General features: G+C 44.9%; 53 protein-coding genes (1 of these 53 running past the window's edge). 25 read left to right on the top strand and 28 right to left on the bottom strand.

Translation table 11 applies throughout. The features are described from left to right. Positions 1-1,149, top strand: a 1,149-nt coding sequence (gene tuf / locus C6Y39_RS15500; protein ID WP_105930447.1) for an elongation factor Tu, incomplete at its 5' end; no start/stop codon positions are given. 611 nt (positions 1,150-1,760) lie between these two features. On the opposite strand, the gene C6Y39_RS15505 is transcribed toward tuf, so the two are convergent. Beyond that, positions 1,761-2,654 (bottom strand): TraB/GumN family protein, encoded by an 894-nt coding sequence (locus tag C6Y39_RS15505; RefSeq protein ID WP_105932154.1) that lies wholly within the window; start codon positions 2,652-2,654, stop codon positions 1,761-1,763. A gap of 360 nt (positions 2,655-3,014) precedes the next feature. On the opposite strand from C6Y39_RS15505, the gene C6Y39_RS15510 reads away from it, so the two are divergent. Next, positions 3,015-3,980, top strand: coding sequence for an alpha/beta hydrolase fold domain-containing protein (locus C6Y39_RS15510; RefSeq protein WP_105932254.1), 966 nt, complete (start codon positions 3,015-3,017; stop codon positions 3,978-3,980). 57 nt (positions 3,981-4,037) lie between these two features. Here C6Y39_RS15510 and C6Y39_RS15515 read toward each other — a convergent pair whose 3' ends face one another. Further along, complete coding sequence (locus C6Y39_RS15515; protein WP_105932155.1) at positions 4,038-4,556, bottom strand: hypothetical protein; 519 nt, start codon at positions 4,554-4,556, stop codon at positions 4,038-4,040. Positions 4,557-4,840: 284 nt separating this feature from the next. On the opposite strand from C6Y39_RS15515, the gene C6Y39_RS15520 reads away from it, so the two are divergent. The 4 genes from C6Y39_RS15520 to C6Y39_RS15535 all read left to right on the top strand — a co-directional run bounded on the left by C6Y39_RS15520 (position 4,841) and on the right by C6Y39_RS15535 (position 10,439). After that, complete coding sequence (locus C6Y39_RS15520) at positions 4,841-6,514, top strand: carbon starvation CstA family protein (RefSeq protein ID WP_105932156.1); 1,674 nt, start codon at positions 4,841-4,843, stop codon at positions 6,512-6,514. Between the two features lie 232 nt (positions 6,515-6,746). Then, positions 6,747-7,910 (top strand): SO_0444 family Cu/Zn efflux transporter, encoded by a 1,164-nt coding sequence (locus C6Y39_RS15525; RefSeq protein ID WP_105932157.1) that lies wholly within the window; start codon positions 6,747-6,749, stop codon positions 7,908-7,910. A gap of 148 nt (positions 7,911-8,058) precedes the next feature. Beyond that, the gene (locus tag C6Y39_RS15530) at positions 8,059-9,141 is read left to right on the top strand and encodes a CNNM domain-containing protein (protein ID WP_105932158.1); all 1,083 of its coding nucleotides are present in this window, start codon (positions 8,059-8,061) and stop codon (positions 9,139-9,141) included. Between the two features lie 128 nt (positions 9,142-9,269). After that, on the top strand, positions 9,270-10,439 hold the full coding sequence (locus tag C6Y39_RS15535; RefSeq protein ID WP_105932159.1) for an energy transducer TonB: 1,170 nt from the start codon (positions 9,270-9,272) through the stop codon (positions 10,437-10,439). 16 nt (positions 10,440-10,455) lie between these two features. Here C6Y39_RS15535 and C6Y39_RS15540 read toward each other — a convergent pair whose 3' ends face one another. From C6Y39_RS15540 to pdsR, 6 genes are all read right to left on the bottom strand, one after another. Next, the gene (locus C6Y39_RS15540; RefSeq protein WP_105932160.1) at positions 10,456-11,670 is read right to left on the bottom strand and encodes a hypothetical protein; all 1,215 of its coding nucleotides are present in this window, start codon (positions 11,668-11,670) and stop codon (positions 10,456-10,458) included. 23 nt (positions 11,671-11,693) lie between these two features. Next, entirely contained in the window at positions 11,694-12,350 is a 657-nt protein-coding gene (locus C6Y39_RS15545) for a methylamine utilization protein (protein WP_105932161.1), read from the bottom strand. Positions 12,351-12,532: 182 nt separating this feature from the next. Beyond that, positions 12,533-13,213: a Fe2+-dependent dioxygenase gene (locus tag C6Y39_RS15550; RefSeq protein ID WP_105932162.1), complete on the bottom strand. Its 681-nt coding sequence runs from the start codon at positions 13,211-13,213 to the stop codon at positions 12,533-12,535. A gap of 73 nt (positions 13,214-13,286) precedes the next feature. Further along, positions 13,287-15,581, bottom strand: coding sequence for a TonB-dependent receptor (locus C6Y39_RS15555; RefSeq protein WP_105932163.1), 2,295 nt, complete (start codon positions 15,579-15,581; stop codon positions 13,287-13,289). 353 nt (positions 15,582-15,934) lie between these two features. After that, positions 15,935-18,103, bottom strand: a complete 2,169-nt coding sequence (pdsS, locus tag C6Y39_RS15560; RefSeq protein ID WP_105932164.1) for a proteobacterial dedicated sortase system histidine kinase — start codon at positions 18,101-18,103, stop codon at positions 15,935-15,937. 57 nt (positions 18,104-18,160) lie between these two features. Further along, positions 18,161-18,850 (bottom strand): proteobacterial dedicated sortase system response regulator, encoded by a 690-nt coding sequence (gene pdsR / locus C6Y39_RS15565; protein WP_105932165.1) that lies wholly within the window; start codon positions 18,848-18,850, stop codon positions 18,161-18,163. Positions 18,851-19,657: 807 nt separating this feature from the next. Here pdsR and C6Y39_RS15570 point away from each other — a divergent pair. Genes C6Y39_RS15570 through trmB form a run of 3 tightly spaced genes read left to right on the top strand, consistent with a single transcriptional unit; the run spans position 19,658 to position 22,100 of the window. Continuing rightward, positions 19,658-20,590: an ABC transporter ATP-binding protein gene (locus C6Y39_RS15570; RefSeq protein ID WP_105932166.1), complete on the top strand. Its 933-nt coding sequence runs from the start codon at positions 19,658-19,660 to the stop codon at positions 20,588-20,590. Positions 20,591-20,616: 26 nt separating this feature from the next. Continuing rightward, entirely contained in the window at positions 20,617-21,432 is an 816-nt protein-coding gene (locus tag C6Y39_RS15575; RefSeq protein ID WP_183043340.1) for an ABC transporter permease, read from the top strand. Beyond that, entirely contained in the window at positions 21,432-22,100 is a 669-nt protein-coding gene (gene trmB / locus C6Y39_RS15580) for a tRNA (guanine(46)-N(7))-methyltransferase TrmB (RefSeq protein WP_105932167.1), read from the top strand. The genes C6Y39_RS15575 and trmB overlap by 1 nt, the downstream gene beginning before the upstream one ends. Before the next feature lie 211 nt (positions 22,101-22,311). Here trmB and C6Y39_RS15585 read toward each other — a convergent pair whose 3' ends face one another. Continuing rightward, positions 22,312-23,043, bottom strand: a complete 732-nt coding sequence (locus C6Y39_RS15585; RefSeq protein ID WP_105932168.1) for an EAL domain-containing protein — start codon at positions 23,041-23,043, stop codon at positions 22,312-22,314. A 550-nt stretch (positions 23,044-23,593) separates the two neighbouring features. Here C6Y39_RS15585 and panP point away from each other — a divergent pair. After that, positions 23,594-25,228 (top strand): pyridoxal-dependent aspartate 1-decarboxylase PanP, encoded by a 1,635-nt coding sequence (gene panP, locus C6Y39_RS15590; RefSeq protein WP_105932169.1) that lies wholly within the window; start codon positions 23,594-23,596, stop codon positions 25,226-25,228. A gap of 117 nt (positions 25,229-25,345) precedes the next feature. On the opposite strand, the gene panC is transcribed toward panP, so the two are convergent. The 7 genes from panC to sfsA all read right to left on the bottom strand — a co-directional run bounded on the left by panC (position 25,346) and on the right by sfsA (position 31,408). After that, the gene (gene panC / locus C6Y39_RS15595) at positions 25,346-26,194 is read right to left on the bottom strand and encodes a pantoate--beta-alanine ligase (protein ID WP_105932170.1); all 849 of its coding nucleotides are present in this window, start codon (positions 26,192-26,194) and stop codon (positions 25,346-25,348) included. Positions 26,195-26,205: 11 nt separating this feature from the next. Next, positions 26,206-27,000 (bottom strand): 3-methyl-2-oxobutanoate hydroxymethyltransferase, encoded by a 795-nt coding sequence (gene panB, locus C6Y39_RS15600; protein ID WP_105932171.1) that lies wholly within the window; start codon positions 26,998-27,000, stop codon positions 26,206-26,208. Positions 27,001-27,058: 58 nt separating this feature from the next. Beyond that, complete coding sequence (gene folK, locus C6Y39_RS15605) at positions 27,059-27,556, bottom strand: 2-amino-4-hydroxy-6-hydroxymethyldihydropteridine diphosphokinase (RefSeq protein ID WP_105932172.1); 498 nt, start codon at positions 27,554-27,556, stop codon at positions 27,059-27,061. After that, positions 27,549-28,868 (bottom strand): polynucleotide adenylyltransferase PcnB, encoded by a 1,320-nt coding sequence (gene pcnB, locus C6Y39_RS15610; protein WP_105932173.1) that lies wholly within the window; start codon positions 28,866-28,868, stop codon positions 27,549-27,551. Before pcnB ends, folK begins: the two co-directional genes overlap by 8 nt. Before the next feature lie 98 nt (positions 28,869-28,966). Further along, complete coding sequence (gluQRS, locus tag C6Y39_RS15615; RefSeq protein WP_105932174.1) at positions 28,967-29,947, bottom strand: tRNA glutamyl-Q(34) synthetase GluQRS; 981 nt, start codon at positions 29,945-29,947, stop codon at positions 28,967-28,969. 73 nt (positions 29,948-30,020) lie between these two features. After that, on the bottom strand, positions 30,021-30,470 hold the full coding sequence (gene dksA, locus C6Y39_RS15620) for an RNA polymerase-binding protein DksA (RefSeq protein ID WP_105932256.1): 450 nt from the start codon (positions 30,468-30,470) through the stop codon (positions 30,021-30,023). A gap of 221 nt (positions 30,471-30,691) precedes the next feature. Then, positions 30,692-31,408: a DNA/RNA nuclease SfsA gene (gene sfsA, locus C6Y39_RS15625; RefSeq protein ID WP_105932175.1), complete on the bottom strand. Its 717-nt coding sequence runs from the start codon at positions 31,406-31,408 to the stop codon at positions 30,692-30,694. A 228-nt stretch (positions 31,409-31,636) separates the two neighbouring features. On the opposite strand from sfsA, the gene pepB reads away from it, so the two are divergent. Beyond that, on the top strand, positions 31,637-32,920 hold the full coding sequence (gene pepB / locus C6Y39_RS15630) for an aminopeptidase PepB (protein ID WP_105932176.1): 1,284 nt from the start codon (positions 31,637-31,639) through the stop codon (positions 32,918-32,920). 115 nt (positions 32,921-33,035) lie between these two features. On the opposite strand, the gene C6Y39_RS15635 is transcribed toward pepB, so the two are convergent. Beyond that, positions 33,036-33,218 carry a MerR family transcriptional regulator gene (locus C6Y39_RS15635; RefSeq protein ID WP_105932177.1) on the bottom strand — a complete coding sequence of 61 codons (183 nt, stop codon included), beginning with the start codon at positions 33,216-33,218 and terminating at the stop codon, positions 33,036-33,038. A 457-nt stretch (positions 33,219-33,675) separates the two neighbouring features. Here C6Y39_RS15635 and C6Y39_RS15640 point away from each other — a divergent pair, with 457 nt between their 5' ends. Together C6Y39_RS15640 and C6Y39_RS15645 are read left to right on the top strand one after the other, a co-directional pair. Next, on the top strand, positions 33,676-34,278 hold the full coding sequence (locus C6Y39_RS15640) for a YhgN family NAAT transporter (protein ID WP_105932178.1): 603 nt from the start codon (positions 33,676-33,678) through the stop codon (positions 34,276-34,278). 2 nt (positions 34,279-34,280) lie between these two features. Further along, positions 34,281-34,859 (top strand): YjaG family protein, encoded by a 579-nt coding sequence (locus C6Y39_RS15645; protein WP_105932179.1) that lies wholly within the window; start codon positions 34,281-34,283, stop codon positions 34,857-34,859. A gap of 130 nt (positions 34,860-34,989) precedes the next feature. Here C6Y39_RS15645 and rsmD read toward each other — a convergent pair whose 3' ends face one another. Next, a complete protein-coding gene (rsmD, locus tag C6Y39_RS15650) occupies positions 34,990-35,661 on the bottom strand; it encodes a 16S rRNA (guanine(966)-N(2))-methyltransferase RsmD (RefSeq protein WP_105932180.1) in 672 nt (223 codons plus the stop codon). Between the two features lie 66 nt (positions 35,662-35,727). Between rsmD and ftsY the strand changes: the two genes are divergently transcribed. The 3 genes from ftsY to ftsX are packed head-to-tail and all read left to right on the top strand — an operon-like array spanning position 35,728 to position 39,274. Then, on the top strand, positions 35,728-37,557 hold the full coding sequence (ftsY, locus tag C6Y39_RS15655) for a signal recognition particle-docking protein FtsY (RefSeq protein ID WP_105932181.1): 1,830 nt from the start codon (positions 35,728-35,730) through the stop codon (positions 37,555-37,557). A gap of 26 nt (positions 37,558-37,583) precedes the next feature. After that, positions 37,584-38,297 carry a cell division ATP-binding protein FtsE gene (ftsE, locus tag C6Y39_RS15660; protein WP_105932182.1) on the top strand — a complete coding sequence of 238 codons (714 nt, stop codon included), beginning with the start codon at positions 37,584-37,586 and terminating at the stop codon, positions 38,295-38,297. Continuing rightward, positions 38,294-39,274, top strand: coding sequence for a permease-like cell division protein FtsX (gene ftsX, locus C6Y39_RS15665; protein WP_105932183.1), 981 nt, complete (start codon positions 38,294-38,296; stop codon positions 39,272-39,274). The genes ftsE and ftsX overlap by 4 nt, the downstream gene beginning before the upstream one ends. A 28-nt stretch (positions 39,275-39,302) precedes the next feature. Here ftsX and C6Y39_RS15670 read toward each other — a convergent pair whose 3' ends face one another. Both C6Y39_RS15670 and C6Y39_RS15675 read right to left on the bottom strand, forming a co-directional pair. Beyond that, positions 39,303-40,541 (bottom strand): EAL and HDOD domain-containing protein, encoded by a 1,239-nt coding sequence (locus tag C6Y39_RS15670; RefSeq protein ID WP_105932184.1) that lies wholly within the window; start codon positions 40,539-40,541, stop codon positions 39,303-39,305. A 155-nt stretch (positions 40,542-40,696) separates the two neighbouring features. Continuing rightward, positions 40,697-41,923 (bottom strand): EAL and HDOD domain-containing protein, encoded by a 1,227-nt coding sequence (locus C6Y39_RS15675; RefSeq protein WP_105932185.1) that lies wholly within the window; start codon positions 41,921-41,923, stop codon positions 40,697-40,699. Positions 41,924-42,481: 558 nt separating this feature from the next. Between C6Y39_RS15675 and rpoH the strand changes: the two genes are divergently transcribed. After that, the gene (gene rpoH / locus C6Y39_RS15680) at positions 42,482-43,336 is read left to right on the top strand and encodes an RNA polymerase sigma factor RpoH (protein ID WP_105932186.1); all 855 of its coding nucleotides are present in this window, start codon (positions 42,482-42,484) and stop codon (positions 43,334-43,336) included. Between the two features lie 97 nt (positions 43,337-43,433). Here rpoH and C6Y39_RS15685 read toward each other — a convergent pair whose 3' ends face one another. The 3 genes from C6Y39_RS15685 to pip all read right to left on the bottom strand — a co-directional run bounded on the left by C6Y39_RS15685 (position 43,434) and on the right by pip (position 45,890). Then, positions 43,434-44,348 carry a bifunctional GNAT family N-acetyltransferase/hotdog fold thioesterase gene (locus C6Y39_RS15685; protein ID WP_105932187.1) on the bottom strand — a complete coding sequence of 305 codons (915 nt, stop codon included), beginning with the start codon at positions 44,346-44,348 and terminating at the stop codon, positions 43,434-43,436. Positions 44,349-44,478: 130 nt separating this feature from the next. Next, positions 44,479-44,916: a D-aminoacyl-tRNA deacylase gene (gene dtd / locus C6Y39_RS15690; RefSeq protein WP_105932188.1), complete on the bottom strand. Its 438-nt coding sequence runs from the start codon at positions 44,914-44,916 to the stop codon at positions 44,479-44,481. After that, entirely contained in the window at positions 44,913-45,890 is a 978-nt protein-coding gene (gene pip / locus C6Y39_RS15695; RefSeq protein WP_105932189.1) for a prolyl aminopeptidase, read from the bottom strand. The genes dtd and pip overlap by 4 nt, the downstream gene beginning before the upstream one ends. 188 nt (positions 45,891-46,078) lie before the next feature. Between pip and C6Y39_RS15700 the strand changes: the two genes are divergently transcribed. After that, the gene (locus C6Y39_RS15700; protein WP_105932190.1) at positions 46,079-46,321 is read left to right on the top strand and encodes a hypothetical protein; all 243 of its coding nucleotides are present in this window, start codon (positions 46,079-46,081) and stop codon (positions 46,319-46,321) included. Then, the gene (locus tag C6Y39_RS15705; RefSeq protein WP_105932191.1) at positions 46,318-46,956 is read left to right on the top strand and encodes a DUF2959 domain-containing protein; all 639 of its coding nucleotides are present in this window, start codon (positions 46,318-46,320) and stop codon (positions 46,954-46,956) included. Before C6Y39_RS15700 ends, C6Y39_RS15705 begins: the two co-directional genes overlap by 4 nt. 101 nt (positions 46,957-47,057) lie before the next feature. On the opposite strand, the gene C6Y39_RS15710 is transcribed toward C6Y39_RS15705, so the two are convergent. Beyond that, complete coding sequence (locus tag C6Y39_RS15710; RefSeq protein WP_105932192.1) at positions 47,058-47,942, bottom strand: virulence factor BrkB family protein; 885 nt, start codon at positions 47,940-47,942, stop codon at positions 47,058-47,060. Positions 47,943-48,161: 219 nt separating this feature from the next. Continuing rightward, positions 48,162-49,049, bottom strand: coding sequence for a methylenetetrahydrofolate reductase (gene metF / locus C6Y39_RS15715; protein WP_105932193.1), 888 nt, complete (start codon positions 49,047-49,049; stop codon positions 48,162-48,164). A gap of 160 nt (positions 49,050-49,209) precedes the next feature. On the opposite strand from metF, the gene metJ reads away from it, so the two are divergent. After that, on the top strand, positions 49,210-49,542 hold the full coding sequence (metJ, locus tag C6Y39_RS15720) for a met regulon transcriptional regulator MetJ (protein ID WP_105932194.1): 333 nt from the start codon (positions 49,210-49,212) through the stop codon (positions 49,540-49,542). Between the two features lie 169 nt (positions 49,543-49,711). On the opposite strand, the gene C6Y39_RS15725 is transcribed toward metJ, so the two are convergent. Then, positions 49,712-50,947 (bottom strand): malic enzyme-like NAD(P)-binding protein, encoded by a 1,236-nt coding sequence (locus tag C6Y39_RS15725; RefSeq protein ID WP_105932195.1) that lies wholly within the window; start codon positions 50,945-50,947, stop codon positions 49,712-49,714. A gap of 597 nt (positions 50,948-51,544) precedes the next feature. On the opposite strand from C6Y39_RS15725, the gene C6Y39_RS15730 reads away from it, so the two are divergent. Then, complete coding sequence (locus C6Y39_RS15730) at positions 51,545-51,862, top strand: hypothetical protein (RefSeq protein WP_105932196.1); 318 nt, start codon at positions 51,545-51,547, stop codon at positions 51,860-51,862. Positions 51,863-52,031: 169 nt separating this feature from the next. On the opposite strand, the gene rpmE is transcribed toward C6Y39_RS15730, so the two are convergent. Beyond that, on the bottom strand, positions 52,032-52,244 hold the full coding sequence (gene rpmE, locus C6Y39_RS15735) for a 50S ribosomal protein L31 (protein WP_014950975.1): 213 nt from the start codon (positions 52,242-52,244) through the stop codon (positions 52,032-52,034). 430 nt (positions 52,245-52,674) lie between these two features. On the opposite strand from rpmE, the gene priA reads away from it, so the two are divergent. From priA to C6Y39_RS15750, 3 genes are all read left to right on the top strand, one after another. Beyond that, a complete protein-coding gene (gene priA, locus C6Y39_RS15740; RefSeq protein WP_105932197.1) occupies positions 52,675-54,864 on the top strand; it encodes a primosomal protein N' in 2,190 nt (729 codons plus the stop codon). A 131-nt stretch (positions 54,865-54,995) separates the two neighbouring features. Beyond that, positions 54,996-55,574, top strand: coding sequence for an SPOR domain-containing protein (locus C6Y39_RS15745; RefSeq protein ID WP_105932198.1), 579 nt, complete (start codon positions 54,996-54,998; stop codon positions 55,572-55,574). A gap of 85 nt (positions 55,575-55,659) precedes the next feature. Further along, entirely contained in the window at positions 55,660-56,400 is a 741-nt protein-coding gene (locus C6Y39_RS15750; RefSeq protein ID WP_105932199.1) for a hypothetical protein, read from the top strand. Here C6Y39_RS15750 and C6Y39_RS15755 read toward each other — a convergent pair. Next, complete coding sequence (locus tag C6Y39_RS15755; protein WP_105932200.1) at positions 56,397-57,017, bottom strand: DUF1294 domain-containing protein; 621 nt, start codon at positions 57,015-57,017, stop codon at positions 56,397-56,399. The two genes, C6Y39_RS15750 and C6Y39_RS15755, sit on opposite strands and share 4 nt — an antisense overlap. A gap of 301 nt (positions 57,018-57,318) precedes the next feature. Here C6Y39_RS15755 and hslV point away from each other — a divergent pair, with 301 nt between their 5' ends. Further along, positions 57,319-57,671, top strand: partial view of an ATP-dependent protease subunit HslV gene (hslV, locus tag C6Y39_RS15760; RefSeq protein ID WP_014950969.1) — the 5' portion only. 172 nt of this gene lie beyond the right edge of the window; the window shows 353 of its 525 coding nt (coding positions 1-353); it begins with the start codon at positions 57,319-57,321; its stop codon lies off the right edge, out of view.

A 57,671-nucleotide genomic window follows, 5' to 3' on the forward strand; every position in this document is an offset into this window, starting at 1 on the left:
GTAAACGTGGGTACAATCGGCCACGTTGACCACGGTAAAACTACCCTAACTGCAGCTATCACTACAGTTCTTTCTAAAACTTACGGCGGTTCTGCTCAGGCTTTCGATCAAATCGATAACGCGCCTGAAGAGAAAGCTCGTGGTATCACCATTTCTACTTCACACGTAGAATATGACACTCCTACTCGTCACTACGCGCACGTAGACTGCCCAGGACACGCTGATTACGTTAAAAACATGATCACTGGTGCTGCTCAGATGGACGGTGGTATCCTAGTAGTAGCTGCGACTGATGGCCCTATGCCACAGACTCGTGAGCACATCCTACTTGGTCGTCAGGTTGGTATTCCTTACATCATCGTATTCATGAACAAGTGTGACATGGTTGATGATGAAGAACTTCTAGAGCTAGTAGAAATGGAAGTTCGTGAACTTCTTAACGAATACGAATTCCCAGGTGATGACCTACCAGTTATCCAAGGTTCAGCGCTTAAAGCGCTTGAAGGCGACCCAGAGTGGGAAAAGAAAATTCTTGAGCTTGGTGAAGCGCTTGATTCATACATCCCAGAGCCAGAGCGTGCAATCGACAAGCCGTTCATCCTTCCAATCGAAGACGTATTCTCAATCTCAGGCCGTGGTACTGTTGTAACTGGTCGTGTTGAGCAAGGTATCGTTAAAGTTGGTGAAGAAGTAGAAATCGTAGGTATCAAAGATACGACTAAGACGACTTGTACTGGTGTTGAGATGTTCCGTAAGCTTCTTGACGAAGGCCGTGCGGGTGAGAACGTTGGTGTTCTTCTACGTGGTACTAAGCGTGATGAAGTTGAACGTGGTCAAGTACTAGCTAAGCCTGGTTCAATCACGCCACACGTTAACTTCGAAGCAGAAGTATACGTACTATCTAAAGATGAAGGTGGCCGTCATACTCCATTCTTCAAAGGCTACCGTCCACAGTTCTACTTCCGTACAACTGACGTAACTGGTGCTGTAGAGCTTCCAGAAGGCGTAGAAATGGTAATGCCTGGTGACAACCTTAAATTCAAAGTTGAGCTAATTGCTCCGATCGCGATGGAAGAAGGTCTTCGTTTCGCAATCCGTGAAGGTGGTCGTACAGTAGGTGCTGGTGTTGTATCTAAGATCCTAGACTAATCTAGACTTAGCAACACAAGCCAAAAAAGCGCACTTAGGTGCGCTTTTTTTATGCCTGCGATTTTTAGGTCGGGAGTGAAGCCCCATCAAAAACACGCCGTGAAGCCATCCATGGCGGCTTCGCAGCAGCGTCCCTGCTGCTGAGAGTTTTTGATGGGGCTTTACTCCCTCCTTGCTTGGCATAGCAAAAAGCTTGGGGAGGAAGGGAGTAATACGCCGTGAGCACATTTCACCTTTTATGTAAAAGCTCCGACACCGCATACGTGCGGCGTCTGGATTCAGAGGGCAAACACTCACTCTATCGTTAAACGGCATAACAAGAAGTTTGGTGGGGAGAAGAAGTTACACGCCGCGGACCCACCCGAACTTTTTTATTAGCGGCTTCGCAACTGCTTCCATGCAGCTGAGAGTTCTAGAGTGAACAAGCGCCCCCTTTTTAATCTATCGAGCCCTTACGGAGAGGAAGAAACGCACCATATAGTCATTCTTGGCGGCACCAATCAGTGGCCCTACTGAGATCAGCTTTTGATGGGGCTTCCCCCTTGTAATCGGCATAAAAAAGCTAGGCAAATGCCTAGCTTTAGTCTTAACGCGGCCGAGCCAAGAGAGAACTACATTTGCTCTATTTTGTAACCTTTAGCTTCTAATAGGGCGATTACGCTGTCATCGCCAACTAGGTGGCCCGCGCCCACTAAAACAAACTCCTGGTCTTCATCGCCGAACATAGCTTCGATTTTAGGTAACCAATTTTGGTTACGTTTGGTGAAAACATCATCATAAGAGGTAGGAGATTCACGTTTGAATGTATCTACCACCAATTCATCAATTTGCCCAGTGTCACCCTCTCTCCATGCTTTTATGGTGCTTTTAAGCATGTCTTTTAGCTCTGGTAAGGTTTCCAAGGTTTCAGATATAAGGCGGTCTTCTTCACCCGCACCCATATTAGCTAGCATGTTGATTTGAAAATCTAGTGACTCTAAGTATTCGCTTGTTTTACCGTCACGTGCAGCTAACTGCATAAAATAGGCATCTACACCTTGGCCTGCTAATTGAGAACGCTGCGCTTCCATGGCCACTAGCATAGAGGCAACCATGCCGGGCTTGAATCGCGCGAGTTGGTCAGCACTTGCACCAAAATTACTGAGATAAGTATTTAGCGCTTGATAGGTTTCGTCTGAAATTACGTCCTTTAATGTCTTGCCCTCAGCATACGCTAATCCAGCCATCATCTTTTGTTGACCTTCAATATCTGTGGGATCTGGCATTTTCACTTCAAACACTAACGTATCGGCTTTTTCATAGGTGTCCGTAAATTTGCTAGGAAGCGGAAATTCAGAGACAGGCAAAATGTGGATTGTACCTCCCACATAAACAGTATCTTCGCCGTTGCTCACTTTCCAAACGGAAGTTTTGTCGTCAGCACCGTTAGAGACAAAAGAGGTGGTTACAGAGCAGAAAGTCAAACCTAATGTTAGTGCAAGTTTGCGTACAGAAAAATTTTTCATCTTAATCCCTAATGTGTTTTACTCAGCAAAAGTTGTTTATGTGTTGCAGCATCCTTTCATTTACTTTTTGAATATTCCTGCGACGACACGTGGCTAGCATAGCAGACTAAAACCCCGTTGTGCCCTGTACTTTCTCTCAGAAAGTAGCGATAGTTGCTAGAGATCACGAAAGCATTTGAATAAAAAGGAATTCAAGCAACACTAACGTTAAGTAAGCTGCTCTTTTATCTTGAGCACATTGCTGTTCAAGCATGCAAGGCCGCTTACGTTTTTTCGCGAAAAACGAAACAATAGATAAGGCAAATTAAATGTTTATTGCGCTAACTTGCACTCACTGCAATGGTCACCGAATCTACTGATATGACAACGCGTACTCCCACATTACCTAAAGCTGCCAGTGATGCTCTAGTGAAAGGCATTGCCAACTTCCCCACGTTGACAAAAGATGAGGTTATCGCGGCCACACCTGCTACAAATGAAGAATGGCGAAGCTATAGTCAGGCAAGAAATGCCGAACAGAAAAAGAAAGTAAAGAAAATGAAGAAAGAGCTTGAGGTAGGTGTCGAGCTCTTGAGGCTAGGACAAGTCGTCGTGAGAAAGCTTACGCCTAATGTAATTAGCCCTGAATTTGAAAACAAAGCCTATATAGATGTCCACGGCGGGGCTTTCGTATTGTTCGGCGGGTTACCTAGTATTGAAGAAGGTTTGCTTGTGGCAAGTCGTTTGGGAATCGTAGTGTATAGCGTTGATTATAGAATGCCGCCGACTTTTCCTTCACCTGCAGCCCTTAACGACGTCACGTCTGTCTATAACACACTGTTAGAGGAAATAGGCGCGCAGAATATTTTAGTAGGTGGGACGTCTGCAGGAGGTGGCCTGGTGCTATCACTGGTGCAGACTCTGATTCAAAGGAATATCCCTCTGCCGAAGGCCATTTATGTAGGTACGCCGTGGGCCGACCTCACGAATACCAGCGATAGCCTGGTCACCAACGAATGTGTTGATAATGTGCTGGTAACTTATGAAGGTCAGTTAAAAGCGGCTGCGCATTTATATGCGAGAAACAAGTTGCTCTCTGACCCTTCAGTATCCCCAATCTACGGTTCTTTTGCCCACTTCCCACCAACGTATTTAGTAAGCGGAACGAGAGACATGTTTTTAAGCGATACAGTAAGAGTTAATCGCGCCATTAGAGACAGCGGAGGACTTACACAGTTAGAGCTGTTTGAAGGCCTATCTCACGCAGAATATTTAATTTTTTACAAAACGCCAGAATCTGAAACTACTTATCGCTTAATGAAGAGGTTTTTTCTTTCAAACCTGTAAGGAGAAAATACGCATACCGGCCGATATGCGTATGAAAAAAGGACCTTATCGTACTCGCTAGGAGCCAAAAGCTACGGCCAATATCGTAACAATGGCACCGAGCCCGGCAATTTTAAGTCCATTTTTGTACATAGGTAGTTTGGGAATAAACATAAGAAAGGCGGATATAACAAAAAACAACAAACCTAAACCAAAGCTTATATTCAGCCAGAAGAGAGGGCTGTTGTTGGTTGCCTTATGTAGCTTCACCATTTTGGCGAGTACAAGGGGATAATCCTTTTTGGTGATGGTGGCCTCGCCCGAATTCTTATCGTACTGGCCCACGTTTAGCACGACTACGTCTGCATTTTCATCCGTAACTTTGCTCCCTCTTATTTTAAGAAGAGGCAGAAGATCCACACCTGAAAGATTTGATTCAAATTGACGCGTTTCTGTTTGCTCGTATTTTAAAATATCGGTAGGGCGGAATATCAGAAGAATTCCGCTTAGCGCATAGACTCCCATAATACCCGCGAGAAAAAAGCCAAGCCAGCGGTGATACTTACGAAAAGCCATGTGAAATTTTGGAGATGCCATATTTTTATCTATCTATTTAAAAGTTGCGTATTTATAAACGAGAATGAATCTTATTTAAAGGCTTATTGCGAGAAACAATCATGTATGTCGGATGAAAAGATTATATTTTAGATATTTAAGGTAAAACGTTTTTTGGCCATTCCTAGAAGTGGTATGAAGAGTGTTAAAAAGTTGTGTCTAGATTAGACTTTAGTCTTACAATGCAACTTTAGAGCAATAACAAATGATTTAATTAGGTATTGCACCTTTTGATAAAACCAAAATAACGACAGTAGGATTTTAACATGCAGTCTATTGCCATCGTAATACTGGGCATCATAGGAATGTTGTTCGGTTGGTTCGTATATTCTAAATTCATAGCGAGCCGTATATTCCAGTTGGATGATAGCTTTACAACGCCTGCGCATACGATGCGAGATGGTGTGGATTTCGTCCCTACCAACAAAGTGGTTTTATGGGGGCATCATTTCACGTCGGTAGCCGGTGCGGCACCCATCGTCGGCCCTGCAATCGCCGTTTATTGGGGGTGGGTACCTGCCGTACTTTGGGTTGTATTTGGTACGATTTTGTTTGCCGGTGTTCACGATATGGGAGCGCTGTGGGCAAGTGCCCGTCATAAGGGTAAATCAATGGGAGCGCTGTCAGAAAGCGTAATTGGGAAACGTTCCCGAGCACTTTTCATGATTGTGATCTTCCTCGTTCTGTTAATGGTAAACGCTGTATTCGGTGTTGTAATCGCCAACTCTTTTGTTTCTCAGCCAAATGCCGTTTTTCCTGCATGGACTGCGATAGCAGTAGCACTCATCATTGGACAACTACTTAAGCGAAACTTCAGCCTTATCCCCTTGTGTATCGTGGGTATAATCGTGTTATACGCATCGGTGTACGCAGGTAGTTACATTCCACTTAGTTTGCCAGAAACCATGTTCGGCCTAGCGGATAAAGCTAATTGGATAATCATTCTCTTTATTTATGCGGCTATAGCATCCCTTCTTCCCGTTTGGATGTTGCTGCAACCTCGAGACTTCATTAATGGCATGCAGTTACTGGTGGGGCTCTTTTTGCTTTATGGTGCGGTGTTCTTCGCCATGCCAGATATTACTGCGCCCGCACTTAATACACAGACAGCAGTAGATTCACCGAGTTTGATTCCGTTGTTATTTGTAACTATTGCCTGTGGCGCTGTATCAGGCTTTCACGGCATTGTGTCTTCGGGCACTAGCTCTAAGCAGTTAGATAAAGAAACTGACGCGCGCTTCGTAGGTTATCTTGGCGCCGTAGGAGAAGGATCACTGGCGCTTATCACTATTGTAGCCGTAAGTGGCGTTGCGTTTGCAGCCTCACCAGAAGAATGGCATGAGGTCTATAGCCACTTGGGCGCGGGTAGCGTAGGCGCGTTTATTACAGGTGGAGCGAATCTTATCCAGCAAGGCTGGGGCTTACCTGTTGATTTTTCGTCAACAATTCTTGCCGTGATGGTTGTTCTTTTTGCGGGCACAACAATGGATTCCGGTGTACGCCTTCAGCGCTACATTATTCAGGAATGGGGCGACATCTACTCTATCAAAGCATTAAAAAGTGGCTTAGTAGCAACTTTAGTTGCGGTTGGTTGTTGCTTATTATTGGCCTTCGGTGCAGGTGGCGCATCGGGCAGTGGTGGAATGATTATATGGCCATTGTTTGGTTCAACCAATCAGATCCTAGCAAGTCTTACACTTCTGGTTATCTCAGTAATGCTGATCAAGCTCGGCAGGCCGGCAAAATACACCTTAATTCCTATGGTATTTGTTCTGATAATGGCTTTCTTCGCAGGGCTGATAAAATTAAAAGAATACTATGTTGAGGGAAATTACTTATTGGTGTTCTTAGATGCCGTGGTGCTCGTTGTATCTGTACTTGTTATGTTAGAGGCGTTTTCGGTGGTCTCTAAACTAAGAAAAGAGAAGCAGAGCAACTAAAACGTGACGCAAAGGTTTTTCATGGTTGACCTCGTAGTCTAAAAAGCACACTCACGAGATAGTCAACATTCGGCCAGTACATTTGTACTGGCCATTTTTCTTTCCTGGTAATCATTACAATCAATTTTGTCGATTTTCTGTCACACTACACATCTGGTATCATGAATACGTTTTCAATATTGTTATTTGTGCTTCGAACATAATTCTAATGCCAAATAACTAGCGAGGCTGTGTGTCAGATATTATTTTACTTGCTCAAAATTTCTTAGCGCTCTTCGTCGAGTCTGCACCTTGGTTGCTGCTAGGCCTTCTCGTAGCAGGCATCATGCACGAATTAGTCCCTGTGACTTTTTTAGAAAAGCACATGGGAAGCGCTTCGTTTGGTTCAATTAGTAAAGCAGCAATTATTGGCGCCCCGTTGCCGCTATGTTCTTGTGGGGTGATTCCAGCCGCTCTTGGTTTACGCCGCAGTGGTGCATCTAAGTCTTCAACTATTTCATTTCTTGTTTCTACGCCAGAAACCGGCGTGGACAGTGTTTCTGTGTCTTATGCGCTGCTAGGTCCGCTTTACGCCATTGTAAGACCTATTGCGGCAATATTTAGTGCAATCTATGCCGGCTTAATGGTTCGTTTTTTCGCAGAGCCGGATTCTCATATTAATAAGAAAGATCAGGTTGACCGTTCTCAGTCGTCGTGCTGCTCGTCAAAAGTAACGCCAGAACCAGTGGCGAAAACTTCCTGCTGCGCCAGTGAGCATTCGCATGATCATGACGGCGCAGATATGACCTCACAGACGGATAATGTTCAGTCTTCCAAAGTAACTAAAGTGTTCGCTTACGCCAGCGGTAAATTACTAGAAGACATTGTGGTTTGGTTATTGATTGGCTTAGCGTTGGCCGCCGCCATTAAAACCTGGGTTCCCACAGATTTCCTTACGCAGTGGGGAGATGGCATTATTGCTATGCTAGTTATGGCGCTAATTGGCATCCCTATGTATATATGTGCAACTGCGTCTACGCCTTTAGCCGTTGGCTTCCTTGCAGCAGGTCTATCACCAGGCGCCGTATTGGTCTTTTTAATGGCAGGGCCGGCGACGAACGTATCGACGATGGGAATGATTAAACAAGAAATGGGCGCGAGAACTCTAGTGCTTTATTTATTTAGTGTGATTTCCGCAAGTATCGGATTTGGCTATGCGCTCAACTACTTGGTCTCATCTTTTTCATTGGCGTCTATGATAAAAACCGATAGCCATGTTCACGAACACGGTGCCAACGTTCAGGTGATTTATGCACTCTGCGCGCTTTTGTTAGCTGGTTTGATGTTGAGACTTGGCTTTAAAAAGCTGAAAAACTATCGTCAAACCCAGACGCAGCAATCGGCGTGCTGCGGTTAGGTTATATCTTTCATTCTTTCTTATATTTTGCATGAGCGCTTTTGTTGTGAATAGAGCGCTTGTATATCCTGTTCTATTATCCATAATAGTCGCTCACTTTATTAAAAATAAACGCGTATAACCCTACAAGGACGCTTGGAATAACGACATGCTTTTACTTATTGTGTACGTCTTGATCGCATTGGGCTTTTCTTTTTTGTGCTCTATTGCCGAGGCTGTGATTCTAAGTGTTTCATCTGCTTACATTTCAGTGTTGGAAAAAGAGGGTAAGCCCAGTGGCGCTTTGCTTCGAAAGCAAACCGACAACATTAATACACCGCTATCAGCCATACTTACGTTAAATACAATTGCGCACACCATGGGCGCTGCTGGTGCAGGTGCGCAGGCCGCTGCAGTGTTCGGTGATGCCTACTTGGGCATTATTTCCGCCGTACTTACCTTACTTATTCTTATTTTTTCAGAAATTATTCCCAAAACACTTGGTGCGACCTATTGGCGTGCCCTTGCGCCAGTTACGGCGTATTTTTTGAAGTATCTTTCAATTATCCTTATGCCATTCGTGAAAATGTCAGAATTGATGACCAAGGGATTTAAAGAAGATAGCCCGCTTCGGGGTTTAAGCCGCAGTGAATTACACGCGATGGCAGAGCTATCTGGTCAGGAAGGCCAGTTGGCAAATCATGAAGCCGTATTCCTACAAAGCTTGTTGAGCCTGCATGAGTTAAAAGTAAAAGATGCAATCACTCATCGCACCGCCCTTTTCAAAGTGAGTGAGACGATGACGGTGGAAGAGTTTTTTCACAAGCATGCCAACATTGAGTTTTCCCGCATACCAATATTTGAAGACCAAGACTCAGAAAATATCACTGGGTTTGTTATGCGTTCAGACTTGTTGGTGGCCCAAGCGAGAGGGAACACAGATAAACCACTTTCTGAATATGCGAAAGATATGGTCACTGTACTTAATACAATGCCCTTATCTGTAACCTTTGAACACTTTATTAATAAGCATGTACACATGCTTTTGGTGGTTGATGAATATGGCGGTTTAGAAGGGGTGCTTACCCTTGAGGACCTGCTTGAGCGTTTGTTGGGTGTGGATATTATTGATGAAAAAGATACCACGGTAAGTATGCGCCGCTTGGCAAAAATGATGACAAAGCGTAAAGAGCAGATGATGATAAAAAATGTGCCTGATGCGTCACTTGAAAATTCCGCGAAGAAAAAATAGTCTAATACCAATCCGCATAGATAAGTACCCACTCAGCGAGAGTTAAACTGTTCGTAATCGCGGCGTGTTACCGAAGGTATAATGGCTAAAGCAGGCAAAAACCTCTGCAATTATTAAGGATGATAGATATGAGTCGAGTTATATGGAAAAAAGTTGTCAGTACTGGATGTTCACGTAAACAGGCTACTAAGCGAAACTCGTTGACGTTAGCCGCCTTTCTCTCTTTGGGCGTGGTTGGAAGTGCAGTAGCTCAAGAGCTCAGCATTCCCTGTGATGAAGTGGAAGAAAAAGCGCTCGCCGAAGCCAAAGATGATGAAGTGAAGCGTATAAGTGCATTTACGCCTGCGGCTCCACTGGAACGTGTCGATCCTAAATACCCCTCTTCAGCAGCCAGAAAAGGTCGTGAAGGCTGGGTAAGGTTGAGCTACGTCATAGATGAACAAGGCAGAGTAAAAGACCCTGTTGTAGAAGATTTCTTCGGAAGTCCCTCTTTCAAAAAAAGTGCACTATCAGCCGTCAAAAAGTGGCAGTATAGCCCGGCAATTAAGGATGGCGAACCTACTCAGCAATGTCATCAGGCTGTTCAAATGGACTTTGCCATGGTCGGAAAAAGTGGTGCCACGCGTAAATTCATCAAAGCTTATAAAAACGTAGACAACATATTTAAGGCGGGCGATCTTGAAGCGGCTGATGAAGCATTTAAAGAACTTGAAAGTTGGGATACGCTCAACCGCTATGAAAACGCGTGGTTGCTTAACTTAGAGTCGCAGCTTGCAAATGAGCAAGGTGATATTGAAAGGGAAGCACGAAGCCTTACTCGATTACTTGCCAGCAACGGACAAAAGCGTTTCAACAATGCGGTCTTCGATGAAGACTATATTGCTTATGTGCTACAAAGAAAAATCCTTCTTGATGCCCAGCGCGGTTATTATGCAGAAGCTTTAAAGTCATATGATCGACTTCAAGAAATGGATGAGCAGGAAACACGCAAAGCAGAAATTGCCCCAATCATTGATAAAATTAACGCGTCCATTGCGTCTGATATTAACTTACAAGTGCCGGTGAGCATGGATGATAATGGACGCTGGTTCCACACGCTTGTAAGAAATAAGTTTGCTTTTAACAACGTTCAAGGCGAGCTTGATACCGTTGAAGTGCGCTGTGATACTCATAGAGAAAAATTCACTGTTGCTGAGGATCATATTTGGCATATTCCGCAAAGCTGGGGGCAATGCCAGGTTGTGGTTAAAGGTGACAGCGACACAACCTTCGATTTAGTTGAGGTTGCTAAAGGGTAAACCAACAGTAAGGTGTTTACAGGGTTAGTGTTAGCGCTAGCTGAAAAAGCTGCTCAGTAAATTTTGCGCCATCTTGAAAGGGTCGCAAGTTTTCCTGTTTACCAGAGTTAACTTGCCATTCTGCGGCTATTGAAAGTGACGGGGTAATGCCTTTTCGTGCTCCAATTGTAAAAGCGCTACCTTTGCTCCCATTTGGGTCAAAAATAGTATCGTCATTATCGGTTACCCGATACCAATCAGCACGTACCGCAAGGGTTAGATCGCCTAAGCCCACAGCCGTCATATTATACGCCGCCGCAACAAAAGCACTCTGAAAATCATTATCCACGACGTCCTCGCCCATAAGGGTGTCGCCAACGAGTATTTGTGAAAATAGAGTGAGTTCACGTTGGGGTAAATAGCGCAGCGTGATGGAATGAAAGCGCGTATGCCATGCGTAGATGCGGTCAGGGTCTATAGCGTTTGAATCGGCATTGTTATCGTAATAGTAATAACGCATTTCAGCGCTACGTTTGTACGCTATATGCGCCCCAACATAATAGCCCAAACGACCATCTACCTCTCTAAATGGCTCAGTCCAGGCAGGTGCATTCAACGTATCCTCGTCAACGACCCCAGGGATAGGAAGGAAGTTTATCCTATCGTTATAAAGAGACTGCCTATCGTGAAGGGCAAATCCGCGCCAAGAAAGAAGCGAGCTAATGGTGTCGTTGCCTTTATACACACTGCCCAATACTTTCCACGACCAGTTACTTCCTACTTGGCGGCCGCTTTGCCTTAAACTAAATTCAATTCCGCCGATTCTAAGCTCCTCACCTATCCAGCTATTTATTGCTGAATTGGTTAAAAAGTGCGGCGATAACCAGCCAAAATCGGTGTTTTCAGCAGAAATAGCGGGGTAAAACGCGCCTAGCTTTACTTCAGGTTTTATTGAAGCTGCCGTGAGAGGACGATATTTTAGATAAAGCTGGGAAAAGCTAATTCGCTTTTCACCATCGCTGTAGGCGTTAAAAACCCCTGTGAACGATACGCTGTCAGTGACTAGATTCTCTGTCGACAGTAAAGCGTGAGCTAGATGAATACCGTCATCATTAAAACGCTGGTGGTTAGAGCCAAACGCTTGAAAATTTGTATTGTCTTCCTGAGATGAGAAAACGCCCCGTACTAAAAATCTAGTGTTCGCTTTAGATGAAAGGCTTACCGTAACTAAGCAAAATGCGAACGCAATCATTAAAGTCAGCGATCCACATTTCATTAATAGTCGCCAAAACCAAAGTCAAAATCGTCATCAGATTCAATGGTTGCCGTTAGCTTCCATTGCTTGCTCGTATCTGATGAAACAGATACAGAGCGGGTGCTAAAAGCTTGCTCACCGTCTACCTGAGGATGCCAGAAACTTACCTGGTATTCGCCTACCGGCAGCACAATATCAGTTTGTCCTTGCTCATTCGTTTTTCCGAAGTAAGGAGAGTCGGAAACAACGATATAGCCCAACATCCAGTCATGAATATTGCACCCTATGTCGACTATACCGGCTTTTTCAAAGCGCAGTGGCTGTGCGGTAAATTCCTTGTAGAGTTTTAACTCGAACTGCTTAGTAGGAGAAAAAGAATAGACGTGATGAAATAAATTATCCGCATTGGGAAAAGTCACTTCAGTGCCTGCGGGTACGACCAACACATGCGGCACAAATTGTTTATCTACCTGATTCATTATTGCCGGCTGGTAGGAAGGCATTTGGCTCTGATTTAACTCGAACTGCGGCGTGAATAAAAACACACCGTCCTTAACCAGATTTGCACTTTCATCTTCCAAAGATATTGAGAAGGTTACCATCTGGTCTTTCTCACCTACCGCAATACCCGAATAGGCAATGAGAAAGAAGGCGCTTAAAAGTAGTTTATTTGTCATCTAATTACCAACGAGGTTAGCTGCATTTGGAAATGCTTTGGGTAAATCTAGGATAGACCTACTAACATACAACTATGTTACACCATTGGTATAAGACCTGCCGTATCTCTCTTTAATTTCACCTTCGACGAGTGTAAATGAACATTAGCTATGCGGATTGGTATAAGGACAGTGAACCGCTACTAAACTTGTGCAAACTGCCTAATTAGATTGTGATAAACGTGGTGTAATCCATCTAGCTGTTCCCGCTCAGCATTGCCGGTATTGATCAGTGACTGAATACTTTGATCAAGCTGAAAAAGCGTTTCTCGCATGTGCTGATCGCTCACCATGCTCTGTATCCAAGTGATAGCCGCCATGCGCTCTCCTTTGGTCACGGGTGTAACTTTATGCAGGCTCGATGAGGGATATAGGATTGCACTACCGGCGTCGCACTTAATTTTTTGCTCGCCGAATTCTGTTTGAATAACTAATTCCCCGCCTTCATAGTCCTCTTTGGGCGTTAAGAAAACGGTCATCGACATATCGCTTCTCAGTACATCTGGCGTGTTAGGAATACGCATAATGGCAGCGTCCACATGATACCCATAGGTCTGGGACTCGCTGTAGCGATTAAAGCAAGGTGGGAAAATACGTTGAGGTAGCGCGCCTGAAATAACTTTAGGGTTATTGCCCAGCTTACTCAGTAGCGCGTTAGCAAGTTGCTGAACGCGAGCATCCTGAGCGTCTGCCTGACCGTTATTTTTGACACCGGCAGCCATTCCCATTGCCGTATTTTTGCCATCTATAAAGGGAACCTTCGCCAACTGCTGACGAAACTGAGCCACTTCACTTTCTGTCAATAAGTCATCAATAATTATCATGTTTTTCAGCGCTTTTTAGAGAGTTATTTGAAATAAAAGACCTAGGCGGTTGGCCACCTAGGTCGTGTTAGCATTAAAATTCGTAGCTAACGGTGCCCGTAATGTTGCGGCCATCACCAATATACATGAAGGCGCCAGAACGGTAGGCTGCCGTCCAGTATTCTTCGTCAAATAGGTTTCCGATGTTAACACGGAACGTCAGCGACTCTGAGTGGTAGTAATTAGCGAACAGGTTCACTACTTGATAATCAGGTACCACAATTGAGTACTCGCCAGTTTCAGCACTGTAGCCAGCGGCTGTATCAGGTTGACCGCCGTACATTTCTGACTGATAGCTATAGTCTCCACCAAAGGCAAACTTATCGTTAGGCTGATAGCGCATTTGAATGTAGAAGCTTTCGTCTGCGAAGTTACTTAGCGCTAGGCCAAGATTGTCTTCACTGTATGATTTGAGAACTTCCGAATCCATAAAAGCAGCGGAAGCTTGAATGCTAAGTTTATCGGTAATATCACCGCTTAAGCCAAACTCAATACCTTCTACGCGGTTTTCACCGGTGTTTAATGTACCAAGCGTTGAGTAAGCGTCGCCTACACTCTCGTGTACATCGCTTTTAGTAATGCGGAATAGCGCAGCATTCGCTACAAGTTTTTCATTAAACAGAGACCATTTGGTGCCAAGTTCGATGTTTTCTACTTGCTCAGGGTCAGCTTGTGAGGCTTGTTCTGGCGTACCACAAATGCCGCCATAACCACAGTTAGCACCAAGATCTGATTCACCGCCGTTTATGTTTGTTGCGGTGCTATAGGAAGCGTAGATGTTACCGTTTTCGGTCACATCGTAAACTAACCCTAAATGACCATTGTAGAGTTCATCTGAGAACTCATAAAGGTCGCTAGAAGTTTGGTTGCTATAGTCATAGCTATCTACACGAAGACCGGCAAAGACATTAAAGTTATCGGTCAGCTCAAAGGTATCCATAACGTATAGCGAGTAAGTTTCAATATCAAATAGCGCATCTACGTCGCCACGGGTGAAGGCTTTGCCCATCAACGAACTAATGTTATCAACTTCATTGCCACTGCCATCTAATAGACAGTAACTTTCAGATACACCGCGACGACCGCTGGTTAAGCAGTTTGATGGATTGGTATAGTCCATATTGAACACGCCGTTGTCTACCGACTCATCTGTGTACTCAAAGCCGAACACAAAACGGTGATCAAGGCCTGCAAAAGCCGTATCCCAGAAAAGGTTAAACTGGGTAGTTACATAGTCAACTTCCTGCCAACCTTGGTGGTTGCTTAAAGATAACGTGTAAGCACCTGGTGCAGTAGGGTCGGTTGCGTCACGGTTAGTGCCGCGCATGCCCGTAGTAATGTACTCGTTCTCTGTTTTACCTACACGGGTTGCGTTATAAAAACGCACGTTGTCACTGATGTCGTACTCAGTACGCAAAGTGAATGTGGTAACTTCTGAGTTTTGAAAGTCTTCATCCTGCGCGTATACGGGTATATCTTCCAGTGGATAACCGGCGTCTCTGTCGTAGTAGCTACCCAAATCAGGAATATCTTCAGCGTTTAAGTAGTAAATGTCGCCTGTAAATGACAAGCGGTCGGTAGGTTGATTCACATAGGAAAGCTGAACCCCTTCACGATCACGCTCTATACCTTCACGGCCAGGCTTATCTTCTGACGAATAAAGCCCGTTTAAGCGCACAGCGCTGGTTTCAGTAAGGGTTTTGTTTAAATCGACAGTTAAGCGCGTGTGCTCATCGGTACCCACTGCCGCATCAACGCGACCAAAGTTATACGCTGTAGATGCTTTTTTGGTAATTGAGTTAACCGCACCACCTGAAGAGCCACGCCCTGCAAACGTTGAACTTGGGCCCTTCGTAATTTCAACACGCTCGGTTGCGAAGCTTTCGCGAGTTGTCATACCTGGGTCGCGAAGTCCATCAACGAAAACGTCGCTGCGTGCTTCGTGGCCGCGAATAATGTAGCGGTCACCAAAAGCATTACCATTCTCACCGGTACCCAACGTTACACCTGCTTGTGCTTGTAGGATGTCTTTAAGGTCTGTTCTGCCACTTTCTTGAATTTGGTCTTGGGTAAGAACACTAATGGTTTGTGGTGTGTCTACCAAATCAGCCAGACGACGAGGATCACCAGACTTGTTGTAGCGATATATTGACTGCTGAACCCCATGAATTTTAATCAGCTCGATGGCTTCGTCAGATACTGCTTTGCATTCTGCTGAGCTGGCATCGGTGCACTTTTCTACGTCTTCCTGTGCCATAACTGCGCCACCGCCAAAGGCAAGCGCTGCGGCAATGGTTTGCGCACCCATTGTTAATTTAGTGTTTTTCATCATTTTTCCCTTGAGTGTGTGTAAGGACGACGAAGTCTATGTAATTATTTTAACAATGTAAATATAAATGATAATTATTATCATTAGTAAAATGTAAAAGGAGTTTTAAGCAGTGTTTAAATAGAAGTTTTCTAATGTTCTTTTCGTTACTCAGATTGCGTAGGCTAGGAGGTTAAACCTGTTGGGCAATAGTCTGTAGACAGTGTGTAGTTGAGTAATTTGGAAGGTACGGTTTTATATCTACTGGTTTTTGAAATACCCGCTATCCAGGCAGAGCAGTTGTGTCATTAAGAAACGGCATAGCGTAATCTAATTATATATTGCAGTAGCTTTGCGGTTTTCAGGTATTGATATTAAAGAGGAAAATCAATCTTAACAATTACTCCTGTTTCATCCTCTCTGTCATACAAGGAAAGGTGACCCTTATGGAAGGTGGCAATCATGTTTGCGATGTAAAGCCCTAATCCAAGATGAGGAGAGTGTGCGCCATGTTGCACATCGTTCTCTTTTCTTACTGAAACCATAGATTGGGTGAGCTGATTTTTCATGCCTTTTGGTAAAAGCGGGCCTGGGTTACTTACAGTAAGTACAGCGTGCTTGTCCCTCTTTTCAAGAGCGATGAGTATTTCATCGCTGTCTTGGCTGAAATCTACTGCATTTGAGATAACTTTATCAAAGAGTTGAGCAACAAGTTCAGCAGAGCCGTACACCATCATAGAATTATATGTTGTTGCAAACTTCCACTGACGCTGTGCATAGGCATGCCTGTAGCCATCAACACAGCCCTTTATCACTTCAACAATGTTGAAGCTTGCCATCTCTTCCTGCGCGATGGCTTGTTCTAATCGCGTCGCCTCACTCATGCTATTCAAAATACTGCTCAAACGATTCACACCCGACTGGGCCCGTTCTACAAACACCGCCTGCTGGTCAGCATCGCTCACGTGAGTCAGCATATCCAGTGACGATTTTACTACCGCGATAGGCGTTCTTAGTTCGTGAGATAAGCGGGACGCCATGTTTTCCAGATAGGAGTTGTACTGTTGCAACCGCGAAAGAACATCAGCAAACGAACGGGACAAGTCACCAATTTCGTCACGTTGATTCGATATCGGCATAGTGCCAATGATTTTCCCATTGTCATCGATGACGGCCTCAGTATTGTCGCGAAGGGAGCGAATGCGGTTTGAGATTCGCGTAGCGAATAATAAGAGCCCTAATGTGCCTATGGTCATGACCGCCAAAATAACATGAAATAGCTGCTCTAGTGCCCGGTTTCGCAGGGTGCGAATACCATTCGTCGTTTGCTCTACAATAACCGCTCCCATCACATTTCCTTCAATAAATATGGGGTAGGCTGCAGAAAGAATTATGGCTTTGTTATCGGGGGATAAACGCCAGAGTGAATCGGGTTGTCCGTTAAGTGCGGTCCCTAAATCCTGTCCAGCGAGTGCGTAAGCATCGTCTAGTTCATCAACAAAATCTGACGGTGGTCTCGTTAGAATTTGATAATAAATAGGTAGTAACCACTCACTTTCTATCCAATGCCAAATTGAATTTAATGGTGCTTCTTTCTCGTCTACTTTAATTCCCGTTGCAGACTGGATGTCGCCTGCTCGAGCAAGTACTCGTTTGTGTTTGTCCACAACCCACACCCGCGAGTCGGCATATTTAAGCCCTGCCAATATGCGCTCAATTTCAGGTGATGGCGTTATAACAGTACCGAGCTCAGAGAGTTGATTGGTATTCGCTGTGCCAATGGCATATTGTTTTAATCGGCTTACCGTATCGTCAACATCTACAATAGAAAACGCTAACCCGCCGGTGGTCATTGATAAAGGAAAACGCAGTTCAATGTTGTAGCCAGTGGCGGTTTCCTGCCACCGTCCCTGAATCGACAGCGCGTTTTCTATTGCTCTTATTGTTGCAGTGTTGTCCGAAAGTTTGTAAGCATTTACCCAGCCACTTTCATAGGGAGCAACCACGTATCTTGCTAACTCACCCTGAGGAGTTTCCAGGCCTATGAGCAAGTGGTCGCCTGTTTCAACACTTAAACTGTTAGGCTGTCGCCACAGCAACACGTCGTCATTAACTTCAAACATGGCATACAGAAATTGTCCATAGCGTCCCACCATATGCTTAAACGATAAACTTGTTGGCTCGCCCTTATATGCATTGTAATACTCAATAACCTCGTCACTACCATACTCACTCATCAACTCACCGACTTGCTGCCAGTCGTTGAGTTCTCCATCAAGTCGAATAGGGGATGGAATGGGAGGCGCGTAAAGGTCAGTGCCAGGGCGTACGTCTTGAAGATAAGCTGATTGGCTGTCAAATAGGGCTGGGCGCTCATGAAGTGCGGTGGCAACAGCTCGGGCAGTCCCTATCATGGTTTGCTCTTGACCATTTCGCAGGTACTGTTCAAGTTCCCAGACGTAGTTATAACCCAAGTAGGGAATAGTGAATAGGAACAGCGACAGCACCATAAGCTGAAGGCGGATAGAAAAGCGAAATCCCATGGTCTTAGACGGTTGCCTTTGTTGTGCTAAGTTTAATTTTGTCTTCGCGTAAGCTATTTAAAGCTGCCAGCGATACCCCATGCCGTAAACTGTGTCTATATGATCGAAGTTTGAGTCGAGCTGCACAAACTTCTTACGCATACGCTTAATGTGAGAAGTAATCGTTGTGTCATCAACCACCATTCTAGACTCATCCATGAGCTGTTGACGACTCTTCACATGACCTGGGCGCTTGATTAGCGCATGTAACATCCAAAATTCGGTAACTGTGAGTAAGACGGGTTGGTTTTGCCAACTTACGGTCATTCTCGACACGTCTACTTTCAAGTCTCCTACTTTTAACTCATCTTTTTGGTCAGTAGGTGCTGCGAGTAAGTCTGTGCGCCTAAATAGAGCAGCAATACGCGCTAACAAGTGGGCCATACTTATATCTTTAGTCAGGTAGTCGTCAGCACCCATTCGAAGGCCACTGATAGTGTCTACGTCATTATCCCGCGCGGTGAAAAAGATAATAGGAAGGGTTTGTGACAAGCCTCTTAGCTGCTGACACAACATAAAGCCTCCTTCTATTTCATCTTTTAAACCAATATCAATAATGGCTAGGTCGGGTAGGGTGTGGTTAAACGCTTCGGCAGCAGACGGCCTATCTTCAAAAGCATTTACGCTATAGCCCTGCGCTTTAAGCGCCATGATGTAATTTTCGCGAATGGCCGCGTCGTCTTCCACTAATGCAATTGTCTTTGGCATACATTAATCCGCAAATATAAATCTTATAGAGTGCACACTATACCTATGAATGAAACCTATTGCCTAAGTTCGACATAAAATCCATAAGCCTGCCTCAATTACGCCATAATTGAGACGCGTAAAGTGTCACCTTCACCCGCATAATACCTTTGAACCTGGCTATTACACCGCTTAATGGGGCCAAATACAGGCGGCGAGGATATGGTGGAAGCATCACAACATTTCCATAATTGCGTACTTTTTCTGCCATGAATATCGCGTTTAATGATGGGGTGCTGTTTAACGATATACCTCTGAAAAGTGTGATATTCGAAACAGACGAATGTACTGGGAACATTTTAACTCTCGCTGAGTGGGTAATTATCTATGCGGACTAGTATTTTTTGTATGTTGCATAAACAGTACCGTAGAAGCGGTAAGGCTGAACTTCTACGTTAAAAAGCTACCCTTTGCGCTGCGTGCTTCCCCAACGGTACGCAGCGCTTTTTTATGGCGGATAGAAGGTGTTTTAGGGCTTAGAATCTAAACGCGCCCTAGTCTATCGCCTTCAACGCTTCGCTTTTCAATCTGACAAGCAGACTTGAAAATGGTGTTTTCGCTATTACCTTGTGGAATAGCAGAACTCGATTCAACAGAACTGCTTTAAACAACCACTAAACGCGAGTGTATTCATTTAATAGCATGAACTAGGTTACACTTCGTTAGTTGATTTCTAAATCTCTCTAAAGTTGGTTAGGGCGTGCTGACCTTTGGTGCACATCAAAGGTCAACACGTCTTAGTGGACACACTCTCACTACGGGCAAATCATGAAAGCGTTGGACATTACAGGGTTAACCAAAACCTACAAAGGTGGCGTACAGGCACTAAAAGGCGTCGATCTTACGGTACAAGAAGGGGACTTTTTTGCTTTACTGGGTCCCAATGGGGCGGGTAAATCAACCACTATTGGTATTATCAGTTCTCTTGTAAATCAAACCAACGGCAGCGTTTCCGTGTTCGGGTACGATTTAACAACGCAGAAAGAGCAAGCGAAAGCATGTATTGGTTTGGTACCACAAGAATTTAACTTCAATCAATTTGAAACGGTACTGCAAATTGTACTGAATCAAGCGGGTTATTATGGCGTGCCGCGCAGTGTGGCCAAAGAGCGTGCTAAGAAGTACCTAGCCCAGTTAGATTTGTGGGAAAAGCGGGACGCACGGGCCCGCGAATTATCTGGCGGTATGAAGCGCCGTCTTATGATCGCTCGGGCGTTAATGCATGAACCGAAACTGCTTATTCTTGATGAGCCAACGGCTGGCGTAGATATTGAAATTCGTCGCTCAATGTGGGGGTTCTTAGAAGAGATTAACCGTCAAGGGATCACTATTATTCTCACCACGCACTATCTTGAAGAAGCGGAGATGCTGTGTCGCAACATCGCAATTATCAATAAGGGTACGATTGTAGAGAACACCAGTATGAAGGCGCTATTATCGAAGCTAAATGTAGAAACCTTCGTGCTTGATATCAAACTACCGGAAAACGCAGTAGAGAACGACATGTTGCTCACTGGCTTCGAGCATCGCCTTATTGATGATCATACGCTTGAAGTCGATGTTGAAAAAACCGAAGGCCTAAACCCAGTATTTACGCAATTAAGCGAAAAGGGAATACAGGTCATGAGTATGCGCAATAAATCAAATCGCCTTGAAGAGTTGTTCGTACGTTTAGTTGAATCGGCCAAGCAGGCTGGCTAAGCGAATAACGGGGAAGGTAAAAAACAATGAAAACTGAAAGTACGTCAATGAACACAGAACAAAATGTGGGTTGGTTTAAGCAAAATTACGTTGCACTCACCACCATATGGATAAAAGAGTGCACGCGTTTTTTACGCATATGGGTACAAACCCTTGTGCCGCCCGCTATTACGATGAGCTTATACTTTGTCATTTTTGGCAGCCTGATCGGTAACCGTATAGGTCAAATGGGTGGCTTTACCTACATGGAGTTTATTGTACCGGGTCTTATCATGATGTCGGTGATTACAAACTCGTACGCCAATGTCTCTTCATCTTTTTTCAGCGCTAAATTTCAACGCAATATTGAAGAGTTATTGGTATCACCCGTGCCCACGTCAGTGATTATTCTTGGTTATGTCGGCGGCGGCGTAGCGCGAGCCATACTTATAGGCATAATCGTTACCCTGGTGTCGCTCTTCTTTGTGGATGTGCAAATACATCACCTAGGTATTATTGCACTCACGTTACTGCTCACTTCAACCCTCTTTGCTACGGCAGGGTTAATCAATGCCATATTCGCTAAGACATTTGATGATATTAGCGTAGTGCCGACCTTTGTTCTGACGCCACTCACCTATCTTGGGGGCGTATTCTACTCACTTACGCTGCTACCAGAGTTTTGGCAGTGGGTAAGTAAAGCCAATCCTGTTGTGTATATGGTGAATGGTTTCCGCTATGGGTTCCTAGGCGTGTCTGACGTGAACGTAACGTTGTCGCTAAGTTTACTTGTGGGCTTCAATGCGCTGCTATTTAGCGTTGCGTATTATCTACTTAAAACCGGCAAAGGTATTCGTAGCTAATGGCAAGCGGTAACTCAAGAGAAATCACAACATCGCAGGTGGGTATTCACGATAAGCTAGATGACCTAGTGAAAAAATATCAGAACAGTGAAAATAAAAGGCCTATCAGCGATCATACGCAATCAGCCTTTGATGAGGTTTGTACCTGGCTCAACGCGTTTGATGGCGAAGTTATTTTAGATTCTTGCTGTGGCGTAGGGGAAAGTACGGCGAATATAGCCAGAGCTAATCCCGATGCCCGGGTTATTGGCATTGATAAATCAGCACTACGGATAGACAAGCACGAGCATTACAGTGCGCAGCAGGATAACTATCGGGTGATCCGCGCAGACGTCAATGACTTTTGGCGTCTTGTAAAGCAATCTGGTTGGAATGTTACTCAGCACTTTTTGCTATACCCCAATCCGTACCCTAAAAAGACCCAAGTCCAAAAGCGCTGGCATGGCAGTGCGGCCATGGTGGATTTGATGGCGATAACGCCTAATATTCAGGTGCGCAGTAATTGGCTGATTTATTTAATGGAATTTGCGCAAGCAGCAAAGCACTACGGCATGGTGTCAGACTTATCTGAAGTAACCGGTGAAAACCATATGACGCCCTTTGAGCGAAAGTACCGGGGAAGTGGACAGTCTTGCTGGCAGCTCAACTGTCGTAGCGAAGAAAGCTAGCTAGGGAAACCAGTATAAAGACTCGTTTAGTACCGGTTCTCGTTAAGATAAAGACGAATTAATACTTGGTATACTTGATCTTACAGGGCGGGTTTACCGATGTACTCCAGCAAACCTTGTTAGAGCGTCTCGCTTTAACAAGGTTGTTTAAGGTTTGCTTTGCGCGATACGCAACGGCTTTGCGTTTTAAAAAACATATGCACTGGCAATGTTAATGACGCGCACTGGCGCTTCGCACATTCGCCAATGGTGGGCTAAAAACGTAGCCCTGTGCATAGCGTATAGGAAGCCTTTTAACGCACTCTAAGTGTCCCTCGTCTTCAACTTGCTCGGCAATGGTACTGATACCATGACGTTCACAAAGCAGCAGCAGGTAGTCAACATACTCTTTCACCGCGTCTTGTTGGTCGTAATGTTTTATTAGCCCCCCTGCCAGCTTTATGCCTCTTATTGGCAAATTCACGAGTGCACGTATGTTCCCTGGGCAAGAGCCTACATTATCTATAAAGACACCTAGTCCCGCGTGCACACTTTTTTCGATAAATGCGGTCAAACCTTTGGGGTTAGATAATGCGGTTGACGCGCTGACTTCAATGCTTACGCGCTCCGGCATAGGGTAGCTAGCTAAGTGCATAATTAAGGTATTAGTGAGTTCTTTATTATATAAATCCCTAGCAGAGATGTTGATATTCCAAGGAATATTTACATCGTGAAAGTAGCTTGCGCATTGCACAAACATACTTGCTGCGAGCGTGTTTACATGTTGCTCTCGTTCAATTAGGTAAAGAAACTCACTCGGAAGAAATGTTTTATCGCCTTGAGTGATAAGTCGTGCTAAACATTCATATCGCCAAACTCCCTGGCTCTGTAAGTCCACGATAGGCTGGAAATAAGGCACGATATCTTCGATGGAGAAATTCTCGGATATTTCGCGTATGGGCATAAACCGACCTCCTTGCGTTGACGTAATCATAGTGTTTGCAGGTTTAATTGCTCATTAAACTTGGCTTATATAGCAGGTTTAACATCAACACTATTCACAAATTAAATATAGTAGAGAGTCTGAAACTTTGCGGCGCTAATTTTAAAGTAGTAATGTGTGTGACACTGGTCGCTTGTTAACGGTAAAGCGAGTTTAAATTCTAGCTCCTTTATACGTTAAATCTGACTAATCAGTCTGCATTGCTGGTTTTGTGCAACGAATTGCTAGGCGCTGCCTCTTGGCGAGCTAGGCAATCTGATGTAAAGTGCGACACCCTGAAAGTGTTGTGATAAGTTTTCAGGTTTGGCAACGAATGGACCGCGCCAACAGGCTTCAGCTTAACCGGTATTGCTTTCGGATGAGCTAGCAGCTAGCTGCACTGATAAAGGCATGCTAAATGGCTGAAAGGAAAAGTAAGTGTCAGGCCGGTGTCCTACAAAACCGCCTGTTTATTTCGCCTTATAAAAGATAGTGCGAAATGTGTGAATGTTTTAAGTATGAGGTGTGTTGAGTGGGTGAAGCGCAAGTTAGTTTAGAGCACCTGTTTAGGGTCTTTACCAAACCTGAACACAAAGACTCAAAGCTGGCTCAAATTGAGCAGCATTTATCTGACAATATCTTAGATTTTTTGTCGCAGCATGTAGTGACGAAAAAGACATCGTTAGAAGAAATTGAAAAAGACTTCTCAGACTCGAAAGTACCTGAGTCACCAGAGTTTGTCTCGACGCATGCCGAAAGCTTACTTGATAAGCTCGTCGCTCATTCTGTTAATACCTATTCCCCCACGTTTATCGGTCACATGACCTCTGCGCTTCCTTATTTTCACTTACCCCTTTCCAAGTTGATGGTGGGGCTTAATCAAAACCTAGTGAAAATTGAAACGTCGAAAGCCTTCACGCCATTAGAGCGGCAGGTGCTGGGGATGATGCATAACCTAGTGTACGACCAGCCACAAAGTTTTTATGACGAACATTTGCACAGTGCTGCCCATTCATTAGGCGCGTTTTGCTCTGGTGGTACTATCGCTAACATCACGGCATTGTGGGTGGCGCGAAACAAACTTCTTGGTCCACAAAAGGGGTTTTCAGGTGTGGCGAAAGCCGGACTTGCAGCGGCATACCGACATCTCGATATAAAAAATTTAGGTGTAATGTGCTCTAAGCGAGGTCACTACTCGCTGTCTAAAGCCGTTGACGTACTTGGTTTAGGTCGTGACCAGCTGTTAACCATTCCAGCACCACAACAAACCCTTGACCCAGCGAAAGCTCTTCGTATCGGTAAGCGTTATCATGAAGAAGGCAATAAGCTGCTGGCTATTGTCGGCGTGGGTGGTACAACCGAAACTGGGCATGTGGACCCTCTCGATGAGTTGGCAGACGTTGCTAAAGAGTTAGGTTGCTGGTTCCACGTAGATGCAGCCTGGGGTGGAGCAACGCTTTTCTCATCACGCTACCGCGATAGATTAAAAGGTATTGAGCGAGCAGATTCGGTAACTATTGATGCTCATAAACAAATGTATGTGCCTATGGGCGCTGGCATGGCATTGTTTAAAGATCCGCAAAACGCCAATGCAGTAAGACATCACGCTCAGTATATTCTTCGTGCAGGCTCGAAAGATTTAGGTGCGACTACACTTGAAGGCTCACGGAACGGTATGGCTATGATGGTGTATTCGGCGCTACATATCTTCGGTCGTAAGGGCTATGAACTGCTTATCGATCGCAGTATTGATAAGGCAAAAGATTTCTCGCACATGATTGATAAAGCGCGAGACTTTGAGCTGACTACTACGCCTACTTTATCATTATTGACGTACCGTGTGTGTCCTGAAGAAGTGCAAGAGAAACTCAAGCACGCCGATGCAAAAACGCGTAACGCCATTAACGAAAAGATTGATGCTCTTGTTGTTGCGGTTCAAAAGCAGCAGCGTGAAGCGGGTAAGTCATTTGTTTCTCGTACCCGTTTAGAAGCGCCTGATTATCCTTCCCAGTGCATAACGGTATTTCGCGTAGTTTTGGCCAACCCGTTAACTAGCCACAATGATTTGGCGGCGATATTGGCAGAGCAACACTTGATTGCGAAAGAAACGCAGGCGTGGAAAGAGCTAATGGAATTTGTTCGAGAGTCAGAAAAGGTTGCGTCCTAGCTTATCCAATAAAACAAACGCCCGATATAGCAGCCGCTATATCGGGCGTTTTTTATTGTTGAATTACGCAGTGCGCTACAATGCTAGCTGACTGTATAAGCCAAGTGACAGGCGTTACTATCGCGTAATTTGAAGGTTATCAATAAGCCGAGTTTTACCCATAAACATAGCAACGAGCAAAACAAGCTCTTTGTCGATTTCTCTGGCTGCCTGAAAAGTACTCGCGTTAACAACCTGACAATAATCATTCTTAAAGCCTTTGGCTTCAAGGTTCGCGATCATCGTCTCTTCTAATGCTGTAAAGTTAACGTTGCCTTTTTCGATGCTGCTTTTTACGCGCTGCATTTCTTCATAAATAGCACTGGCGGTAGCCTTTTCTGCCTCAGTCAGATAGCCATTGCGGGAGCTCATTGCTAACCCAGAGGCTTCGCGCTCGGTAGGTACACCATGAATTCTAACCGCCATTGATAAATCGTGAGCTAGCGCACGAATTACCTGTAGCTGCTGAAAGTCTTTTTCGCCGAAAAAAGCGTCATCAGGCTGCACCATGTTAAACAGCTTAGTGACAACAGTAGCGACACCGCGAAAATGACCAGGGCGGCTTGCCCCGCAATGAGAATCTGAAATGCCGGGTACTTCAACAAAGGTCTGCGCGTCGAGACCCGCAGGGTACATTTCTGCAACGCTGGGTAAGAATACCGCATCAGCGCCAACGGAAATAAGTTTGGCCTTGTCTTCTTCAATTGTGCGGGGGTAAGCGTCTAAATCTTCGTTTGCCCCAAACTGCATAGGGTTAACAAAAATACTAACGACAACTCTATCGTTGTGCGCCTTCGCTTTTTTAACAAGTTTCAGATGACCATCGTGCAGGTTCCCCATTGTGGGAACAAAGCCAACGGTTTCGCCATTTAGCCGCCATGCATTAACGGTAGTGCGCAACGCTGAAATACTATCAACGACTTTCATAAATAACCTCGTTACTCGAAGCTGTGTTCAGCAGAAGGAAACGCACCGCTTTGTACATCTTCAATATACTTCGATACGGCTTTACGCATATCGCCTGTTTCTACTAAATAGTTTTTTGAGAATTTAGGCATATAGTTAGCGCTTATACCAAACATGTCGTGCATTACCAGAATTTGACCGTCGGTATCTTTACCAGCGCCAATACCGATAACTGGGATAGTGAGTGCTTCGCTTACGGCTTTACCCAACGATGAGGGCACACACTCAAGCACTAATAATTGAACGCCAGCTTCTTCTAGCGCTTTTGCTTCGCTAAGTAGCTTTTCTGCTTGGCTTGCTTCTCGGCCTTGTACTTTAAATCCACCAAATACGTGCACTGACTGTGGCGTTAAACCTAAATGGCCACAAACGGGTACACCGCGCAGGTTCAGCCCTTTAATGGTGTCGCACAACCAACTACCGCCTTCCATCTTTACCATACTTGCACCTGCCGCCATTAAGGTGGCAGCGTTGGCATAGGTTTGCTCTGGCGTGGCATAAGACATAAATGGCATATCGGCTAACACAAAAGCGCGCTCGGTACCGCGGCGTACACTTTTAGTATGGTAAGCAATATCATCTATGGTGACTGGCAGCGTATCGTCTTGACCCTGGAGAACCATGCCTAAAGAATCGCCTATGAGCAATGCATCAACGCCTTGCTCATCGAACATTTTGGCGAAGCTGGCATCATAAGCGGTTAAAGACGTGATCTTTTCCCCGGCTTGCTTCTTCTTAAGCAAGCCCGAAACTGTTACTTTCTTCATGACATGTCTCAGATTGATATTTGTTGATATCGTGTGGCGAACTATACGGATTTTGAGGCTAATTGGAAGTGCGTAGGCGACGAAGCCCGTCTAGTGAACAGTTGGCTACCCACGCTGAAATGGGTTTACCGTCGTGCATAACCATATTAGGCGCAATCTCGAATAATGGCACCATAACGAACTCACGCTCAGCCATTCCATAATGCGGAATGATTAAGTCTGCGGTATCGATATTTTCGCTGCCATACAGCAAAATATCGAGATCTAAGGTTCGAGGCCCCCAACGCTCGCCTTTGCGTTCCCGCCCCTCTTCCAGCTCAATACGTTGTAGCTGCTTCAGTAACCCATGAGGCTTTAGCGATGTTTCTATAAGGCAAACCGCATTTATATAATCTGGTTGATCTTGTGGGCCCATAGGCTTACTCGCGTAAAGCGATGAAACTTTTAGTACTCGCGTATCTTCAATTTCACTAATAGCTTCAAAGGCACGCAGGGCTTTACCTTGGCTATCACCAAGGTTGCTTCCAATACCGATGTAAACATGTTCTTTATTCATCAGGACCTCGTTTCGCAGGTTTACGCTTGCGCTTGCGCGGTGGTCCTTTTGCTCCGCCTTCACTTTTTCGAAGGGCATTGAGCATCCCTTTTTGTTTTCCATTGTCCGCGTGCTGGAAGTGTGTCCACCACTGAGCTAGCTCAAGAAGGTCGCCACCTTCTATTTGGCCTCTAACTAGCAAAAAGTCATAGCCAGCTCGGAACTTAGGGTGCGTGAGGAGTTGAAATGCACGGCGCCCGAAACGTTTTGGGAGGCGTTGCTGTAAAATCCAAATATCACGTATCACGGTAGAGAAGCGCTTGGGTATCATAATACGTTGAATCTGACGTGAAATAACCTCGCCAGAGGCAATGTTAAACGCATCAAAAGCATTTAAGCCAGACTCACTTTGCAAGCCCTGCGATTGTTCTTCAAGAGGGTACCAGAGTAACGCCGCGTACAAAAATGCCGGTGTAACGCGCTGATTGCTATTAATACGCTCATCGGTATTGGCAAGAACCCGTCGAACAAACTGCATTTCTCGACTGTTTTCGTCTTTTAAAAACGGCGCGAGCTGCGGGAATAAAGGTTCAATTAAGCCGTATTCGTGCAGCATCAGAAAGGTGTCTTCGCCTTTACCAGACAAAAACAGCTTTAGTGTCTCTTCAAATAAGCGCGCTGGTGGAATGTTCTGCAAAAGATTGGCGAGTGACTTAATAGGCGCTGCGGTTTTTGCTTCTATTCGCATTCCTAGCTTAGCGGCAAAGCGCACTGCACGTAACATACGAACAGGATCTTCACGATAGCGTGTCTCTGGATCGCCAATGAGCTCAACTTCTCGTTTTTCGATGGCGGCGAGGCCATTGGCAAAGTCTTTAACCGTGAAGTCGGCCACGCTGTAATACATGGCGTTAAAGGTAAAGTCACGACGTTCGGCATCTTCTTCTATAGTGCCAAACACGTTATCGCGTACAAGTTGACCTTCGGCATCACGCTTTCCTAATGATTTACCCTTTGGAAGGTCATCATCTTCGTCTGATTCTTGGTGATGCCCTCTAAAGGTCGCCACTTCAATAATTTCACGGCCAAAAACAATGTGTGCAAGACGAAAGCGCCTTCCAATCAAGCGACAATTTCTGAACAAACCTTTAATCTGTTCAGGAGTAGCGTTGGTCACCACGTCGAAGTCTTTTGGTTCATGCCCCATCAAAATATCGCGTACACAGCCACCTACCAAATAGGATTCAAAGCCTGCTCCATTAAGGCGATACATTACTTTCAATGCATTTGCGCTTACGTCTTCACGAGATATACCGTGTTCTCCACGGGTCATAGTCCTAGGCTTTAAAGCGTTAGGTGACGAACTCTCTTTTGAAAAAGCGCGCTTAACAGATTTAAAAACACGATGAATGATGATGGTATCTCCGCAGACTATAAAGGTTCGTTATAATAAGTTGATTCATGCTGTGGAACAATAATTTCGGGCGTTTTCGCTACTTTTTTCCTATCCCACGCCGATATTGCTTCCGTTAACACTGTGCTGACGTCCTCAAAAGCCGATGTATCGGGAAAAGAAAAGCCAAGGAAGCGCATGACTCGCACTATGTTGTCGATGGGTGTTTTGTTGTTAACCGGAGCAGCTCGGTTTTGTTTGCTAAGCTTGCGGCCTGGGGCAACTGCCGCAACCGGGATGTGTCCATATTCAGGCGCTGTATAACCAAGGGCTACATAAACAGCGCGCTGCAAGGGTGTCACGTCAATTAGATCGCATCCCCGAATGACATGGGTTACTTGCTGAAAAACATCATCGAGAATAACAACGAGGTTATATGAAAATAAGCCGTCTCTGCGCTTAAGCACAACATCTTCAGTAGATATTCTTTCGCCGTTTGAAGCGTCATTGATATTATCGTGTACGTCGCTTGGTGAAAGAAGCGGTTGAGGCTTAACCTCGCCCATTATGACATCGTAAAAGGGGGCCAGCTGAGCATCAAGTTTTAACCTTATAGCGCTATCTACTTTAGGGCTGGATCGCGAGGAAGATATAGCCTTGTCACGACATTGCCCGTTGTAAATGCCGCCCATCGCTTTAATTTGTTTTCTGGTACAAGCGCAATAATACGCGAGCTCATCATTCATCAATTTGTCGAGAACCGCTTGGTAACGGGCATGCTGCTGGCTTTGATAAATTACCGTATCGTCCCAGTGAAGACCATGTGCTTCAAGGGTAACGAGAATATCTTTATCAATTCCGGCAATACAGCGAGGCTCGTCAATGTCTTCCATGCGTAATAGCCATTTTCCGCTTTGACTTTTAGCGTCGAGATAGCTTGCTACGGCAGTTACTAACGAACCGAAATGAAGTTGACCTGAAGGCGAGGGGGCAAAACGCCCTACATACTTGTTATGCATAATATAGGCTTAATAAAAAGCCCCATCTTTTCGGGATGAGGCTTTCTATAACAACATAAACGAGGCTGGTGAATTAACCTTGTAGTTGCTTTTCTTTGATTTCAGCCATTGTCTTACAATCGATACATAAATCAGCTGTAGGACGGGCTTCTAAACGGCGAATACCTATTTCGATACCACATGAATCGCAGAAACCGAAATCATCTGCTTCAATCCGCTTAAGCGTTTTTTCAATTTTCTTTATTAGCTTGCGCTCACGGTCACGTGTGCGTAATTCTAGGCTAAACTCTTCTTCTTGAGCTGCGCGGTCTACAGGGTCAGGGAAGTTTGCGGCTTCATCCTTCATGTGAGTTACCGTACGGTCAACTTCTTCGCGAAGTTGGTTACGCCATGCTTTAAGCAATAGTCTGAAGTGTTCTAATTGGGCATCGCCCATGTACTCTTCATCAGCTTTAGGCTCGTACGGCTGCAAACCTGCCAGCGCTAATAGTCCTAGGGATTTTGTTTCTTTTCCTGTTGGCATTTGCCACATCTCCTACACTACGACATCCATCTTGTCCTGATTGGACCGATATCTATATCAGACTCGACAACTTCAGGCAATCAATCGTGTCTATGTAATTATTATGCTGGTGTATCATTTTTATCATTTAGCCAGGTGGCTACCAGCAATCGAATTAGTGCGTTCTCCCACTAAAACAAGGCGCAAATATGAAGGCGAAATGAAAAAAATCAACCTATTTTTTACAAAAACAAAGGGAGTGTTTGATTTAATAGGATTTTTTGTTCGTCTATTATACAGCTTGCTGCAGAGACCGCTACACCAGCGTCAGCGGCAATCTTTACGCTTTTAGCATAGGTTGGATCAATATGGGTTGCGACCTGCACACTCTTTATTGCCGTGTGCTGAACACAAAACAGCAACGTAGTCTTAACTCCACTCTCTGCTAGGCGAGCAAGCTCTAAACAGTGTTTAGCGCCTCGTTGTGTTACGGCGTCGGGAAAAAAGCCTTTATCTGTATCTGCTAATGTAACCGACTTTACCTCCATGTATTCAACTATGTCGTTGTGCTGCATATCTTTGCGCGTTAATTGGAAGTCGAACCGGCTGTTGGCTAAAGGCGGTGTTACTTCAGCTTTCCATGAGGTGATGTCAGAAAATTGATCCAAGACCTTGTTATCTAGCGCTTCTGCCACCAACTTATTAGCATTATGCGTATTAATGCCGATGAAATGACCGTCGAAAGTTTGTGCGAGTTCCCAAGTGTATTTCAGCTTTCTATTAGGATTGGCCGACTCGCTAAGAAATACTGTGTAACCAGGTTCGGCACAGCCTGTCATGGCGCCAGTGTTAGGGCAGTGTGCAGTAACGACAGCCCCATTATCAAGCTCAACGTCGGCAAGAAAACGCTTGTATCTTTTTATTAGGGTGCCACGTAGTAATGAAGGTGAAAACTTCATGTGTCGCCTCTTTGCAAATAATTAGTTTGAAGCCGCTAGTGTGTGATGGAGTCAAAATACGCTCAACGTGAATAATACTCATTGAGAAGGCTCAAGTTTATAGGCCGATAGACTAATGCACTGTTTCAAGCCATAAGGCAGCTTATCAAACGCAAGAGAGTAACAAACATTCGACTGAGCGCAAAAAGCGTTCATCAATATTATAACGATGTATAAGGAAAAAACGCGATGGCAGATTTTACCGTTAGCCTTTCGACAAACAGCGCAGATGCTGTTTGGGGCGAAAGTGCAAAGCTTTCTTTTAATGAGTCAGGTGCAGTTATCCATCTGCCTGACGACAAGCTGAACGAGCGTTTAATTCAACAAGCGGCCAGGAAGCTAGATGGCTTGAACTTACCCTCAGTAACCTTGGTGGGAGACTGGCATAAAGAGCAACAGTGGGCTTTTGCATTGAGCTTCACCCGTGCCCGTAAACCTGCATCAATTAAGTGGGCAGACACGAATGATAAAGCTGCGCTCGAGCAAGAGTATGCAGCGCTCCTGTTCACCCGTCAGCTCGTTAACGATACACCAGAAGATTTAAGCCCTGAAACCTTAGCTACGCGGGCGGCGCAATGGATCAAGTCATTAGGTGGTGATAATGTCACTTACTCAATGACGGTTGGAGAAGAGCTTAAAGAACAAGGTTGGATTGGTATTTACAACGTTGGCCGAGGCAGTGAACGTCCACCGGCAATGTTAGTATTAGACTACAACCCTACAGGTAAAGAAGATGCGCCTGTTGACGCTGTGCTTGTAGGAAAAGGCATTACGTTTGATAGTGGCGGTTACAGCATTAAGTCTAGCGAAGGGATGCTAGATATGAAGTGCGATATGGGCGGTGCGGCGACGGTAACAGGTGCTTTAGGCCTTGCCATAACCCAGGGTATTGAAAAACGCATTCAACTTATTCTTTGCTGCGCAGAAAACCTAATTAGCGGTCATGCTTACAAATTAGGCGATGTATTGACCTATAAAAATGGTGTTACGGTCGAAGTGGTTAATACCGATGCTGAAGGGCGATTAGTGCTGGCTGATGGACTAATGGCGGCAACGGAAACGGGGGCGCCACTCATTATCGATGCGGCAACGTTGACGGGCGCAGCAGTAGTGGCGCTCGGTTCCGACTATCACGCAGTATTTTCGTTAGATGACAATGCTCGCGAACAAATGCTTCACGCAGCAAAAGAAGAAAACGAGCGCTTTTGGCCGCTTCCACTTGAAGATTTTCACGCCGAGCGTTGTCCGTCAGCATTTGCAGATACCGCTAACAGTAGGCCAATGAAAGGCGGCGGCGGTGGTGGTGCGTCAAATGCTGCAGGGTTCCTTTCGCGTTTTGTGAAACCTGAAGGCTGGATACATCTAGATTTAGCTGCGGCATACCATGGTGGCGCAACATCTGAAATGCCGGTAGGCGCAACAGCGAAGGGTATTCGCTCTATTGCTAGAATCCTAAAGGATTATAGCGCGTAAAGGTCGAATTAGGCGTGTGAACGGTTTCGTACAAGCTACTCTTGTACGTTGCCTTTACCTAAAACGCTATCTAACAAAAGAGGGGCGCAATGATAAACGTTGCGCCCCTTTCTCGTTAAATGCCACCTAAGCGTTCGGCGAGTTGTTTGTAGCGTTCTACGTCTGAGCTGTCAAAAAGTGGGTTGCCATCTGTGTCTTTGTCTTTAGACACTAATAAGCTCTCTCGCTCGAGGCGTTCAACCCTAACATCTTGTACGCCGAGATAGGCTGCCACTTCTTTAACTGTCATTAAACTCATTGTTTTTTCCTAGTTTTGATTATTTTTATTAAATATCTGCGTCGGGCAAAATACTAATCAACTTTTATTACATCAAAAGTTTGCTCGATAAAACATTACCTAAACGGTGTAAAAGTTAGGTTTTCGGGTAAGTCATCTTTTCGTACTTTAAAGTCATTTAAGCGCATTAGCGCTTAAATGACCTGCAAGTAGTCAATCTGACCCTACCTTGCCACGTTATCTTCTTTTTTAGTTAAGCGCATTTCGGCGAATTTTCGACTATTTTTTGTGTTTTTATTAATTTTAGCCGAGTTCGGCCTTTCAGCACGGGCGACGTAAGAGGCGTTTGACATGCAAAAGGTGTTTTTAACTCAGGTCGCTTGGTTTACCATTGCGCGCCAATAGCCCCAAACTTGAGTTATACTTGGCGGTTTACATAAATAACGGGCTTATGCTCAATTTCGGAGATACGTAGAATATGGACACTTGGTCTGCTGCCATCATGCTCTTTTTGATCATGGATCCCCTCGGTAACCTTCCTGTGTTCATGTCGGTCCTCAAGTCTATTGAGCCGAAAAGACGCCAGTTTATTCTCATAAGAGAGTTGTTGTTCGCCTTAGGTATCCTGTTCCTTTTTCTTTTTAGCGGGCAATCGGTGCTTAACTTTTTAAATGTTGAGCAGGAAACGGTGAGCATTGCTGGTGGTATAATTTTATTTTTGATAGCACTTAAGATGATATTTCCTTCATCGGGCAGTACAAGTGGTCTCGCCGTTGGCGAAGAGCCCTTTCTAGTGCCGCTGGCTATCCCCATGATTGCAGGTCCATCAACGTTGGCCGCGTTAATTTTACTTGCTAATCAGGCCCCCGATAGAATGGCTGACTGGTCGATAGCGCTCGCAGCGTCGTGGACGATTAGTGCTGTAATTTTAATGTTTTCAAACATTTTCCATAAAATTTTAGGGGAACGTGGTCTAGTTGCTATGGAACGATTAATGGGTATGATCCTTGTTATGATTGCCATCCAAATGCTTCTTGATGGTGTTACCAAATATTTCATGCATGCCACTGGAGCACTGTAAAAATGGTAAAGCAAAAGCTTAATACATTCGGGCGAGTTCGGGCCCTAGAGGGCTGGAAAGCCGTTGCATTCGGTGCTGCGTTGCTCGAGCGTATGTTGCCAAACTATGCTCTCTTTTGTGACTTAACTGAAAGTGGCGATGCAGATGCGCTGCGTAACTGTTTAAATTTGGTTTGGGAAACGCTTAAGTCACCAAAAAGCAAATTCAATATTGCTGTTCAGCTGGAAAAGGTGGAAGTTGCCACGCCAGATACCAGTGACTTTGATAATTATGGCGTTTATCCGGCTATCGACGCTGCTATCGGTTTGGCTGCATTGTTGAACCTGATAGCGGGTGATGATCCCCAAGGTGCGGTTGTGATCAGCAAATTATCTCAGGGAAGCGTTGAAGCTTACTTGCTTGCTACCGAAGAGGCCGATGATGAAAGCGTCAAAGCTCATCCGTTAATGGCGTTTGAGGTAGAGGTTCAAAATGAACTTCTTGAATATGTAGATCAAGCTAAGTACCCGGCAAAAGCTGTTGATGAATTGAAAGCCCTTGCCTTGGAAGCTGGCATCTCTAATATTGGCCTAGAGTTGTAATTTGTTACTTACTCCAAGTTAGTCTTATCAGGATAAATGCAAATATCAACGAAAAAGCAAGGTTGGTATTTGCATATTGTTGGCGACGAACAAATTTCTCAACAGTGCGTGTTCTTTGGTATTGCGCGACTTATAGCACCTCAATAAGCATATATCTCAGCGCGCTAGTTTGCTTTTCTTTAATAATCTGCCAGTTGTCAGGTAAAGGGGGCGTTGTCAGTGAACTCTCATGCTCCAAATACACCACGCTACCACTTTGCACTCTATTATTTTTTTCTAAAGACGTGAGCGAGGGCAATACCAAGCCTTTGGCAAATGGTGGGTCGACAAAGACAATGTCGTAGGGGGCCGCGCTAATGCTTTTCAAAATATTAAGCGCATCACCTTGGTGAACACTGGCTGACGCCGCTTCGTTTGCTTTCAGTAAAGCGAGATTGCTTTCAAGCTGAGCCGCCGCATGTTTATCAAGTTCAATAAAATCGCAATGAGAGGCATAACGAGAGAGGGCTTCTAAACCTAAGCCTCCGGAACCCGCAAAAACATCCAGGCAGCGAGCGCCATTTACGTAAGGCATTAACCAGTTGAAAAGCGTCTCTTTATTTCTGTCAGTGGTCGGTCTTAACCCTTCTGCATCTAGCACAGGTAGCTTTCTTCCACGCCACTGACCACCAATAATTCTAATTTGACCATTGCTATTTGGCCCGTGGACTTTGGCATTTTTATAAGAATGCTGTTTTTTTGCAGAAGATGATGCCCGAGTAGGGCGAGAAACTCGCTTCATAGTGTCTGACAGTGGTATCATGCGTTCATTCAGTAGGCGGCAAGTGTAGCCGAATTTGCTAAGAATTTATAAGGATTTGTCCTAACGATGTCGAAACTTTTTGGCTGGTTCAGCAAGAACAAAAAAGCAGAGAAACAAAAAGCGCAAGCGGAAGAAGAGGCTCGCGCTAAGGCCGAGGCAGAAGCCCAAGCGAAGGCGCAAGCGGAAGAAGAAGCGCGCGCTAAGGCCGAGGCAGAAGCACGGGCCAAGGCACAAGCGGAAGAAGAAGCTCGCGCTAAGGCCGAAGCAGAAACACAAGCGAAGGCGCAAGCGGAACAAGAAGCGCGCGCTAAAGCCGAGGCAGAAGCACAAGCGAAAGCCCAAGCTGAAGAAGAAGCACGCGCTAAGGCAGAGGCAGAAGCACAAGCGAAGGCGCAAGCGGAAGAAGAAGCACGCGCTAAGGCCGAGGCAGAAGCACAAGCGAAGGCCCAAGCGGAACAAGAAGCGCGCGCTAGAGCCGAGGCGGAAGCCCAAGCGAAGGCGCAAGCGGAAGAAGAAGCTCGTGTTAAGGCCGAGGCAGAAGCACAAGCCAAGGCGCAAGCGGAAGAAGAAGCACGTGCTAAGGCCGAGGCAGAAGCACAAGCCAAGGCGCAAGCGGAAGAAGAGGCTCGCGCTAAAGCCGAGGCAGAAGCCCAAGCGAAGGCACAAGCGGAAGAAGAGGCTCGAGCTAAAGCCGAGGCAGAAGCCCAAGCGAAGGCACAAGCGGAAGAAGAGGCTCGAGCTAAAGCCGAGGCAGAAGCACAAGCCAAGGCACAAGCGGAAGAAGAAGCACGCGCTAAAGCCGAGGCAGAAGCCCAAGCTAAGGCGCAAGCGGAAGAAGAAGCACGCGCTAAAGCCGAGGCAGAAGCACAAGCGAAGGCGCAAGCGAAGGCGCAAGCGGAAGAAGAAGCACGTGCTAAGGCCGAGGCGGAGAACAAGCCAAAAGAAAAGAAATCCCTTTTTGCTCGTTTAAAGGAAAGTCTATCGCGCACGAAAGAAAATTTAGGCAGCGGGATTGTTAGCCTATTTAAAGGTAAGGCGATAGATGACGAGCTGTATGAAGACCTAGAAACTCAGCTTTTAGTGGCAGATGTGGGTATGGACACCACTCAGAAGATCATAAACCATCTCACTGACAGTGCCTCTCGAAAAGATCTTAAAGACGCGGAAGCGTTGTTAGAGATAATGAAGCAGCAAATGTCAGGCATGTTGTCACAAGTCAATCAGCCCTTACCTGACGTGATGAAAGCTCATGACGCCAGCGAAGGTCCTTTTGTCATTTTAATGGTCGGGGTAAACGGTGTGGGTAAAACCACCACCATTGGAAAGCTGGCCAAGCAGTTTCAGCAAGAGGGTAAGAAGGTCATGCTTGCTGCAGGTGACACGTTCAGAGCGGCAGCGGTTGAGCAACTTCAGGTATGGGGTGAGCGAAACGATATTCCTGTTATAGCACAGCACACTGGTGCTGACAGTGCATCAGTGCTTTATGACGCGCTTGAGGCAGCTAAATCTCGCGGTACCGATATATTAATTGCAGACACCGCCGGGCGCTTGCAGAATAAAAATAACTTGATGGAAGAGCTTAAAAAAGTGGTTCGCGTGATGAAGAAGATTAATCCAAACGCGCCTCACGAGGTTATGCTTACGTTAGATGCGGGTACCGGTCAGAACGCAATTAGCCAAGCGAAGTTGTTTAACGAAGCGGTGGGCTTAACGGGTATTACCCTAACTAAGTTAGACGGTACTGCAAAGGGTGGCGTCATCTTCTCTATTGCTGATAAATTTAATATTCCTATTAGGTATATCGGTGTAGGTGAAAGCATTGACGATTTACGCCAGTTCGACGGACAAGAATTTATTGATGCGCTGTTTAGCGAAATGGAAACTCCGGAAAGCTAAAACCAGTAAAGCGTTAGGGAAAAAGAATGATAAAGTTTGAGCAGGTAAGCAAAACCTATCCGGGCGGTCAGCGCGCGCTTAGTAAAGTAAACTTTCATATCGCGCCAGGCGAAATGGCCTTTTTAACAGGGCACTCTGGCGCAGGGAAAAGTACACTGCTCAAACTTATAAGCCTTATGGAACGCCCAACGGTGGGGCGGGTTCTCATCAACGGCCACGACCTTAATGCTATTACTCGCCGAGATATTGCCTATATCCGTCGTGATATAGGGATGATTTTTCAGAGCCACCAACTGTTGATGGATAAGTCAGTTTTTGACAACGTGGCTTTGCCTTTAGTCATTGAGGGGTATACCCACAAAGAAATACGTAAGCGTGTGGAAGCAGCCCTTGAGATGGTGGGTCTAAGAGATAAAATCCGTTGTTTGCCCATCACCTTATCAGGGGGCGAGCAACAGCGCGTTGGTATAGCCCGTGCTGTCGTCAACAAACCTCCCTTACTACTTGCCGATGAGCCTACGGGTAACCTTGACCCTAAATTGTCCATGGAGATTATTCGTCTTTTTGAGGATTTTAACCAGGCAGGTGTGTCAGTGTTAATTGCTACTCACGACCTGGGTCTTATTGCCCGAATGCGATACCGTACTTTAACGCTTAAAAACGGACAAATGATTACCGATGGCCTGACCGACGGCCTTGACTATGGCACTTCAGATAGCGGTGAGGGAGACTGGTCATGAGTATATTATTCAAAGGGCGAGCGAAGGGAGCGTCTTCAGCTAAGGTGGGTTTTCTTCAATCTATCGTCATGTTTTTTGTAAGTCATGTGCGACAAGCGTTATCGAGCCTGGGTGAGCTTTGGCGCCAGCCGCTAGCTTCACTAATGACTATAGGTGTATTGGGACTAAGTATAACCCTACCTAGTACTCTTTATATCATGGTTAAAAATACGGAAAAAATAACCGCAGGCTGGGATCAGGCCTCGGAAATTTCGTTATTTTTGAAACCTACTATGAGTGCCGCAAGTTCACAGCAGTTGGTGGCTAGGCTGAATACATGGCCTGAAATAGACAGTGTTGTTTACATTCCTGCTGATGATGCGCTTAAGGAGTTTCAGCACTTATCGGGGCTAGGTGATGCGATTGCTTACCTTGAGAAAAATCCGCTGCCCGATGTAGTACTCGTCACGCCAGCTGAAAAATATGCATCGCCCACCGCTGCAAAAGCATTGTTAGACAAGCTTCGTCAGCAGCGAGAGGTCGATATTGGTAAGCTTGATATTGAGTGGTTAGAACGACTATATGCAGTGATTGATATCGCCCGAGACCTTGTCACGTTAATTGGGCTTCTGCTTTTCATTGCAGTCGTGCTTATTATCGGCAACACCATCCGCCTCAATATACTCAATAAATACGACGAAATTGTGGTGATGAAGCTGGTTGGGGCCACCGACGCATTCATTCACCGTCCATTTCTATATACAGGGTTTTGGTATGGCCTGTTGGGCGGTCTCATGGCCTGGTTTGCTGTAATCATAATATTGTGGTGGATGGATAGCAGTATCACTACCTTCGCGGCCATGTATCAAAAAGACTTTAATATTACCGGCCTCACTGGAACCGCATTGCTGACTATGCTTGGATTATCAGTGCTTTTAGGCTTACTGGGCTCACTCATCTCGGTTCAGCGACACGTTAGAGAAATAGAGCCCAAATAAATAGCTACTGTACTAACTATAAGAATGGTTACTGTGCTATTGCTCGTGGGTAATGGGATGTGACTGCACTACGAACCCCGTTACCCCATACAATCGCTTGGTTATAAAGCATATGAAGCTGCTTCTGGTCGATATTAAGTAGCTTCGCTTGTTTTATTACATTCATCCAAAGTGCACTTTCAAAAGCACGAACTAGCGTCATGTAGTTGGCAATTTCAATGTTTTTACCAAGCAAGGCATCGTTTACTTCTTCTGACAATGGCAATTGTTTCAAAATGTCAGTCATAGATTGGTCAAGCAGCCCTTCAAGCAGCGAGAATAAGCCAACCAAGAAAGCGATAGGCGGATTGTTTTTCATCCCTCGACGCTCTGCCAGAAGATCAAAGAATTTAGCGCGAACCAGTGACATATGAATAATTTCAAGTGGCTTGTCGTCGCCTAAATTCGTTAAGCTTAATAGCGCAATAAATTTCTTAATCTCTACTTCGCCCATATAATTTAGGGCATGCTTTAGCGAGGTAATCTTATAGCGCTTGTTAATAGTAGGGTTATTAATAAATTTTAGTAGTAAAAAACTTAGCGTGGCATCGCGCTCAATAATCTGGCTTATACGGTCAATGTCAAAGCTGTTGTTCGAACTCTCACCCATCAAATCGACGATGTTCATTTTCGACGCAGGCAATTGCTTTAAAATTCGCGCTTCTGGCTGAGAAAAAAAGTACCCTTGAAAAAAGTCGAACCCCAAGTCGAGACAAGTTGTGAAATTGTCTTGGGTATCAACTTGTTCAGCCACTAACTGGACATCTGCATCGCGATAGCGTGGAATATGTTTTTCAACGGTTTCAAAACGCGCCTTCGACACATCAACCTTGACGATATCAATAAGCGGGAATATATCGTGTTTCGATGCCACCATCATGGGGTCGTCTATTGCCAACCTAAACCCAAGTTGCTTTATGTGCTGGCAGGCTTCAAATAGTCCGCTGGATGTGTCCGTTGGGTCAGCAAGTTCAACAACGACAGACTCTGGATTCAGAGTTGTGGGAAAGCGAGAAATGAGTGTGTCAGAAGAAAAAGAAATAAAGGATGTTTTTTCGCCGCTAATATCGTCAAGGCCTAGAGGGTGAAAATGTTCAGATATAAACTTTGCTTTCTCTTCCTTGTGTTCCGGATAAGCGCCCGCTTTACCATCCCTGAACAAAAGTTCGTAGGCAAATACGCTTTTGCTTTTATCTAAAATGGGCTGACGAGCTATAAACGCGAACATAATTTCTTCCTGCTGAAAACGAACTGATATCGTTATTAATTATAATTCCAATGTTGACCGAACCGACGTTAAGTCACTCTCTAGTCTATGATATGTATTCGTAATCTAACAACTATTCAACCATTAATTATCAACTATCGCCTAAGGCGAGCCATTTAATTATCCTTCAACGCTGATTGATGGATATGTTTGGCCCATTTAATTGCCTCATTATAATAGCTGTGAAGAAGGCTTTGGCTAATGTCGTATTTCACGGCAAATTGTTGTATTCCGGTCCACTTTGCACGTTCGAATAATTGCGCCAAGGTTAAGCAGTTTCTAAGCATTCCTTTGCCACCGCAAAGGGCATTTTTCACATCGTCACTAATTGGAACTTTACTGACTAAGTCATCTATACGCTGTTCCATCATGGCATCTAATAAGGACAATAGGCCCGTTAAAAAACCCTTAAGCGGGTTATCTGCATCTTTAAGCTGAGAAAATACTAACTCGCAAAACTTTGCGCGTACCAGTGCCATCTGAAGCAGCTCTGTCGGCTGACCATCGTTTAAGTTGGCAAGAGCGAGCAGAGAAATAAACTTCTTCACTTCAATTTCGCCCATAAATGTTAGCGCGTGCTTGAGAGAAGTAATCTTATGCCGCTTATTCACCATAGGATTGTTTATAAAGCGCAGCAGCAAATAAGTGAGGGACGGGTCACGCTCTATGATTTTGTTTACTTCATCGAAATTCAGTTTCGCCTGACTACTTAGCGTGAGTAACTCCATCATAGTAAGGTTGCTAGGGCCTAGCTTTCTGTGTTTTACAATTTCAGGTTTTGCTAAAAAGTAACCCTGAAAATAGTCGAAGCCCATGGCTTTAAACTTATTAAACTCTTCATAAGTCTCAATTTTTTCAGCAACAAGCTTAATGTTTTTAGACTTAAAGCGTTCAACTAACGCGGGAATTTCATCGTGAGCAATTTCGGTAATGTCGATTTTGACTATGCTGGTAAAAGGGATAAACGCCTCCCATTTCCCTTTCATATCGTAATCATCTAAGGCGATAGGGTAGCCCAGCCCGCGAATATGCTTGCAAGCAGAAACTAGCGCCTCGTCTACTTCAACCGTCTCTACAATCTCGATGACAACCTTGTTCGCGTCCAATGAGGTGGGAAAGCGAAACATAAGGGTATCGCGATGAAAGTTAATGAACGCTTTTTTATCTCCCGTGATCTCTTCAATACCTAAGCTCAAATGGGTTGAAGTTAGTATCTTAGAGGTAGCTTCATCGGGAGGGATATCTGGAAAGCAATTTTCTTCGCCAATACGAAAAAGTAATTCATATGCGTACACCTCTCGGTCTACATCGAATATGGGCTGTCTAGCGACGTAAGCAAACATCAAGGTCCTCTTTGCTTCACTTGCCTTACTTCTTTACTTGGTATTTCCCTTTAAGCGTTAAGTCCATTTATTGGCACATTATCCGGAAAATGCGTTGCAGCAGCTGTAGTGCAAAATCGATTAATCCAATCTATTATCTTCAGTTTTAAAGAGGAAAAGCAAGAGATATGATTGCTGGATTGAGAATCACGAAAAACGATAGTGATTGAGTAATCGCGTTGGGGTGACAATTAAGCGTTGAATTTCATACCACTGAGATTAGCTTTGCGTTTATGTTTGGTAATTAAAGTATAATATTTTGGTGGTGTACTGAAGGTTAATGAACAAATGCAGTTAGATAAATAACTGCTCCGGTTTGAGTTAATGCGATATCGTTTACCGTTATATAGTGCGAAGCGATATTCAGAACGTTAATTTGAACTTTTTTTCATAATCTAGGTCTTGATATTGTAGGAAGTGCCACCATACCTACACATCGGTAATACTTCATATCTTAATTAGGTCTCGCGCAGCTTCGGTTACTTTGTTAATATGAAGCGGCAATAAATGAGGTGAACAATGAGCAACAATTTGCAATCTATGGCCCTGTCAGTGCCACACAGCGGTAGCATCGAAGGCTACATCCAAGCTGTAAGCAGCATTGATATGCTTAGCGCTGAGGAAGAGCGTGAGTTGGCAGTGCGCCTTCGCGAAGACGAAGACTTACAAGCCGCTCGAAAGCTAGTAATGTCACACCTTCGTTTTGTAGTGCACATTGCAAAATCTTACTCAGGTTATGGCTTACCACAAGCCGACTTAATTCAAGAAGGCAATATTGGTCTGATGAAAGCCGTTAAACGCTTCGACCCAACAGTGGGTGTGCGTTTGGTTTCTTTCGCGGTTCATTGGATCAAAGCAGAAATTCATGAGTTTGTACTTAAAAACTGGAGAATAGTGAAGGTTGCGACTACAAAAGCGCAGCGTAAATTGTTCTTTAACCTACGTAAGGCGAAAAAGCGTCTAGGTTGGTTTACTCATGCTGAAGTACAAACCGTAGCAGACGAGCTTGGCGTTAGCACAAAAGAAGTGCTTCAAATGGAAGCGCGTATGAGCAGCCAAGATCAAGCGTTTGACTTAACAGCAGACGAAGATGAGACAGGTAATTTTGCGCCAGTTCAATTTTTGGAAGATAAGTCTTCTGATGTTGAAACTGATGTCATTAATAATGACTGGGATACAGCGGCAAGTAAGCGACTGTATTCAGCGATAAAAACGCTAGACGAGCGTAGTCAAGATATCATTGAGACACGTTGGTTAGCAGATAACAAAATTACGCTACAAGACTTGGCTGATAAATATCAGGTTTCTGCAGAGCGTGTTCGTCAAATTGAAAAGAATGCGATGAAGAAACTGCAAGCAGCTATGGTTGCGTAGTAATAAACGTAATCAGCCTAAACGCTTGATAGATACGAATTGAAAAAGCGCCTTTAAGGCGCTTTTTTATTGCTTCAAAAAAGTTAAAACATTCGCCTTACTTTTCTTTATTTTTAGCAACAGGAAGTACGTAAAATACTCCCTCAAACTCCGCCACCGGTGAATCCCCATCTAATATCGCCACGCTCAACTCGAAGCGAGCTTTATTATCATTCTCTAAAGGTTTGAATTTTCCAGATAAGGTTTCGATATTACAGATTGCCCTTGGCTTCATAGTAATAGGTTTGTGGTAGTGAATGTCTCCATCGCCCAAGACAATATCGCCGTCTAACCCACGCTCTTTGAGCTGCAGGTAAATCATTCCCCACCCCGTAAGTGTGGCTAACGAAAATATACTGCCTGCGAACATGGTGCCGTGAATATTGATGTTTTTATTTAGCGATGCGCGCGTTTCAAGTGTGCGCCCGGTGTATTGATACAGCTTGATACCCATATGTTCAGTAATAGGTATCGTCTCTGACCACGTTTCTTGAAGTGTTTTGCACCACTTAGGGTGGAGCACTAAAGTATTATTTTCGGTAAACTTTTTTACCATCTGCTGGCGCTTTAACATACCGAGTTCGTTTGGCGCTTCTCGTTCTATTTCAAAGCCACAAGCACTGAAGAAGTCGATTGAAATCTCGCGACTGTTAGTGACAGCTCGCTCTGCACCAAGGTCTTTTGCAACGTTTTCTAGCGCTGCCATCATCATCTGACCTAGCCCTTTGCGCTGATGATCAGTATGAACGGCGATGTGTCTTATTTGTGCTTCTTCTGCAGTATTCAAATGCACTCGACCACAGGCTACCACCTCTCCACTGCGGTTGGTAATCATACGGTGCTCTGCGACTTGTTCGTATTCGTCTTTTTCTGAACCCGGAGGGAAGTTCCACGGCTGGCGTAGGTGTTCCCACCGAAAATGAAAATAGGCTTCAAATTCGGCATCGCTCTTTGGCGTCACTACCTTATACACAATAAACCGGCCTTATTAAAAAAATGAGAGAGTATTTAAACGTAAGAATACAAACGGTACAAGTTTATTTGTAGGAGCAGATAAGGGCGTTTGCAGAAGAGATTGGCCCCTCTGTGTAGATAAGAAGCCGCTACACGTTGAATTGGAATGTCACTGGACCATCATTGATAAGACCAACCTGCATGTCTGCTCCAAATTCGCCCGTGGCCACGGTCATGCCTTTATTTTTAAGCGTATTAACAAACTTTTTGTAAATGGCTTCACCATGTTCGGGAGACGCGCCACGTGAAAAGCCGGGTCTGTTGCCCTTTTGTGTATCTGCGACGAGAGTAAACTGGGATACGACTAAAAACTCACCGCCTACTTGCTCAATATTAAGGTTCATTTTCCCATCTTCATCATTGAACATGCGATAGCGACACAGTTTATTAGCAAGCTTTTCAATTTCTTCGTCACCATCTTTTTTTTCAACGCCTAGCAGCACAAGCATGCCGTTACCAATTTCGCCAATAACTTCGCCGGCTACAGTTACATTAGCCTGCGATACACGTTGGATTAATCCTATCACTTAGATAACTCCTGAATAAAACGTGACATATCGCGGGTCGCGCGGCACAGCGCATAGCCGATGCTTGGCTCTGACGTACTGTGTCCTGCATCGGGTATAATTTGTAATTGGCTTTGTGACCATGCTTTATGGAGAGTTTCCGCCGCTTCTGTTTTACAAATCATATCGTATCGACCGTGGACAATTGTGCCAGGAATGTGGCTTATTTTGCCTATGTTTTCAAGTATATAGTTTTCTTCTAAAAAACATTGATTGGAAAGGAAATGACATTCAAGCGTGGCTAAACAGGTAACAAGATGCATAGGGTAGTGGGTGGTTGAGTCACCAACGCCTGGTGGCAGTGATAGACGCGAAAGTCGCTCTTCCCACTGATACCATCTTTTAAGCGCGGCGTGACGAAGCACATCATTACTAGAGCGAACCATTGCGCTGTAAAAGTCACAAACGGCTTTCGACGTGACGGGCGTGGGAACATCTTTGATAAATCTTCGGTAGTGTTCGGGAAATAACTGGGCTGCACATCCAGATGGTGATAAAAACCAGTCTCTATCTTCTTGCCTGGCAAGAAAAACGCCGCGAAGAATAAGCCCTGTCACATGGTCGGTGTATTTAAGCGCATACAGCAACGCTAACGTAGAGCCCCAAGAGCCGCCAAACAAGAGTAATTTGGGCACGTGAAGATGTGTTCTTAACGCCTCAATATCTTCAACATTTAACCATGTGTCGTTGTTAAGCGTATCTGCAATAGGCGTCGAGCGACCACACCCTCTTTGCTCATAGCCGATTATGCGATACTTATTACTGTCGAAGAAGCATTTATAGTTAGGTGGCAAGCCAGCGCCAGGCCCACCGTGGATAAAGAGTACGGGGATACCGTCTGGGTTGCCACTTTGTTCAAAGTAAAGCGAGTGCCCATTTCCTACTTCGATAAATCCATTCTCATAGCAGGTAACATCGGGGTAAAGTCGTTTCATTTTGTTTCTGCGCGTTGTGTGAGTGCCTGTTTTAGTTTAGTTTATTGTTATACAAACGTTTGCGTGCTGACTGCTTCAACGCTGTTTTTGCTTAGATATTAAGTGTTAAACACAAAGTGTATACTATAGGACAAATGTCATTACGTGCTAGCTAATCATATTATAGTCATAAATGCGAGGATGTTTATATGGCGGGTCAAGGATCGGGCGGTAATGTAATCGCCGCAATTTGTAACTTTTTTATTCCTGGTTTAGGTCATTTGGTTCAAGGTCGAATTTTAGGTGCCTTGTTCTACTTTGTGGCAGTTGGCGTTTGCTATGCTCTCGCGGCAACAGTCGTGCTTGCTATTGTATTTTGGCCATTAGGTGCCATCTTACACCTAATCAGTATTATCAGCGCAGCGCGTTTTAGAGGTGGAGTAACCGCATGAAGTTAATCGCATCGGCATTGGTTGCTATGCTAGCCCTTAGTGGGTGTCAGTCTGCTTATTATGCAGCATGGGAAAAGGTTGGCGTCGAAAAGCGCGATATCTTAGTTGACCGCGTAGAAAACGCAAAAGACTCTCAAGAAGACGCACAAGAGCAGTTTAGCTCAGCCCTTGAGGCCTTTAGCGCTGCTGTTGCATTTGATGGAGGCGAACTAGAAGACGTCTACGATAGTCTCAACAGTCAGTACGAAGACAGTGTTGCTGCGTCAGAAGAGGTCAGCGCGCGTATTGATAAAGTAGAGAGTGTGGCTGAAGCCTTGTTTGACGAATGGTCAGAAGAGCTTGAAAAATACGAGAATGCTTCGCTCAAACGTGACAGTTCAGCAAAGCTTCGTGAAACACAGCGTCGCTACACTTCACTAATGAAGGCGATGCGAAAAGCTGAGAGTAAAATGCCTCCAGTACTAAGCGCACTGCAAGACAATGTGTTGTACTTAAAGCACAACTTAAATGCTAGCGCAATTGGTGCACTGCAAGGTGAGCTCTCAACGATTGAAAACAACGTTGCACAGCTTATTGGCCAGATGAACTCGGCTATAGCGGAGTCTGATGCTTTCATAGCATCAATGAAAAATTAGAGAATAAGCACTAACAGAAAAGGGGAGCAACGCTCCCCTTTTTTATAACTACAATCCCACTCTGAGTGTTTTTTCACTACAGTTTATCGTGAAACTACACACTACTCTTTAGGTACCTTGCGAGGTTCATTTTCCGCTTTTTTGTTCTCAAAGGCTTCGCCTAGACTACAGGTGAACTCTGCACCGAACAATACGATTATCCATGATAGATAGACCCACAAGAAGAGGATGGGTACGACGGCAAGAGCACCGTATATCAGTTCATATGATGGAAAGTTTGTGACGTAGAGCGCAAAGCCAGACTTCGTTATTTCAAAAGCGATAGTGGCAACAACAGCGCCAACAAAAGCATGTCGCGCATAAACTCGTCTGTTTGGGACCACCATATACAAAATGGCAAAAGCGAGGAGGGCAGCGCCGCTGGGCACGAGACTTAATAAAAATGTTCCAAGCCCAGGTGTGTACTCTTCGGTAAATGCCGCGAGACCGGTTAAATAAGAGCTGACTACTACGCTTGAACCAATAAGCATAGGGCCAAGGGTGATTACCATCCAATAAATAGCGAAGGTATACACAATCGGTCTGTCACTTTGTGTGCGCCAAATTCGGTTAAGCGTTTTGTCTACGTTTGATATTAGCATGAGCGCAACAACCAAAAGCGACAAGATACCAATGGCGCTCATTTGAGAGGCATTTCCCACAAAGTCGGTCATGTATTTGTGGACTACATCGCTAGCCGTCGGCACGAAATTGCTAAAAACAAAGTGCTCAAGTTTACTGCGCACAGACGCAAAAGCGGGAAACGCAGACATGATGGTAAAGGTCACCATAATAAATGGCACCAAAGATAACAACGTTACATAAGCTAAATGGCCGGCAGAGATAGTTATATTATCTTCCTTGCAGCGCTTTATGAAAATGCTGAAAAGATCTCTCATCTGAGGGGTAACATTGTTATATAAGGTTTTAACCTTGTCTAAATCCACTCAACTTCTCCTGACGATACCTTATAAAGAAAGAGTATGGGGAGCTTCATTTGAGGCCCATGGGTATCGATAGTTCATAACTTGTTATTTGAGATGGTAACTGGGGGCGGCCTCGCTGGCAAAAGTTTAATATAAACTTTATACAAAAAAGGCGCATTAGCTGCGCCTTCTCGTCTGAATGTTTCGTCCACTCAAAGTGACTATTTATGCGGATTGGTTTTACGCACCTGAACGCACACCGAGCATGTGACAGATAGCATAGCTGAGTTCACTGCGGTTCAATGTATAAAAGTGGAAGTGTTTTACCCCTTCTTTTGCCAGCACTTTAACCTGATCCATGGCAATGTTTGCACCAATAAGGTTACGAGTAGCTTGGTCATCAGCGTCAAGGCCATCAAACATTTTATGTAACCAGCCAGGCACGTGTACGTTCGTAAAACCTGCGAACTTGACCAAAGTTTGGTAGTTGGTTACGGGTAAAATACCTGGTACTAAATCCAAATCTACACCAGCGGCAGCGGCTCTGTCTCTGAACCGCAAAAAGACGCTAGTATCGAAGAAGAACTGCGTGATGGCTTCCGTAGCGCCAGCCTCTGCTTTGCGCTTTAAATTTAGCAAGTCGAATTGGGCATTAGGCGCTTCGGGGTGTTTTTCAGGATAAGCAGCAACAGAAATATCAAAATCGGCAACGTCTTTCAAAAGTGCAACTAAGTCAGAGGCATACATCTCTGTTTTTTCTACTCCCGGCGGCAAATCGCCTCGTAGTGCTACAATACGGCGAATACCTGAATCCCAGTAGTCTTTAGCAATTTGTTTAAGCTCATCGCGGCTCGCATCAACGCAAGTTAAATGAGGAACTGCGGCTACGCCTGTCTGCTGCTGAATGCGTTTAACAACATCGTGAGTTCTGTCGCGTTCGCCACTGTTTGCACCATAGGTTACCGACATGTAGCTAGGCTTTAGCGGCGCTAGACGCTCAACCGACTTCCAAAGGGTTTGCTCCATGGCTTCCGTTTTAGGCGGAAAAAATTCAAAAGATACATCAATATCACGCAGTTCCGACAGGGACTGGTTTAATGCATCGATACCTTGCGCGTACGAAACCATGGTTTATTCTCTCAAAAATATGTTCTTATGGACGTTTAGACGTCTAAATTAAAGAATATATGTCTAGACGTCAAGAGGTTTACACTGCTCAATTGACCTTTTCGTGAACTTGTTTAGAATTTCTGTTCATAATATAAAAAGAGTAGACCGAGTTAGCACAATGGCAGAATGGAATGGCAAATATATTCACCCCTACGCAGAGCATGGCAAAAAAAGCGAACAAGTAAAAAAAGTCACTGTCTCTATCCCAATTAATGTACTCAAAGCTCTGACTGATGAGCGCACCCGCCGTCAAATAAACAATTTGCGTCACGCGACTAATTCGGAATTACTTTGTGAAGCATTTCTACATGCGTTTACTGGGCAGCCTTTGCCAAACGATGATGATCTGCGCAAAGACAACCCTAACCGCGTACCGGCAGAAGCAAGACGTATAATGGAAGAGATGGGGATTGACCCAAGTTTCGAAAATAACGTAACCGAAGACGACTAAACGTTATCCTCTTATTGAAACATAAAAAAGCGACGCCCTTACTGTAGAATAATTTTGCACTAAAGGCGTCGCTTTTTGCTGCATGTAATATGAGTGATATACAGCCCGTGTTGAGAAGCTAAGGTCTGTGCATGGCTAACTTAGCTTTCAACGACAAAAAGATTGAATTTTATTCGCTTGCGCTCTCGGGCAAACGTGCCACACCAGACTCTATTGCTGCTTTAGAAACTGCAGTTGCAATGCGTTCACAAAGGCGAGGGTCCATCGGCTTCGGAATAATATACTCTTTACCAAACGTCAGGCTGTCGCTTTTACTTGCCGCTAATACTTCCTCGGGAACCGGCTCTTTAGTAATGCTGCGAAGGGCTTCTACGGCCGCGACTTTCATTTCATCATTAATTGCCGTTGCGCGAACATCCAACGCGCCCCGGAAAATAAACGGGAAACATAAAACATTATTGACCTGATTCGGATAGTCAGAGCGACCTGTGGCCATGATAAGGTCTTTGCGTACCTCATGAGCCAGTTCTGGTTTTATCTCAGGGTCTGGATTTGAACAGGCAAATACAATCGGATTTTCAGCCATTAGCGCCAGCGTTTCTGGTGGCAAAACATCTGGTCCTGATACGCCAACAAAGATATCTGCGCCTTCCATAACATCTTCTAACGTCCGCTTGTCGGTATTATTAGCAAAGAGCTTTTTATGTTCAGTTAAATCTTCGCGACGAGTATGGATGACGCCTTTTCTATCAAGCATGTAAATACGCTCGCGCTGAGCACCACACTTAATAAGCAGCTCCATACAGGCAACCGCGGCAGCCCCTGCACCCATACATACAATTTTAGCGCTCTCGATATTTTTACCCTGAATCTCTAGCGCGTTAAGCATACCTGCTGCAGTTACGATAGCTGTACCGTGCTGATCGTCATGAAACACAGGAATTTTGCAACGCTTAATAAGCTCTTGCTCAATTTCAAAACACTCTGGCGCTTTAATATCTTCTAAGTTAATTCCGCCGAAGGTATCAGCGATGTTGGCAACTGTATTAATAAACTCTTCTGTCGTGCGATGCTTTACTTCAATATCGATAGCATCAAGCCCCGCAAAGCGCTTGAAAAGCAGGGCTTTGCCTTCCATTACAGGTTTCGATGCCAGTGGTCCTAAATTCCCCAACCCTAAAATAGCGGTTCCGTTACTTATAACGGCAACCAAGTTACCTTTACCCGTATATTTATAAGCGTTATCGGCATCTTCAGCGATTTCTCTGACCGGCTCGGCCACGCCTGGGCTATAGGCAAGAGCAAGGTCATCGACACTATCGGCCGGCTTGGACAGCTCAACGCGGATTTTTCCAGGGGTAGGTTTAGCGTGATAATCGAGTGCGCGTTGTCTAAAATCTGACATGTAAAATGGTATCCTTGAATGTAGGGTTCATCGGTGTTTTGCCCTCGGTCTGTCGCTATTTTATTGTTGTTGTAGGTATAGATAAATTAACGTGAGCGCAATACAACTAAGCAGTTAAAAACGTCTTATAATCAATTGCTAGCGCCAGAGTTAGTACTGAACGATGTGTGTCGTACCTAAAGCGCCAGAAGGCTACTATTGAGCTATTATTCACAGTATTAATACTCACTATTAGTATGCCGTTGGCAACTCTAACACAGCTAATTACTGTGTACATATCTGATCAGAATTCTCATTTACCAATGTAGGTGAGACGTACTAATTAGACCAGTAAAATACCGCTATAATTGTCATTCATATTATTTATTTTGACAGGCTGCTTCATTCGGTTGATCTATTGAGATGGCTTGGGTTTTAACGTTGCGTTGACCGAGTGCGACTAAAACGAATGTTTGTTTCAGCGATATCCAAGCGCCTTTAGCATTGTACGGTGAAAACCATCGTCTTTTTTAAGCGCCTATTTTGTTTGATAAAATGACATTAAAGTTAATGCAAATGTACTCATTTATGGGGGAACGCTCCGCGGAGAGTTAACAAATGACAGAAAGAAAATTAATTGCCGTTCTTACCGATGTTTGTGAAACGGCGAAGCAAGGTGACAATGGCTTTGTTTGGCTAACTCATACTGGTCACTGGAGAACGCCACAGGTAGTGGCGGTATTCACAACTGAGCAAGCAAGAAAAAAGGCGCTAAGTAGCGGATGGGATACTTGGTTCATCAATGAAGTGAATATTGCCTTGGACTCAGTTAAATCGAAGGCACAAGCCATACATTTTGATAGCGAAGAAGCTTGTAACAGTAGCAGTAGGGGTGACTGGGAAAAGCATCTGTCGCGGCGAGATAGCGTCCATTAACGTCAAGTGAAGGTGCTTGGTATCTGCATTCCCACGTTTCGCTAGGAAACTTGCCTGTGCCTTCTGAGTGGGCACTTATCTATGCGGATTGGTATAAACCATCAAAATAGAAATAATTTAAGCAATAAAAAAGCGCCATAAAGGCGCTTTTTTAAACTCGATATCAGGCTTACTTTTTGCCCAACGCACCGAAACGCTTCTTGAAGCGATCAACACGACCACCAGTATCAACGTTACGTTGCTTACCAGTGTAGAATGGGTGGCATGAAGAACATACGTCTAGGTTGATGTCTTTACCAAGCGTAGAACGAATATTCATTACGTTACCACATGAGCAAGTTGCTGTGATTTCTTCGTATTTAGGGTGGATATCTTGTTTCATTGGGTTACCTCACATAATAAGGCCGTATCGCTATACAACCCGAAGTCGCACACCATACGTTACTTAATTCAAATGATAAGTCGTTCAAAGAACAGCCTATCGCAAAAAGAGCGGCGCATAATAAAGGATGGGAGGGGCTTGATCAAGCGGTTTTTGACTAATTGCTAAACAAGGACGCGACACAAGAAGGGCAAACCAAAACATTCCTTTCATGCTTAACCGTAAAGTATGTTTAAATATTTGTCGTACAAGACTAAGGCAATACGGGCTAGTAATAAACTGTGCTGTGAGCAGCGCAAATTTCTGCAATGTTAGGCTAAGCAGGTAGGCCTAGTCGTGTAAGTGATTTCAATATAAGTAGCCCATTATTGAGAGTTCGGTAAGCGCAGAGTGCGCTGTAAAAGTCATCAAATAAGGTAGAACGTTCGCAATGGCCTTTATCCAAGTTGCCGTGCCAGTGCCACTGCGCCAACTTTTCACATATACCCACGACAGCGCACTAATTGCAGGTGTGAGGGTAGTTGTGCCTTTTGGCCCACGTAAGTTAGTGGGTGTGGTCGTTGAAACACTGCAAAAACCTGAAAGTAAAATTGATAATGTCGATAAGCTAAAAGCCATCGAGTCGGTACTTGATGACAATCCTGTTATAGATGATGTGTTACTGAAAATGGCCCAGTGGCTCTGGCAGTATTATCATCATGCGCCGGGTGAAGTTTTGCACGCCATGTTGCCTGTTTTACTGCGCAAAGGTGAGTCGGCGGCCCCTACACCGCAAGATATGCTAATGCTTACCGAAGAAGGTAAGCAAACGGCTGCAGACATGTTATCGCGTGCTCCTAAACAACAAGCCTGTTTTACGGCACTGGCTGGTGGTGCCTTATTAGCCTCGCAGGCGCGCAAGCAGTATGGAGCACCTGCGGTCAAAGCGCTCGTCGAAAAGTCGCTGGCAAGTATCGAAGAAGTGGCACCTGAATTTAAGTCGGGCAGTTGGCTTGCCTCTTTATCAGTGTCTGAAAAACCAATTCCAGACACTGAGCAGTCAGTTGCTATTGCCGCGCTTAACCGTCAGCAAGGCAACTTCGCGGTAAGTTTGCTTGAAGGGGTTACCGGTAGCGGTAAAACAGAAGTGTATCTACAGGCTATCGAGCCTTTGTTGCGTGCGGGTAAGCAGGTCCTTATTCTTGTGCCAGAAATCGGACTTACGCCGCAAACGGTGTCTCGTTTTGAAAAGCGGTTTGGCATAGCCGTGGGTGTTTTGCATTCTCAGCTTTCTGATAAAGAACGGCTGCACGTTTGGCAGCGAGCCAAGGCTGGCGAGCTCGGTATCATTATAGGTACACGTTCGGCTATTTTTACTCCCCTAAACAACCCCGGCATGCTAATTGTAGACGAAGAGCATGATGAGTCATTCAAGCAGCAAGATGGCTTGCGTTATCACGCGCGGGATCTTGCTGCTATGCGCGCCAAGCAGCACAACATTCCACTTCTTTTAGGTAGCGCCACTCCGGCACTTGAAACGCTAAATAATGCATTAACTGGTCGCTATGCACACTTACAATTGACCAAGCGTGCTGGCGGCGCGAGAAGTACGCACCAGCACGTTTTAGATGCCCGCGATCAGCCAATTCATTATGGTATTTCGCAAGGCCTGTTGACTATTATGCGTCAACATATCAGTGCAGGTAATCAGGTATTAGTATTTGTAAACCGAAGAGGCTATGCGCCAGCGCTGCTATGTCATCACTGTGGTGAAACCGTAATGTGCAAGCGTTGTGAGCGCCCGTATACCGTTCACAAATCACAAAACCGGCTACAATGTCACCATTGTGGTGGTATGCGTTCGATGCCGTCGAACTGCGAGGCGTGTCACCATTCTGAGCTTGTAACAGCTGGAACTGGAACTGAGCAGGTTGAGCAAGGCCTTTCAAACCTATTTCCTGGCGTTAAACAAGTGCGCATAGATAGCGACACCGTGCGGGGAAAAGACAAGCTTCACCAAACCCTTGATGCAATAAACCGGCAAGAATATCAGCTGCTGGTTGGCACTCAGATTTTATCAAAAGGTCATCATTTTCCGCATGTAACACTCGTCGCGGTATTGGATTGCGATGGCGCATTATTTAGTGCTGATTTTAGAGCGCCAGAAAAACTTGCTCAGCTTGTTACTCAGCTAGCGGGGAGGGCAGGGCGCGCTAGCAAACCAGGAGAGATGTGGCTTCAAACCCTGAATCCTCACCACCCATTATTACAAGACTTGGTGCACAATGGCTACGGGCATTTTGCCAGACATGCGCTCATGGAGCGAAAAGCGGCAGGGCTTCCACCCTTTACAAGTCAATTCGTTATTCGTGCCGAAGCCAGCGACAGCAGTTTGGCCTATCACTTCTTGTGCGAATGCAAACAGGTATTCAATCAACAACACGCCGTTGAAATAAACGGTCCGTTTCCCTGTTTGATTGAAAAGCGGCAAGGCCGGTTTCGATTTATGCTGGTATGCAGCCATGAAAAGCGAGCGCCGCTTCATAACGCGCTACGTTTGGCACTGCCATTTTTACAGGCGTTGCCACAGGCAATGAAGGTAAGGTGGTCAATAGATATAGATCCTACCGATTTCAGTTAGCTTGTTGAGTAGCAATACGTTAAAATTTCCACTCAGTGGAAGGTGTGATAAACACTTTTCTTCGCCAAATTTGAACTACGACGTTTCCTTACGAATACGAACAACGATAACAAGTAGGAATATAGCCGACTATGGCCCAACGCGATTATGTCTCTCGTGGACGCTCTACCCAAAAAAAGAAGCCTTCAGCAAAAGGTCGAAAGCCTGCTGGAAACGCTCAGGTAAACGGAGCGGTAGCCGCTAAGCTCCCCATTATTCGAATTGTAGGTGTGTTTGCCCTTGTGATTGGCTTCGGTGTCTTTTTATGGTCAATCAAAGATAACGTTGAAGAAGATGTAGATACACAAGTATCTCGCCCCATTGCGCCAACGGAAGAGTCATTGCCTGAATTGCCCGAAGAAGAGTGGGAATACATAAAAACCCTGCCAGGGTATGAAGTTGAAGTAGAAGTAAAAGAGCAGGAAAAATCCGATAAGCGTTATTTAATGCAGTGCGCCTCGTTTAGAACACGTGCTCAGGCTGAAGAGATGAAAGCTAAAATTGCGTTCCAAGGTTTAGAAGCTTTGATTAAACAAAGCTCTGGCAGCAACGGTGAATGGTTTCGCGTTATTTTAGGCCCTTACGAGTCGAAAAGGGATGCGGAAAAAGCAAAGCACAGTCTGCGTAAAGTGAACATAGCGACTTGCCAAATTTGGTACTGGAATTTGTAGCATTTCATATTAGGTAACATGCGATACGTTGCGTAAAGCGCAGAAATAGAGTGTATATAAGGAATGCATTTACAAGGAAGTTTAAATGAGTATTGCCACTACCGAGCAACCCGACTACGCCGCTTATAGCATAGAAGAGCTTGAGGACGTTCTAGAAAATATCGATAAGGATGCCTTTCCAGAGCGCTACCAGGCAGCGAAGAAACAGCTCGCTTCAAAGCGAGCAATGTTGCCATCTGAGGATGATACGGATAGCGTCCATCAGGATGAACATTTTACTCGACCTAAATGGTCTGAACTACACCTGATAACACGCATCTCAAACGTTACCTTTTTAATACTTATTGGCGCAATGTTCATAACAGTTTTTACTGATTTTCTAGTGATTAATGCATGGCTAGACAATTCAACATGGGCCATTCTGCTGCTCATTGTTGTTTATAGTGCCCTCTTTTACTTCTCTATCTATATCGATAAGCGACACGCACAATTCGTGACTAAAGATTTCCGCGGCAAAATAACAGTTTTCGGTATGCCGTTTCTGGTATTTTTCTTAAGCTTGAGTTTTGTTGATACGGCATTGCCCTACACCCTGCATTTAGCGTCTGATAAACAAGAGGTAGAGCGAAAAATAGCTTATAAGAAAGGAAGCGGTTCTAAACACTGTCGACACTCGCTGTTGCTACAAGAGAGCGAAACCTTTTCCGATGGTCGCTTATGCTTAAGTCAAGATGAGCACAAACGTTTACCAAATAAAGGTTGGGTTTATGTACAGGGCCATGAAAGTGGTTTTGGTTTTGAAATCGAAGAGTATCGATTTCGCTAAATTTCAATCATGATTGCCTGTACATCAACAACTTCAAACACAATTAGTCCGAGCACAATCAGGTTAACCACAACCGTTATCCAATAAACACTCATAAATGCCGATTTGCTGCGCTTGTGTTTAAACAATTGCTGAGCTATCAATGCGCCAGGCCAGCCTCCTGTTAAGCTCAATAAGTGAAGCTTTGCCTCTGAAATACGCCACATGTTGTTTTTTGCCGCAAATTTGTCAATACCGTAAAAGAGCACGGTAACTAAGCTCAACGCTCCATAAACAATCGATAGTACGGCAGGTAACTGACCCGACAATGTTAGCAAGGCAAGTACACTGCAAAATATGCTTAGTAGAATAACGTTTCGCTTTGTTTGTGAGGTATGCTTATTAGCGCTAGAGCGTTTTGCTTTGTATTCTTTTAGCAAACTAATGTTGTGAGCGCGGTGGCTACCTTGCTTATCTTTTTCTATTTCATAAATAATGATATCGCCATTGATGGGGCGCCTGGAGCGTTGTTTAAATGCCTTTATGTGAACAAACGCTCTTATACCACCGCCGTTAGGTTCGACGAAACCAAAACCTTTGACATCATCCCACTGCTTAATTCTTCCCTGATACTTCATAACCCTTCCTTTACTGCCATTCGCGTCGCTACTACAACTTCATTTTACTGCTTGGACATTTCTTCAAATAACCACAGGCATAACTGATGAGAGTATGTATGCAATAAATAGCGCACTCAATAGATAACCTCTGCAATAAGCCTTTAGCGCAGAAAGCTTTGAGCGCACATTATTCACTCTTACCCTTGAAATTAAAACGCCTCCCCCCACTTATTTGTTATTGAATTATTACGCTGCTGCCTTAGTGAGGCAAAAAGCTACACATATAATGCGGCAGCGCCCAGCTAAACGGGGAATTAACGTGACAACGATTGTATCTGTACGACGTGGGAATCAAGTGGTAATGGCCGGTGATGGACAGGTATCACTGGGCAATACCGTAATGAAAGGTAATGCGCGCAAGGTGCGCCGTTTGTACCACGACAAAATTCTAGCGGGCTTTGCGGGTGGTACAGCCGACGCATTTACGCTATTTGAGCGCTTCGAGGCTAAGCTTGAAGCCCACCAAGGCCATTTAACCAAAGCAGCAGTAGAGCTTGCTAAAGATTGGCGAACCGATAGAGCGCTACGCAAGTTAGAAGCCTTGCTTGCCGTGGCTGACGAAACTGCATCATTTATCATTACCGGTAACGGCGATGTCGTGCAGCCAGAACA

Origin of the sequence: Alteromonas gracilis, from assembly GCF_002993325.1 — a bacterium.
GTDB classification, from domain to species: Bacteria; Pseudomonadota; Gammaproteobacteria; order Enterobacterales; family Alteromonadaceae; genus Alteromonas; species Alteromonas gracilis.

What these genes read in the sequence shown, in the direction of transcription:
- rpmE (WP_014950975.1), bottom strand. Translation starts at nt 52,244, where the DNA reads ATGAAACAAGATATCCACCCTAAATACGAAGAAATCACAGCAACTTGC.
- C6Y39_RS15540 (WP_105932160.1), bottom strand. Translation starts at nt 11,670, where the DNA reads ATGATTGCGTTCGCATTTTGCTTAGTTACGGTAAGCCTTTCATCTAAA.
- trmB (WP_105932167.1), top strand. Translation starts at nt 21,432, where the DNA reads ATGGCAAGCGGTAACTCAAGAGAAATCACAACATCGCAGGTGGGTATT.
- C6Y39_RS15530 (WP_105932158.1), top strand. Translation starts at nt 8,059, where the DNA reads ATGCTTTTACTTATTGTGTACGTCTTGATCGCATTGGGCTTTTCTTTT.
- C6Y39_RS15700 (WP_105932190.1), top strand. Translation starts at nt 46,079, where the DNA reads ATGGCGGGTCAAGGATCGGGCGGTAATGTAATCGCCGCAATTTGTAAC.
- ftsY (WP_105932181.1), top strand. Translation starts at nt 35,728, where the DNA reads ATGTCGAAACTTTTTGGCTGGTTCAGCAAGAACAAAAAAGCAGAGAAA.
- panC (WP_105932170.1), bottom strand. Translation starts at nt 26,194, where the DNA reads ATGAAAGTCGTTGATAGTATTTCAGCGTTGCGCACTACCGTTAATGCA.
- C6Y39_RS15745 (WP_105932198.1), top strand. Translation starts at nt 54,996, where the DNA reads ATGGCCCAACGCGATTATGTCTCTCGTGGACGCTCTACCCAAAAAAAG.
- sfsA (WP_105932175.1), bottom strand. Translation starts at nt 31,408, where the DNA reads ATGAAGTTTTCACCTTCATTACTACGTGGCACCCTAATAAAAAGATAC.
- ftsE (WP_105932182.1), top strand. Translation starts at nt 37,584, where the DNA reads ATGATAAAGTTTGAGCAGGTAAGCAAAACCTATCCGGGCGGTCAGCGC.
- C6Y39_RS15555 (WP_105932163.1), bottom strand. Translation starts at nt 15,581, where the DNA reads ATGAAAAACACTAAATTAACAATGGGTGCGCAAACCATTGCCGCAGCG.
- gluQRS (WP_105932174.1), bottom strand. Translation starts at nt 29,947, where the DNA reads ATGCATAACAAGTATGTAGGGCGTTTTGCCCCCTCGCCTTCAGGTCAA.
- pip (WP_105932189.1), bottom strand. Translation starts at nt 45,890, where the DNA reads ATGAAACGACTTTACCCCGATGTTACCTGCTATGAGAATGGATTTATC.
- ftsX (WP_105932183.1), top strand. Translation starts at nt 38,294, where the DNA reads ATGAGTATATTATTCAAAGGGCGAGCGAAGGGAGCGTCTTCAGCTAAG.
- metJ (WP_105932194.1), top strand. Translation starts at nt 49,210, where the DNA reads ATGGCAGAATGGAATGGCAAATATATTCACCCCTACGCAGAGCATGGC.
- rsmD (WP_105932180.1), bottom strand. Translation starts at nt 35,661, where the DNA reads ATGATACCACTGTCAGACACTATGAAGCGAGTTTCTCGCCCTACTCGG.
- C6Y39_RS15755 (WP_105932200.1), bottom strand. Translation starts at nt 57,017, where the DNA reads ATGAAGTATCAGGGAAGAATTAAGCAGTGGGATGATGTCAAAGGTTTT.
- C6Y39_RS15730 (WP_105932196.1), top strand. Translation starts at nt 51,545, where the DNA reads ATGACAGAAAGAAAATTAATTGCCGTTCTTACCGATGTTTGTGAAACG.
- C6Y39_RS15570 (WP_105932166.1), top strand. Translation starts at nt 19,658, where the DNA reads ATGAAAGCGTTGGACATTACAGGGTTAACCAAAACCTACAAAGGTGGC.
- C6Y39_RS15505 (WP_105932154.1), bottom strand. Translation starts at nt 2,654, where the DNA reads ATGAAAAATTTTTCTGTACGCAAACTTGCACTAACATTAGGTTTGACT.
- C6Y39_RS15725 (WP_105932195.1), bottom strand. Translation starts at nt 50,947, where the DNA reads ATGTCAGATTTTAGACAACGCGCACTCGATTATCACGCTAAACCTACC.
- panB (WP_105932171.1), bottom strand. Translation starts at nt 27,000, where the DNA reads ATGAAGAAAGTAACAGTTTCGGGCTTGCTTAAGAAGAAGCAAGCCGGG.
- folK (WP_105932172.1), bottom strand. Translation starts at nt 27,556, where the DNA reads ATGAATAAAGAACATGTTTACATCGGTATTGGAAGCAACCTTGGTGAT.
- pdsR (WP_105932165.1), bottom strand. Translation starts at nt 18,850, where the DNA reads ATGCCAAAGACAATTGCATTAGTGGAAGACGACGCGGCCATTCGCGAA.
- C6Y39_RS15510 (WP_105932254.1), top strand. Translation starts at nt 3,015, where the DNA reads ATGACAACGCGTACTCCCACATTACCTAAAGCTGCCAGTGATGCTCTA.
- C6Y39_RS15670 (WP_105932184.1), bottom strand. Translation starts at nt 40,541, where the DNA reads ATGTTCGCGTTTATAGCTCGTCAGCCCATTTTAGATAAAAGCAAAAGC.
- C6Y39_RS15535 (WP_105932159.1), top strand. Translation starts at nt 9,270, where the DNA reads ATGAGTCGAGTTATATGGAAAAAAGTTGTCAGTACTGGATGTTCACGT.
- C6Y39_RS15635 (WP_105932177.1), bottom strand. Translation starts at nt 33,218, where the DNA reads ATGAGTTTAATGACAGTTAAAGAAGTGGCAGCCTATCTCGGCGTACAA.
- C6Y39_RS15520 (WP_105932156.1), top strand. Translation starts at nt 4,841, where the DNA reads ATGCAGTCTATTGCCATCGTAATACTGGGCATCATAGGAATGTTGTTC.
- C6Y39_RS15585 (WP_105932168.1), bottom strand. Translation starts at nt 23,043, where the DNA reads ATGCCCATACGCGAAATATCCGAGAATTTCTCCATCGAAGATATCGTG.
- pcnB (WP_105932173.1), bottom strand. Translation starts at nt 28,868, where the DNA reads ATGACCCGTGGAGAACACGGTATATCTCGTGAAGACGTAAGCGCAAAT.
- C6Y39_RS15645 (WP_105932179.1), top strand. Translation starts at nt 34,281, where the DNA reads ATGGTAAAGCAAAAGCTTAATACATTCGGGCGAGTTCGGGCCCTAGAG.
- C6Y39_RS15550 (WP_105932162.1), bottom strand. Translation starts at nt 13,213, where the DNA reads ATGATAATTATTGATGACTTATTGACAGAAAGTGAAGTGGCTCAGTTT.
- C6Y39_RS15705 (WP_105932191.1), top strand. Translation starts at nt 46,318, where the DNA reads ATGAAGTTAATCGCATCGGCATTGGTTGCTATGCTAGCCCTTAGTGGG.
- C6Y39_RS15575 (WP_183043340.1), top strand. Translation starts at nt 20,617, where the DNA reads ATGAAAACTGAAAGTACGTCAATGAACACAGAACAAAATGTGGGTTGG.
- dksA (WP_105932256.1), bottom strand. Translation starts at nt 30,470, where the DNA reads ATGCCAACAGGAAAAGAAACAAAATCCCTAGGACTATTAGCGCTGGCA.
- rpoH (WP_105932186.1), top strand. Translation starts at nt 42,482, where the DNA reads ATGAGCAACAATTTGCAATCTATGGCCCTGTCAGTGCCACACAGCGGT.
- C6Y39_RS15515 (WP_105932155.1), bottom strand. Translation starts at nt 4,556, where the DNA reads ATGGCATCTCCAAAATTTCACATGGCTTTTCGTAAGTATCACCGCTGG.
- priA (WP_105932197.1), top strand. Translation starts at nt 52,675, where the DNA reads ATGGCCTTTATCCAAGTTGCCGTGCCAGTGCCACTGCGCCAACTTTTC.
- C6Y39_RS15640 (WP_105932178.1), top strand. Translation starts at nt 33,676, where the DNA reads ATGGACACTTGGTCTGCTGCCATCATGCTCTTTTTGATCATGGATCCC.
- C6Y39_RS15750 (WP_105932199.1), top strand. Translation starts at nt 55,660, where the DNA reads ATGAGTATTGCCACTACCGAGCAACCCGACTACGCCGCTTATAGCATA.
- metF (WP_105932193.1), bottom strand. Translation starts at nt 49,049, where the DNA reads ATGGTTTCGTACGCGCAAGGTATCGATGCATTAAACCAGTCCCTGTCG.
- C6Y39_RS15675 (WP_105932185.1), bottom strand. Translation starts at nt 41,923, where the DNA reads ATGTTTGCTTACGTCGCTAGACAGCCCATATTCGATGTAGACCGAGAG.
- C6Y39_RS15545 (WP_105932161.1), bottom strand. Translation starts at nt 12,350, where the DNA reads ATGACAAATAAACTACTTTTAAGCGCCTTCTTTCTCATTGCCTATTCG.
- pepB (WP_105932176.1), top strand. Translation starts at nt 31,637, where the DNA reads ATGGCAGATTTTACCGTTAGCCTTTCGACAAACAGCGCAGATGCTGTT.
- pdsS (WP_105932164.1), bottom strand. Translation starts at nt 18,103, where the DNA reads ATGGGATTTCGCTTTTCTATCCGCCTTCAGCTTATGGTGCTGTCGCTG.